Annotated in this window: 27 protein-coding genes and 1 pseudogene; 15 read left to right on the forward strand and 13 right to left on the reverse strand. The window is 61.4% G+C overall.

The window, feature by feature from the left end:
* On the reverse strand, window positions 1–928 hold a 928-nt coding region (locus G3N61_RS20855), incomplete at its 3' end, for a TCR/Tet family MFS transporter (RefSeq protein WP_205823469.1).
* Between the two features lie 63 nt (window positions 929–991).
* On the opposite strand from G3N61_RS20855, the gene tetR reads away from it, so the two are divergent.
* Complete coding sequence (gene tetR / locus G3N61_RS20860) at window positions 992–1624, forward strand: tetracycline resistance transcriptional repressor TetR (protein WP_205823470.1); 633 nt, start codon at window positions 992–994, stop codon at window positions 1622–1624.
* A gap of 5 nt (window positions 1625–1629) precedes the next feature.
* On the opposite strand, the gene miaA is transcribed toward tetR, so the two are convergent.
* Together miaA and mutL are read right to left on the reverse strand one after the other, a co-directional pair.
* Window positions 1630–2604 (reverse strand): tRNA (adenosine(37)-N6)-dimethylallyltransferase MiaA, encoded by a 975-nt coding sequence (gene miaA, locus G3N61_RS20865; protein WP_205823471.1) that lies wholly within the window; start codon window positions 2602–2604, stop codon window positions 1630–1632.
* On the reverse strand, window positions 2601–4592 hold the full coding sequence (gene mutL / locus G3N61_RS20870) for a DNA mismatch repair endonuclease MutL (RefSeq protein ID WP_205823472.1): 1992 nt from the start codon (window positions 4590–4592) through the stop codon (window positions 2601–2603). The genes miaA and mutL overlap by 4 nt, the downstream gene beginning before the upstream one ends.
* A gap of 173 nt (window positions 4593–4765) precedes the next feature.
* Here mutL and G3N61_RS20875 point away from each other — a divergent pair, with 173 nt between their 5' ends.
* The gene (locus tag G3N61_RS20875; protein ID WP_043189505.1) at window positions 4766–5449 is read left to right on the forward strand and encodes a DedA family protein; all 684 of its coding nucleotides are present in this window, start codon (window positions 4766–4768) and stop codon (window positions 5447–5449) included.
* Between the two features lie 72 nt (window positions 5450–5521).
* Here G3N61_RS20875 and G3N61_RS20880 read toward each other — a convergent pair whose 3' ends face one another.
* From G3N61_RS20880 to G3N61_RS20895, 4 genes are all read right to left on the reverse strand, one after another.
* Entirely contained in the window at window positions 5522–6334 is an 813-nt protein-coding gene (locus G3N61_RS20880) for a mechanosensitive ion channel family protein (RefSeq protein ID WP_205823473.1), read from the reverse strand.
* 332 nt (window positions 6335–6666) lie between these two features.
* Entirely contained in the window at window positions 6667–8094 is a 1428-nt protein-coding gene (locus G3N61_RS20885; protein WP_205823474.1) for a mannose-1-phosphate guanylyltransferase/mannose-6-phosphate isomerase, read from the reverse strand.
* A 164-nt stretch (window positions 8095–8258) separates the two neighbouring features.
* Complete coding sequence (locus tag G3N61_RS20890; RefSeq protein WP_205823475.1) at window positions 8259–10118, reverse strand: capsular biosynthesis protein; 1860 nt, start codon at window positions 10116–10118, stop codon at window positions 8259–8261.
* Complete coding sequence (locus tag G3N61_RS20895) at window positions 10115–11266, reverse strand: glycosyltransferase family 1 protein (protein WP_205823490.1); 1152 nt, start codon at window positions 11264–11266, stop codon at window positions 10115–10117. The genes G3N61_RS20890 and G3N61_RS20895 overlap by 4 nt, the downstream gene beginning before the upstream one ends.
* Window positions 11267–11411: 145 nt before the next feature.
* Between G3N61_RS20895 and G3N61_RS20900 the strand changes: the two genes are divergently transcribed.
* The 5 genes from G3N61_RS20900 to G3N61_RS20920 all read left to right on the forward strand — a co-directional run bounded on the left by G3N61_RS20900 (window position 11412) and on the right by G3N61_RS20920 (window position 21946).
* On the forward strand, window positions 11412–12590 hold the full coding sequence (locus G3N61_RS20900; protein ID WP_205823476.1) for a polysaccharide biosynthesis/export family protein: 1179 nt from the start codon (window positions 11412–11414) through the stop codon (window positions 12588–12590).
* 283 nt (window positions 12591–12873) lie between these two features.
* On the forward strand, window positions 12874–14001 hold the full coding sequence (locus G3N61_RS20905; RefSeq protein ID WP_205823477.1) for a glycosyltransferase family 1 protein: 1128 nt from the start codon (window positions 12874–12876) through the stop codon (window positions 13999–14001).
* A 42-nt stretch (window positions 14002–14043) separates the two neighbouring features.
* On the forward strand, window positions 14044–18354 hold the full coding sequence (locus G3N61_RS20910; RefSeq protein ID WP_205823478.1) for a glycosyltransferase: 4311 nt from the start codon (window positions 14044–14046) through the stop codon (window positions 18352–18354).
* Window positions 18355–18507: 153 nt separating this feature from the next.
* A complete protein-coding gene (locus tag G3N61_RS20915; protein WP_205823479.1) occupies window positions 18508–19923 on the forward strand; it encodes a hypothetical protein in 1416 nt (471 codons plus the stop codon).
* Window positions 19924–20128: 205 nt separating this feature from the next.
* Window positions 20129–21946 carry a hypothetical protein gene (locus G3N61_RS20920; protein WP_205823480.1) on the forward strand — a complete coding sequence of 606 codons (1818 nt, stop codon included), beginning with the start codon at window positions 20129–20131 and terminating at the stop codon, window positions 21944–21946.
* Between the two features lie 53 nt (window positions 21947–21999).
* Here G3N61_RS20920 and G3N61_RS20925 read toward each other — a convergent pair whose 3' ends face one another.
* Genes G3N61_RS20925 through G3N61_RS20940 form a run of 4 tightly spaced genes read right to left on the reverse strand, consistent with a single transcriptional unit; the run spans window position 22000 to window position 26300 of the window.
* A complete protein-coding gene (locus G3N61_RS20925) occupies window positions 22000–23628 on the reverse strand; it encodes a polysaccharide pyruvyl transferase family protein (RefSeq protein ID WP_205823481.1) in 1629 nt (542 codons plus the stop codon).
* A 52-nt stretch (window positions 23629–23680) separates the two neighbouring features.
* Entirely contained in the window at window positions 23681–24349 is a 669-nt protein-coding gene (locus G3N61_RS20930; protein WP_205823482.1) for an ABC transporter ATP-binding protein, read from the reverse strand.
* Entirely contained in the window at window positions 24349–25146 is a 798-nt protein-coding gene (locus G3N61_RS20935) for an ABC transporter permease (protein ID WP_205823483.1), read from the reverse strand. Before G3N61_RS20935 ends, G3N61_RS20930 begins: the two co-directional genes overlap by 1 nt.
* 2 nt (window positions 25147–25148) lie before the next feature.
* A complete protein-coding gene (locus G3N61_RS20940) occupies window positions 25149–26300 on the reverse strand; it encodes a hypothetical protein (protein ID WP_241017837.1) in 1152 nt (383 codons plus the stop codon).
* Window positions 26301–26783: 483 nt separating this feature from the next.
* Here G3N61_RS20940 and G3N61_RS20945 point away from each other — a divergent pair, with 483 nt between their 5' ends.
* The 7 genes from G3N61_RS20945 (at window position 26784) to G3N61_RS20975 (ending at window position 40903) form a co-directional block, all read left to right on the forward strand.
* Entirely contained in the window at window positions 26784–27986 is a 1203-nt protein-coding gene (locus G3N61_RS20945; RefSeq protein WP_205823492.1) for a capsular biosynthesis protein, read from the forward strand.
* Window positions 27979–28767, forward strand: a complete 789-nt coding sequence (locus G3N61_RS20950) for an SDR family NAD(P)-dependent oxidoreductase (protein ID WP_205823484.1) — start codon at window positions 27979–27981, stop codon at window positions 28765–28767. Before G3N61_RS20945 ends, G3N61_RS20950 begins: the two co-directional genes overlap by 8 nt.
* Complete coding sequence (locus G3N61_RS20955; protein ID WP_241017838.1) at window positions 28764–30296, forward strand: LTA synthase family protein; 1533 nt, start codon at window positions 28764–28766, stop codon at window positions 30294–30296. Before G3N61_RS20950 ends, G3N61_RS20955 begins: the two co-directional genes overlap by 4 nt.
* 3 nt (window positions 30297–30299) lie before the next feature.
* Window positions 30300–37925, forward strand: a complete 7626-nt coding sequence (locus tag G3N61_RS20960; RefSeq protein WP_205823485.1) for a type I polyketide synthase — start codon at window positions 30300–30302, stop codon at window positions 37923–37925.
* Window positions 37922–38839: a UDP-3-O-acyl N-acetylglycosamine deacetylase gene (locus tag G3N61_RS20965; RefSeq protein WP_205823486.1), complete on the forward strand. Its 918-nt coding sequence runs from the start codon at window positions 37922–37924 to the stop codon at window positions 38837–38839. Before G3N61_RS20960 ends, G3N61_RS20965 begins: the two co-directional genes overlap by 4 nt.
* Window positions 38840–38903: 64 nt before the next feature.
* The gene (locus G3N61_RS20970; RefSeq protein WP_205823487.1) at window positions 38904–40232 is read left to right on the forward strand and encodes an aminotransferase class I/II-fold pyridoxal phosphate-dependent enzyme; all 1329 of its coding nucleotides are present in this window, start codon (window positions 38904–38906) and stop codon (window positions 40230–40232) included.
* Window positions 40229–40903: a GNAT family N-acetyltransferase gene (locus G3N61_RS20975; protein ID WP_205823488.1), complete on the forward strand. Its 675-nt coding sequence runs from the start codon at window positions 40229–40231 to the stop codon at window positions 40901–40903. Before G3N61_RS20970 ends, G3N61_RS20975 begins: the two co-directional genes overlap by 4 nt.
* A gap of 23 nt (window positions 40904–40926) precedes the next feature.
* On the opposite strand, the gene G3N61_RS20980 is transcribed toward G3N61_RS20975, so the two are convergent.
* Complete coding sequence (locus G3N61_RS20980; RefSeq protein ID WP_205823489.1) at window positions 40927–41760, reverse strand: class II glutamine amidotransferase; 834 nt, start codon at window positions 41758–41760, stop codon at window positions 40927–40929.
* Window positions 41761–41966: 206 nt separating this feature from the next.
* Complete coding sequence (locus G3N61_RS20985) at window positions 41967–42296, reverse strand: carboxymuconolactone decarboxylase family protein (RefSeq protein ID WP_043189451.1); 330 nt, start codon at window positions 42294–42296, stop codon at window positions 41967–41969.
* 129 nt (window positions 42297–42425) lie between these two features.
* Here G3N61_RS20985 and G3N61_RS20990 point away from each other — a divergent pair.
* Window positions 42426–42761: pseudogene (locus G3N61_RS20990) on the forward strand (cupin domain-containing protein); the annotation flags it as partial.
* Between the last annotated feature and the right edge of the window lie 121 nt (window positions 42762–42882).

A 42882-nucleotide genomic window follows, 5' to 3' on the forward strand; every position in this document is an offset into this window, starting at 1 on the left:
CGAACAGCGGCAGCAGCGCGAACGGCACCCACGCGGCGGTCGCGAACGCGATCGCCGCGAGGCCGAGCGCGTCGCCCGCGAGGCCCAGTGCGAGCGCGCGGCGTTCGCCGAGCCGCGCGATCAGCGGCCCGATCGCGAATGCCTGCGCGAGTGCGTGACACGCACCGTAGCCCGCGAGCGACAGCCCCGCGATCGGCGTCGACCAGCCGAAATGTTCCTGGCCGTACAGGATCCATAGCGTCGCGGGTGCCTGCGACACCAGCGCCACGATCACGTAAATGCCGATCAGCGGCACGAGCGCCGGTGCGCCGCTCAGCCTGCGCAGGCTGGCGAACGGGTTGAGCGCACCGACCGCATGGCCTTCGCGGGCCGAACGCGGCCGCGATTCCGGCAGCGCGCGCCAGACGAGCGCGAGATTGAGCGCATTGAGCACGGCGGCCGCGACGAACGGCGCGCGCACCTGCAGCGCGCCGAGCAGGCCGCCGATCAACGGGCCCGCGATGAAGCCGATGCCCATCATTGCACCGAGCTGGCCGAAGCGTCGTGCGCGGTCGGGTTCGGTGGTGACGTCGGTCATGTACGCAGTCGCGACCGCGACGTTCGCGCCGGTGATGCCCGCGATCAGCCGCCCGACGTACAGCCACGCGAGCGTCGGCGCGAGCGCCATCAGCAGGTAGTCGAGCGCCGCGCCCGCGAGCGATACGAGCAGGACGGGCCGGCGGCCGAAGCGGTCGCTCAGCGCGCCGAGCAGCGGGGCGCACAGGAACTGCGCGAACGCGTACAGCGCGAGCAGGATCCCGTAGTGGGTGTCGGTGCTGCCTGCGTCGGCGAGCGAGCGCAGCAGCCCGGGCAGGATCGGCATCACGATCCCGACGCCGATCGCGTCGAGCAGGACCGTGGCCAGGATGGCAATCAGGGACGGATTCAAGAGCGTGACTCTATCGGTGATAGAGTGGCGATTATTCCACAGCTTTCCCTATCGGTGATAGAGATGAAGGACACAGGGGCGCGGCTGACGCGCGACACGGTACTGCGCGCGGCGCTCGAACTGCTCGACGAAGTCGGGATAGACGGGCTGTCGACACGGAAGCTCGCCGAACGGCTCGGTGTGCAGTCGCCGACGCTTTACTGGCATTTCCGGAACAAGGCCGAGCTGCTCGATGCGATGGCCGAGGCGATCATGCTCGAGCGTCACGATGGGTCGCTGCCGCGGCCGGGCGACGCGTGGGATATGTGGCTGGTCGACAACGCGCGCAGTTTCCGTCGCGCGCTGCTGGCGTATCGCGACGGCGCGCGCCTGCATGCCGGCACGCGGCCGCGCGCGCTGCATTTCAGCTCGATCGAACGCAAGGTCGCGCTGCTCGGCGACGCGGGGTTCGCGCCGGACGAAGCGGTCGACGTGATGTATGCGCTGGGCCGCTTCGTGGTGGGCTGGGTGCTGGAGGAGCAGGCGGACCCGGGCGGCAACGCCGATGCGCCGCTGCCGGATGCGGCCGAGTATCCGCTGCTCGCGAAGGGCTGGGCCGCGCTGCGCGAGCGCAGCGGCGACGAGGCGTTCGAGCGCGGGGTCGCGTGGATCGTCGATGGCGCCCGCGCGCGCCTGGCAGCGCGCGAGCGTGGCTGACGCGGTCAGGTCGGCGTGCTGCCGTCGAGCACGCGTTCGAGCGCGTCGAGTGCGCGGGCCGTCGCGTCCGGCGCGATACAGTCGACGACGATCCGCTCCGGCATCGCGCGCAGCCAGGTGATCTGGCGCTTGCAGAGCTGGCGCGTCGCGAAGATGCCCTTGTCGCGCATCGTCCGGTAGTCGGTGTCGCCGTCGAGGAACTCCCACGCCTGCCGGTAGCCGACGCAGCGCATCGACGGCAGGTCGGGATGGAGATCTTCGCGACGGCGCAGCCGCTCGACTTCGTCGATGAAGCCCGCGTCGAGCATCGCGTCGAAGCGCTGCGCGATCCGTGCGTGCAGTACCGCGCGATCGGACGGTTCGAGCGCGACCGGCACGAAGCGGTACGCGGCGGCCGCATCGTCGGTGCGCCGCGGCGCGGCGAGCAGCACCGACATCGGCTGCCCGCTCAGCATGAACACTTCGAGCGCCCGCTGGATCCGTTGCGAATCGTTCGGCGCGAGCCGCGCGGCCGTATCGGGATCGACTTGTGCGAGCCGCGCGTGCAGTGCGGGCCAGCCGTCGCGCTCGGCTTCGGCATCGAGGGTCGCGCGCACGTCCGGATCGGCGCCCGGCAGGTCGTTGAGCCCCTGCGTCAGCGCCTTGTAGTACAGCATCGTGCCGCCCGCGAGCAGCGGCGTGCGGCCGCGTGCGGCGATCTCGCCGATCAGGCGCAGCGTGTCCGCGCGGAAACTCGCGGCCGAATACGCGTCGGCCGGATCGATGATGTCGATCAGGTGGTGCGGTACGCTCGCGCGCTCGTCGCGCGACGGCTTCGCGGTGCCGATATCCATGTCGCGGTAGACGAGCGCCGAATCGACGCTGACGATCTCGATCGGGCGGCGCGCGGCGAGCGCCAGCGCCGCGGCTGTCTTGCCCGAAGCGGTGGGGCCGAGCAGGCAGGCGATCGTCGTCGGGCCGGAGTGCGGTGCCGCGCTCATTGGCCGCGCATGAAGAGGCGGTCGAGATCGTTCAGCGTGAGCTGATACCACGTCGGCCGGCCGTGATTGCACTGGTCCGCGCGTTCGGTCGCCTCCATCTGTCGCAACAGCGCGTTCATCTCGTCGAGCGTCAGGCGCCGGTTCGCGCGCACCGCGTGGTGACAGGCGAGCGTGCCGAGCAGTTCGTGCTGACGCTCGGTGAGCACGCGCGAGCCGCCGAACGCATGCAGGTCGGCGAGCACCGCGCGCGCGAGCGACTGCAGGTCGGCATCCTTCAGCAGTGCCGGGACCGCGCGGATCGCGAGCGTCGTCGGCGACAGCACCGCCAGGTCGAAGCCGAGCGATTCGAGCGTGTCGCGTTCTTCCTCGACCGTGCCGATCTCGATCGGCGTGGCCGTCATCGATACCGGCAGCAACAGCGCCTGCACGGCGACCGAGCGGTCGGCAAGCGCGTTCTTGAACTGTTCGTACAGGATCCGCTCGTGTGCCGCGTGCATGTCGACGATCACGAGGCCGTGCGCGTTCTGCGCGAGCACGTAAATGCCGTGGATCTGGCCGAGCGCGAAGCCGAGCGGCTGCTCGTCGTGCGCGGTGGCGGCGATCGGCGAGGCGGTGAAGCCCGGCAAGGGCGCGACGGGTGCGCCGGCCGAATCGCGTGCGATGGTCGTTGTGCCGTCCGGCGTGCCGGCGCCGGTGTCCTTGCGGCCGAACAGCGCGTCATAGAGCGCGAGCGGCTGCGCGACCGGCAGCGTGCCCTGAGTCATTCGTGCCTGGCGCATCCAGGTGTTGCCTGACGATGAGGACGACGACGGCGAGAAGCCGCTGCCGCCGCTGCCACCGGTCGCGTGGCCCTGGCTCTGCCCGAGCGGCGTGTCGAGGAACGACGACGGCCCGCGCGGTGCCGGTTCGAGATGCGCGGCATGGCCGCCCGCCGTGGTTTCCGGCGACGCACCCGCGTGGCGCGCGAGCGCGCGCTGGACCGCATGGAACACGTACTGGTGGATCGAGCGCGAATCGCGGAAGCGCACCTCGATCTTCGACGGGTGCACGTTGACATCGACGGCTTCGGGCGGCAGGTCGAGGAACAGCACGTACGACGGGTAGCGGTCGCCGTGCAGCACGTCCTCGTAGGCCGCACGCACCGCGTGCGTCAGCAGCTTGTCGCGCACGAAGCGGCCGTTGACGAAGAAATATTGCTGGTCGGCGCGCCCGCGGCTCGCGGTCGGCAGGCCTGCGCAGCCGTAGACCGCCAGCGGGCCAGCCTGCTCGTCGAGCGGCAGGTGCGCGGTTGCGAAGCTGTCGCCGAGGATCTTCGCGACGCGCTGCGCGGGCTCGGTCGCATTCCAGTGCTCGACCGCCTTGCCGTTGTGCAGCACCGAGATCGCGACGTCCGGCCGCGCGAGTGCCGCACGGCGGATCATTTCCAGGCAGTGGCCGAACTCGGTCTGCTCGCTTTTCAGGAACTTGCGCCGCGCGGGCGTGTTGAAGTACAGCTCGCGGACCTCGATCGTCGTGCCGGTCGCGCCGGCGGCGGGCGACAGCACGCCCGTCTGCGCGTCGATCTTCATCGCATGCGCGGCATCGGCCGTCCGGCTCGTGATCGACATCTCGGCGACCGATGCGATCGACGCGAGCGCTTCGCCGCGGAACCCGAGCGTGGCGACCGCCTCGAGCTCCTCGAGCGAGCGGATCTTGCTGGTGGCATGGCGCATCAGCGCGAGCGCGAGCTCGTCCGGCGGAATGCCGCAGCCGTCGTCGGTGATCGAGATGCGCTTGACGCCGCCTTCTTCCAGCACGATGCGCAGCGTCTGGGCGCCGGCGTCCATCGCGTTCTCGAGCAGCTCCTTGACGACCGACGCCGGGCGTTCGACGACCTCGCCGGCGGCGATCTGGCTGATCAGCTGGTCGGGCAGGGGCTGGATCGCGCGCAGCGGGCGCGGAGCGGGGGCGGGCGCGGCGCCCGCGGCCGTTTCGGTGATATCGGACATGGCCGAATTATAGCGAGGCGGCGAATGCGTGCCGGGGCGACCGGCGGTTACGTTTTTTCACGGAGCCTTAAGGTAGTTTCGGTATCATGGGTTCGTTACACGCACCGCCTTGACCGGCGGGCGCGTCAGCCTTTTTCGGCCGTTCCGGCCCTTTCGCCATCGAGGAATCGCATTTGGATACGCTGCTTCATTTCGTCAACCTGGTCCTGCATATCGACGCCTTCCTCGGCGATTTCATCCGGCAGTACGGCGCATGGGTCTATCTCATGCTGTTCCTGATCGTGTTCTGCGAGACGGGGCTCGTCGTGTTCCCGTTCCTGCCCGGCGATTCGCTGCTGTTCATCGGCGGCGCGTTCGCGGCGACGGGTGAAATGAACGTCGGCGCGCTGATCGTGCTGCTGCTCGTCGCAGCGGTCACCGGCAACACCGTGAACTACCTGATCGGCCGCTGGGTTGGCCCGAAGGTGTTCAATACCCATATCCCGGTGCTCGAGCGCTTCCTCGATCGCGCCGCGCTGCAGAAAACCCACTCGTTCTACGACAAGCACGGCGGCAAGACGATCGTGCTCGCGCGCTTCATCCCGGTCGTGCGGACGTTTGCGCCGTTCGTTGCGGGCGCGTCGTCGATGAGCGTCGCGCGCTTCCAGTTGTTCAACGTGATCGGTGCGCTGGTGTGGGTGCTGCTGCTTGTGCTGCTCGGCTATTTCTTCGGCAATATCCCGTTCATCCGCCAATATCTGAACGTGATCGTGCTGGCCGGGATCGGTGCGGCGGTCGTGCCGGTCGCGCTCGGCGCGGTCTGGAAGCTCGTGCGCGGGCGGCAGTCGGATAACGCGCAGAAGACGGGCGGGCGTTGAGCGGAGGCTTCGTTTTCAGGGCAATAAAAAAAGCGTGGCGGGTGCCACGCTTTTTTTCGTCCGGTGCCGCCGTTACGCGTTGCGATGCGAGATCGGGGTTTCGGGCGTCGGGTATTGCGCGTCGCGGAACGTCTCGAGGATCACGCGGTTGGTGTCGCAGTACACCTGCCAGTAGTTTTCCGGTTGCGTGGACGGGCGCACGAACAGCAGCGGGCCTTCCGGCGTGAACTGCAGCACGCCGACGTCCGGCGCCGGGGTGGTCAGCACGTTCGGGATCTGCTGGATCGACGTCTTCAGGCGGTTGATCGCCTCGACCGCATCGACGCCGTTCGCGATCTTCGCGGTCAGGTCGACACGACGGTACGACGTCGCGCTGTAGTTCGCGATGTTGTCCGAGAAGATCTTGTTGTTGCCGACGATCGTCACGATGTTGTCGGGCGTGATGATCGTTGTGCCGAACAGGCCGAGTTCCTTCACGGTGCCCGTGACGCCGCCGGCATTGATCACGTCGCCGATCTTGAACGGACGCAGCACCTGCATGAACACGCCTGCGGCGAAATGCGCGAGCAGGCCGCCCCAGGCGGTACCGATCGCGAGGCCGAGGCCGGCGAGCAGGGCGGCGAACGAGGTCGTCTGCACGCCGAAGATCTGCAGGATCGCGAGGATCAGCAGGATCGTCAGCAGCACGCCGACGACGGAGGTCAGGTAGTCGGTCAGGGTCGGGTCGACCTTGCCGCTGCGGCGCACCACCTTGCCGAGCAGGCGGGTACCGATGCGGATTGCCCAGCGGCCGACGAACCACAATACGATCGCGGCGAGGAGGTTGAGGCCGAAGTCGAGGCCGCGGGTCATCAGGAATTGCTGGGCTGTGGCGAGATCGATCATGCGTTCTCCGGGTTGGGGAATCGAGGCGCGGAGTGCGCCGGCTCCGCAGTTATACCCGGGCAGCAACGGCACGGCAATCGAGTGAATGCTGCGAGATGCTCAAGAAATGTCAAGGCGGCGCCATGTCGCGGGTATCCGGCGGTGCGGATTGAAACTAAAGTCAACCCTGTCGGTGGCTGTTGCGGCGCGGTGCAGATGCACGCACTCGTCGCGCGTGAACAGCGGCTGTGGGGCAAGCCGGATCGAACGACTGCGTCAGATGCCGGAAATGGCTCCGTGCCGCACAGGGCGGCACGGAGATCGGCTCGACGACGCGAGCCCGACGACTCCGCTTACTTCGGCACGCGGCCGTAAGTATCCTCGAAGCGGACGATGTCATCCTCACCCAGGTACGAACCCGACTGCACTTCGATCAGTTCGAGCGGGATCTTGCCGGGGTTGCTCAGGCGGTGTGTCGTACCCAGTGGAATGTAGGTTGACTGGTTCTCCGTCAGCATGATTTCCTTGTCGCCGTTCGTGACAAGGGCGGTGCCCTTCACGACAATCCAGTGCTCGGCGCGGTGGTGATGCATCTGGAGGCTTAACTGTGCGCCCGGATTCACGACGATACGCTTGACCTGGAAGCGGTCACCCTGGTCGAGACCTTCGTAATCGCCCCACGGGCGTACGACGCGGCGGTGGGTAATCGATTCGTGACGGCCGGAAGCGTTGAGCCATTCGACGATTTTCTTGACGTTTTGCGCTTTCTCGCGATGCGTGACTAGCACCGCGTCGGCGGTTTCGACGATCACCAGGTTGTCGACTCCAATCGCGGCGACCATGCGGTGTTCGGCACGAATATAGGAGCTCGTCGTGTCGTATGCGTAGATATCCCCGATCAGCGCGTTGTCTTGCTCATCAGTTTCAGCAATATTGGCGAGCGCGTCCCAGGAGCCGATATCGCTCCAGCCGAGATTCGCGGTTTCGACGACCGCTGCGCAGTTCGTTTTCTCCATCACCGCATAATCGATCGAGATGTTGGGGCATGCGGCAAATGATTCGTGATCGAGACGGACGAAATCCACGTCGCGCTGAGCGGATTCCAGCGACAGTTCCGCTTGCCGAGCGACTTCCGGGGCGTGGCGCTTCAACTCCTCGATATACGTCGAGGCGTTCAGCATGAACATTCCACTGTTCCAGTAATAGCTGCCATCCGCAATGAAACTTTCCGCTTTGGCGACGTCGGGTTTTTCGACAAAGGCATCGACCTTGTAGACCGATTTGCCAGCGGCGACGGTCGCGCCACGGCGGATATATCCATAGCCGGTATGCGGCTCGGTAGGTGCAATTCCGAACGTGACGAGGTGTCGATCCGCCGCGATTTGCGCGGCTTCGAGCGCTGCCGCGATGAAGGCCTTGTCGTCCTGGATCATATGATCGGACGGCAGGACGAGCAACAGGGCATTTGGCGAATCATTCAGCGCGAGTAACGCGGCAATGGCAATGGCCGGCGCGGTGTTGCGGCCCACGGGCTCGAGTACCACGGACGACGGCGTGACGCCGACCCGGCGAAGCTGCTCGGCTACGAGAAAGCGTTGTTCGCTGTTCGTAACCACGATCGGGTTTGCGGCGTTCGGAATGTGGCTGAGACGGAGTGCCGTCTGCTGGACGAGCGTTTCCTCGCCAATCAACTTCAGATACTGCTTGGGATAGCCGCCGCGCGACATCGGCCAAAGGCGGGTGCCGCTGCCGCCACAGAGAATTACCGGATAGATGTTCATGAAGGAAGTTCCTGGTCCCTGATTGCTTATCGAGCGATGTATGCTTTTGGTGCAGTGCGCATTTTTTCATAGATTGCGCGACACGGATATTAATAATATTTAAATTTTTCGATATGGTACTTTTCTCCTGATTACAGCGGGCAAGAGACTTGGGGGCTTCCGGTTCATTTTCGCTTCAGACGCCACGCAAGATGATGGATGCCATTTCGGCTCCAGCGCAGAGCCTTCATCAAGAAGCGCAAACGGTTGCGATGTATTATTTCAAGTGGTCTCGCCGCTGGAATCGCCAATTGCCGAACGATTGCTTCCGGCGTTGTGAATAGGTTTAGCGACCAGTCCCAGTAAAGCGGGTAGCGAAGCAGCGCACCCGCGACCAGCATGTCGAGCGACAACTGGCGTTTCCTCCACGGCTGTTTGAGTGTGTCGTCGGTGAGCCCCCAGCCGGCATAAAACGGCAGGCCATAAGTGTGAACTGCCTTGCCGCGAATAAGCGCTTCGAAACCGGATAGAGAGGAAAGTGTATGAATTTCGTCGGCCGCCTCGATCAGTGAAATGAGATCGGCGCTCGTATCGACGATGTCGGCAAGACTTTCCGCTTCGATCAGACCTTGTCGATTGCCGGACAGTACGTCCGGGTGCGGTTTGTATACGACGAACGTGTCAGGCCGTCGCGTGCGGACCTCGCGCAGCAATTGCTCGACCGTCGAGATGCCGCGAGTACCGAGCCGGATTGACGCATCGTCGGCGACTTGTCCTGGCACGAGGACGATGCGCTTTTCCGGCGGCGCGCACCAGCCCGGCTTGCGGCGGCCGAGATTGTATTTGGTCAAACCCAGTCGCGTGATCTCGTGACGAAGCGCTTTTGCTCGTGCGAGTTCGGACGCATCGAATGCTGCTTCGTTCAGAATCTCGGTGAGATCGCTCGGGCTGCCAGCGTCGAAATACAGGCCGCGACGATCGATGACCTGGCTTAGTGGAGCGACATGATCCGAGCCCAGACCAGTCGAGTGCAGGAAGCCGTCCTCGATGCGGATCGTGGGTACGCCGGGTGAGAGGCCTTCGGGGCTACGCGCACCCCAGAATGCGGCAAGTTCGCCCGGTTGAACCTGCAGGGTGTCGTCGACCCAGCGAAGCGTGCCGTCGCCTGCTGTCAAGTAGGGTGTGACGAGCGGGCGCTTCCACCACTGGAATCGTACGGCGGCCACTTTCTTGAGGTCGGCGAAGCGTGAGGCCGTCGCGCGATGCGTCTCTATGCCGTTCAGCAGGGCGTCGAGCGATCCATATTCATGGGTGGCCGGATCGAGATGTCGGGAGAGCCTGACGAATACTGTATCGAAGAGCGCTTCGAGCGTGACGTCTGCACGGTTTCCTGTTTGATCGACATGATCATGCGTGTGCCCCCATCCGGCATACCAAGGGGTGCCGAACACGTGAACTGGAATGCCATGCAGTAGTGCTTGTATTCCTTCAGGTGCAGAAACCGTATATATCGCATCGACATGCTGCAACGCTGAGCAAAGGGAGCCGTGCATATCGATATATCTCGGCGAGGTTAGCCAGTCGGGGTGGTGTTCCGCCAGCCATTTTCTGCCGGTATGTGCGCTGCTACGTGCGAACCAGAACTGGGCGCCGGGATGTGCTGCATATGCTGTCGTGACCATCCGGGCAAACTGACGCTTGCGCTCCTTCGCGTTGCGATCGAGATATGTGACGGCGGGTTCGTCGATCAGCAGGATGCGAGGCATAGGAGATGCGTCGAGCAATCCAGGGTGGGGATGAGAGACTGTATCGATGCGGTCGAACGGGCGAGCGTCGCGAAAACGCTCCATTAGTGTTGTGATGTTCTCGTGCGCTGACTGACGGGCGGTCAGTTGGATATCGATGCAGGCTCGCCAAGCGGGCATGGTGGCATGGGGCAGCGGCGCAGCAAACCAAGAAAGTGCTGGCCCGGTCGCACGCGGGATGAGTCCGTTTGGCCAGACTTGGAGGCCGTGTGTCCGGTCGTCAGGCATTCTGATGCTCATTGGAATAACGTTTTCAGAAAGCCGTCGACATGTTCGAAATGCTCGCACCAGGTCGGTGCCTTGAAGTGCTGTATGCGCGCAAGTTGTGCATCGCGCTCAGGACTTTCCTCCCGTGCATAAGCGCGGATTCTTGTGAGCCACCCCGGACCGTCGAGTGGGTCGAGGTAGTCGGGGACGTCACCCGCGATTTCATGAAATACGCCTAGATTGCTGGCGAGTACCGGTACGCCAAGTGCTAGCGATTCGACGAGCGGCATGCCGTAGCCCTCGACGAATGATGGAAACACGAGCGCGCGAGCATGCTGAAGCCAGGTACGCAGTTGGTCGTCGGTGCAGTCGGGGATTTCGAGCACACTCCCCTTGATGCGTTCACAGCGCTCGAGCATGTCGACTACGTTCTCGCATTCCCATCCGCGTCGACCGATTACGACGAGCTTTGGCGAGCTTTGGCCAAGCTGTTCGACCAATTTGCGCCACAGATGGAGCATGAACCAGTGGTTCTTGCGCGGCTCGATCGTACCAAGCATGACAAAGTAAGGGGGGGGAATCGGGCGAGGATCCTCGGTGCGTGTTGCAACACCAGGTGCTAACCGGGCCACCACGCTCGGTGGCAGGGGTAAATTCGCTCGGCGTGCCTCGGTTTCAAGCGCATCTAGTGTGTCTTGGGAGTTGGCGATCAGGCCGTCGGCATGGCGCAGCGCCGTGTGGATACGCAGGCGATGTGCGGTATCAACGCCGGGGCGACAATATTCCGCATGAGTTAGCGGGATTAAATCGTGAATCATGAAAATCGATTTGACGCCTCGACGTTGCATGGTATGGTGATAGCGCAACTGTTCCATGCCGTTATGGCTCGTATGCAGCAGAATCGCTTGAGTGAAACTCTGGCGCGACGGCGCAAGCAGACTTCGGGCAAGTAGGGCGAGCACGTCTGACTTGGAGCAGGACGACTCGAGCAGCAAGTCGAAAGCCTGACGGGAATGCTTTTCAGTCAAAATCTTTGACTGCCCCGCCTCGCTCAATATTGCGCGGGCCTGCGTGTGGTAGTGGCGCAGGTACGCCAGCCCAACCCTATCTACCCCGGTTGGAAGCAGGCCGTCAGAAAGACGCCTCAGCAGTCGGGAAACATCCAACAGTATATTTAACACGAGTGCAATATTTGCATGTTTGGCACGATCGAAACGTCTGCCGGGTGACTTCGCGGAAGATCGAAGATTTCTGTCAACGGTACACAAATTCATTCTACATCGTGCGATACTCGGCGCCGACCCTTGAGTGATCGGATTGTGTAAAATGCAGAGTTTAAGTCGTAGCGGGTGGGTGGCAGTAATTGTCGGCGGGGTGATTGGGCTTGCCGGCTGTTCAGCAATTCCGAACGCCGGGCCGAGCCGGTCGCAGATCAGCGACGCAGGAACGCAGGGCAATCCTCAAGGGATTCAGATTGTCGATGTGACAGATGCTGTAGCAAGGCAATTATTTGCGAGACGCGCCAGTACCGATTTCGCGAAGGCACTTGGCGATGATGCTTCGTTCCGTCAACAGCTTGGTGTGGGCGATACGGTGGAGGTATCGATCTGGGAGGCTCCGCCAGCTACGCTGTTCGGTGGCGGCGCTGCCGATACGACGAGCAGTAGCGTTGGCACACCGAGCGGCGCGCGCGTGACTACATTGCCCGTACAGGTCGTTGATGGCGACGGCAATATCAATATTCCCTTCGTGGGCGCCGTGAAGGCGGCGGGGCGCACACCTACTCAACTACAGGCCTATATCGTCAGCCGGTTGAAGAAACTCGCACACGATCCGCAGGTGCTGGTGCGTCTAGCTCGCAATGAGACATCCTACGTGACCGTGGTGGGCGACGTATCGAGCAGTACCCGTATGCAACTCAGTGCGCGTGGCGAGCGGGTACTTGATGCACTGGCGGCGGCAGGCGGCGTGAAGCAGCCAGTGGACAAGATCATGATCCAGGTGACGCGCGGCGACACCGTCGCATCGGAACCTCTTCAGACTGTTATTCGCGATCCGCGTCAGAACGTGCCGCTCAGGGCCGGCGACGTAGTGACTGCACTGTTCCAGCCGTATAGCTTCACAGCGTTAGGTGCGACCGGGAAGAATCAGGAGGTCAACTTCGAAGCGCAAGGCATTACGCTTGCGCAGGCGCTGGCGCGCTCGGGTGGTCTCGATGATAATCGCTCAGACGCGCGGGGCGTATTTATTTTCCGGATGGAAAATTCGAATTCGCTCAATTGGCCGAACCAACCGGCGCGCACGACTGTCGATGGCAAGGTTCCCGTTATCTATCGGCTGGATCTGAGGGATCCTAACTCGTTCTTTGTCGCCCAGAGCTTCATGATGGACAACAAAGACTTGCTGTATGTGTCGGATGCGCCGGTCACACAGATGCAGAAGGTGTTGAATTTGGTGTTCTCCGTCGCTTATCCGGTGGTTACAGGGGTACAAACCTTTAAATAAGGTCCGCCGGTATTGAGTATCAACCGATCTTCTGTAGTGGTGCGTAAATTTGCTCGGGGGCTCCGGGGTTTGCGTCGCGAGAGGAATGAATTTCGCACGATAGTCGATAATTATGTCATCTAGGACGATATTAATTGATGGTTTCAACTTGGCGTTGCCAGACGGAACGGGAATTGCAACGTACGCAAGAAACCTGAGTTTCGCGGCTCATGAGTTGGGGTGGCGCGTCGGCATTCTGTACGGAATGAATGGCCTTCCTGCGAATCCCTTGCTAAAGGAGTTGATGTTTTATTCCAACGTGCCACACAAGTCCCGAAAAATCAAGCTAAAGGATCGTGTGCGGACGTTCATAAGCGGTAGGGTCAAGCCGAAATTCGCCGAGCGGCTCGATTTCTCGGGGAAGGTAATCACGAAAGGGCAGCAGGATCGTGCGCCTTATTGTGATTTTCGATTGAATGCCGACGCATTGTTCGACGAGGCGGCCAAGAATTACGACGTTGACGGGAAATTTCAGACAGTACACTCGGCGGTGCCAGTCGATATCGCTCACTTTACCTACCCGGTACCGGTGACGGTGAGCGGCGCTGTCAACATCTGCACGATTCATGACCTCGTGCCGCTGATTTTGCCGAATGCCTCTCTTGGTAACAAAGAAAGGTTCATTGGACTCCTGAGTGACATTGTTGCTCGTTACGATCACATTGTTACGGTCTCGGAGACGTCGAGAAAGGACATCATCGATATTCTCGGTGTGCCGCCGGGTAAGGTGACCAATACATGGCAATCCGTTGTTGGTGAATGGAATGACGGAAGCGCGGATTTGGAAGCCGTGCGACAAGAGGTCGGGAATATCTGTGGCGTCGAGCCTCGGAAGTACCATTTATTTTTCGGCGCAATCGAACCGAAGAAAAACGTATTGAGGCTCCTCGACGCCTATGCGCTGAGTGGGTCGCCCTACCCGCTTGTAGTCGTGGGCAAGGAGGGGTGGTCTTGTGAAAAAGAGATGGCGGTATTCGAGTCGTTCAACCAGGTCCCGAGAGCCAATGGAACAAGGATTGTGCGGCTTGGTCATGTTTCCCGAGCGTTGCTGACGTCGCTGATCAAGGGGGCGCGGTCGGTTTTGTTTCCATCGCTTTATGAAGGGTTCGGCCTGCCGGTGCTGGAGGCGATGAGCATGGGGACACCGGTGTTGACATCGACCGAAGGATCGTTGCCAGAAGTGGCCGGTGATGCTGCATTGTTGGTCGATCCCTATGACGTTCGTGCGATCGCCGAGGGAATTCGGGCTCTCGACGTGCGAGATGATCTGCGGGAGCAACTAACGGAAAGAGGAATGGTGCGGGCTCGCTATTTCTCTGGTGACGAGTATTGCAGGCGATTGGCTTCTCTTTATGATGGTTTGGTTAATTGATTTCGAGTTTGGTGTTCGGAAATTCGAATTGAGGTGGTGTGCATGAAAATGCCGAAAATAGACGGTCTGATGAATTCCGGGGTTATCATAAAAAATATGGTCTCATCTCGACTGATTCGCTCCGCTCGTGAAATGGCGAGGAGGCGTGAGTGGGGCGAGGCTGCCAAATACTATGAGAGAGCGCTGAAGATATCACCTGATGTGTACAAGGTGTGGGTTCAGTATGGGCATATGCTCAAGGAGTCCGGAAATCACGGCGAAGCGATGGCTGCCTATGAGCAGGCACTGACGCTCGCGCCTGATGTGGCGGACACCTTTCTGCAAATTGGGCATTTAAAAAAACTTCAAGGCCTGCCAAACGAGGCGTTTGATTTTTATCAAAAAGCAAAAGAATTTGATCCGAACAATGCCGACGTGCGAAGGGAACTTGTGAGTACAGACTTTACGATGCTGTCCGACGTCCGTGACGACAGCCTGATCAGGCAGGCGAAGGAAGAAACTCGCCTTTGGAGAAAACAATGGGCGCTGAATTTGTGGGGGAGCGCGGAAGAAAGCCACGGGGACGATCCAGACTATTGGCTCGCCCATGGCAACGCCTTGATTCAGTTTGACGAAATTGCGCGCGCGCAAGAAGTGCTATGGCGCGGGATTGAGAGATTTCCGGACAGAGTCGTTCTGCTCGACAAGGCGGCTGAAGCAGGTGAGCGTCTTGGCAGCACCAAGGCAATGGAGGCGATCGACCGGATGATCGCGCTGATGAAATCCGAGTCGTCAGACTGGAAGCCGAGTCTATCGGAGGCGCGAGAGATCTATCGGCGGAAGCTCTGGATTTACTATAACGATGACGATCTCGAAGGCGGCGGTCGGTTTCATGAGTCGTTTCCGACGAAGTTCCGCGGCGAAAATTTCAACGACGACGCATTCTTTTTCGAACAGTTGTCGAAGCTCGCAATTAAGCAGCGTGATTGGTCGAAGGCGACCGGTTACATCAAAAAATACAACGAAAAATTCCCTGAGTATTTTTACGGACGGGTAGCGCTTTGCCGTACATTGATTGCATCGGGGAACTTGCTCAATGCAGGCATGGAGGTGCGTCGCCTTGAGAGTGACCTCAGCGCGCCTGCTGACGAACGTGCAAATATCGTCAATTTGGCAAAGTCAATCGATGGGCTTGAGAAACCGCACGAGCCGACCAGTACTCGCATCGTTCTGGACGTGACCGGCCTTGCCAATTCTCTTGCAAATGGTGGCGACGTTGGCGGAATCGAGCGAACGCTTGCAGAGGTTGCGCTCGCGCTGTACGAGCAATGGGACGGCAACATCACGCTCGTGAACTGGAAGCTGCTGCCCGTCGAAGTCAGTGAAGTTGATTTGCGGCGCGCGCTTTTCCAGAAGAGCGGTGACGGTATCAACGCGTTCCTGCAGAAAGATCCGGTTCCAGGAGAGCGTCAATACGTGCCGCACTGGAATGACGTTGTGCTCATTCTCGGATCTGCATGGCAATATGACCCAGCTAATCTGATCGCAAAGGCCTACAAGGACCGCGGCGCGAAAATCGCATTGTTCGTGCACGATCTTTTGCAGATTTTCTATCCACAGATTGTCAGCGAGCGTGGTTCGAATATTTTCAGGAAATGGATTGATACTGCGCTGAATCTGGCTGATATCGTCTTTGTCAACTCGAACCATTCCGGCGAAGAAGTTAACAAGTTTCGGGCAGAGATTGGTCGGCCGCTGCTCGAGACAAAGAAGATCGAACTTGGCGATGATTTCAGACCGCTGCAGTCGCGCAAGAACAAGGCCAACGACTGGTCTGCAGTTAACTCGATCTTTGAGGCTGGGGAACAGAGCGGATACGTCCTTTACGTATCGTCGATTTTCAAGCGAAAGAATCACGAGTTTCTCGTCCGTGCGTGGGATCGGTTGCGCGCAAGCTACCCGGGTGATTGCCCGGTGCTGGTGATCGTGGGTGCACGTGGCGACGCGATGGACAGCCTGAATCGTGCAATGACCGAGACCAATTGCGGCGGCGGACGCGTGGTCACGCTGCACGATGTTGACGACGACCAACTGCGCAAGCTCTACGAGAATTGCCTGATGACGGTGTTCCCAAGCATCTGCGAAGGCTGGGGGCTTCCGATTGCCGAATCACTGTCGTACGGGAAGGTCTGCGTTTGCACGGACGTTACTTCCCTGCCCGAAGTCGGTGGAGATCTCGCGGATTACTTCAAGCTCAATGACGAGGCGGCCTTCGTTTCCCTGGTGCGCAGCTATCTGCTTGATTCGGAGCGACGGGCGATTCGGGAACAGGAGATTCGCCAACGTTATTCGCCACGCCGCTGGAGTAACACGGCTGCCTCGATCGTCGAACACCTGCAAGAAAAACTCGCTCAACCGGGCCAATCGTTGCTGCGCCCGCTCGAAGCCGAACAACGGGAAGACGGTGTCCTGCTCGTCTGTGCAAGTTGGGAGCGCCAGTGCGGTATCGGTCGCTACTCGGCGCACGTAGCTGGCGCACTGAGAGACGGTGGCCGGCACGTGCATGTGCTGCGAGGTATCGAGGAGTGCGAGAAGCTGCTAGGTACGAAGAAGTACAAATATTTGCTGGTACAGCACGAATACGGGCTTTATGACGGGATCAACAAAACGCTGATGGGGCCCGACAGCACGGACACGTTGTTGACGACGATGTCGGGTCTTGCTCAGCGCTATTCGTGGCTTCGTCAGGCCATCGTCATGCATACGATCGATATGCAACGCGCCGATTTCCGCCCGCAGACGAGCGCGATCCTGGCGTCGAAGATCCCGCTGATTTCGCTGAGCAGCGAAGCAACGCGCCACACCCGAGCGATCTTCATGGAGCATGGCGTACAGGACGTCGACGAGACGCGCGCTGCCGCAACGGTCCAGGAACACGCCCTTCAGGGCGACGTGAAAGTTTCCTATTTTGGATTTCTGTCGCCGATGAAACGAGTCGACAAGTTCCTTGAAGCATGTGTGGCCGCCGATGCCGCGGTGGTAGCGAACTTCGCAAGCGACTCGCCTGAGCGCATTACCGAGACGCAGGAACTCGTCAGTAGGCTGGGTGTTAAAGGGAAGGTTACCTATGAATTTCTGAGCGATGAAGGAGTTCTGGAAACCCTGAAGCAGGGCGATGTCGTTTATCTCCCACAGGGCCCGATCGCCTATTGGGCTACGACGGGATCGGCGCGCGTGTCGCTCAACGCGGATCGACCGGTGATCACCTCGCCGGAGGATCAGTTTGCTGATATGGCGGAAGGTGCGATCTTCGCAGACGAGAGTAGTTTCCCGACGATTCTGAAACGTCTGAAGAACCCGCGCTACTATGCGGCTACGTTGGCACGAATGCGCGAATTCCGGAGCAAGAACTCCTTCAACACTGTTTATGGCACGTTGTTCGAGCAATTGGATTCCGGTGCAGAGCGGTATGCTCCTCCTGTTACGGCTGTCGATGCAGAGGATCTGCTTTCGCTGACTCCAGAACTTGCCGGCCGGACTCTGTATCGGGCTTTGCTATCCAGAGTGCCAAGCGACACGGAGACATCTGAATTCGTCGCGCAGTGCGGGAAGGCTGCGAACGGGCTTGTGCTGGCCGGGAAGCAGCTTGCGCTCCAGGCTATCCAGTCGGGTAATACCGCAGATATCAGACTTGACTTCGCATATGAGAACAAGTTGATCGACAGTCGGACCGATGTGATCGCCTTGGTTGATCAGGATTGGCTGGTGCCAGTCATGGATCTCATTAATCTCGGTGGCGCGGATTTCGTCAATGCCGCGTGGCTGTCGATTGCGAAGAAATTACCGGAACGTGGCTCGTATGAGATCCCGTCGACACTCGAGGGCAAACTGGATCTGTTGCGCAACATCAGTGCTCAGGTCAACGAGGGGCGGCCGTTTGTGACGTCGCGGGGGGTGCGCTCGACCAACCTGTACCTGAGTTCGCCGGTGCCTGGGCCGATTCAGCATTCGCGCCGCAATTATCGACTATCTTCCTTTGCCGCTTACGATGATGAATTGCGCGCGGTAGCCGTGTTCCGGGCCATCTTGAAGCAGAATCCGGACATCGAGGCATGCCAGCAGTTCGCTCGACTGTCGATGACGGAATTCCTGACGGCAGTGAAAGACCTGGCAGCATCCGTCAAACATCTTCATGTAGTCGATGATGTCGCGAATGTCGAGCTTTGGAGCCTCGGTTTCGGTAAGGCGAAGGCATTCCTTGCCAAGGAGGCGGAAACCAATCCGGCCGAACTAACCGGCGACAACCTGGCGATGCTGCGTCGCGGTAGGATGATCAAGGACTACCCAGCAGGCGTCATTCGCCAAGCTGGGTGACGCGGGCCCATCTGGGCTGGATGGACACGCAGCGTCGAGATCCGGGAGATCGCGTGACAGCATGGCTGGAGCGCATCTCCCGGATTTGTATTGCGAACTTCAAGCTTGCTGAAATGCGTGCACCCGGTACGATAAGAATGGTTTTGGTGTGATATGGAAATCCGGAAATTATTGGGGCGAACGTTGGTGGAAGAGCGTCATGCGGTTGCCCTCGATCGTATCGACTACGAGCTGGTATTCGATCTGCGTGCAGATGATGCGCGTTTCTCCACTGAAATCGGCACGCCATCGGACCAGGGGGCAGTCTATTCGTTTCAACCGAACGGTTTTCTAATATACGGCCCTTATATTGATCTCGATCCTGGTAAATATGTTGTGGATTTCGCCGGAGAAGCGTATTTGGCTCGGCAGGGGAAATTCATGATCGAGGTCACCGCCAATGCAGGCGAGGTTTATCTTGCAAGCAAGACGGTGAAAGGGGACGATGCTTTGTACGACTTTGGTGCAGTAGAGTTCGATCTGAAGTCGAGTGCATCGTATGTCGAGATCAGAATTTTTGTTGAAAATTCAATATATTCAGAATGTCGTGGCCTAAAAATCAATCGTGTCCAGGTTGAATCCGCCTCGGACTCGCATAAGGTATTCGACAATGGGAATACGGTCGGAATCTTACGGTGCGCCGGGTTCGGGCGGCTTGCGATCGTTTTTTATCCCATGAATTCGTATGGTGCGGCGAACGAGATTGAAGACTGGAGATTTTGGTCGAGCCGTGGCTACGACTTGCTGTATTTCACGCAGCGATGTGATAACTGGTACCAAGACGTAGCAAGTTTTCGTGGTGGAAATTTATTGAAGAGCATCTCCGTATATAAGGAGCGACTCGCATTCGGCGTAAGCATGGGTGGCTATGCGGCGCTCTATTTTGCATCCAGACTTGGTGTGCAAAACGTGATTGCATTCAGCCCGCAATATTCGGTTAGAAAGAGTTTGGCAAATTTTGAGAATCGTTGGAGTAGTTTGGTTGCCAGCGCCGGATTTTCGCACGATTGGGGTGAAAATACTTATACAGGCGCGGTGCATATATTGTTTGATCCGAAAAACGACCTCGATCAGTTGCATGTAGAGAAATTGAGGCTTCGATTTGGGGCGACCAGGGAAATTAAGATTCCCTATGCCGGTCACCTTGCTCAGTCAGCAATATCAAATGGACCTTGCGTTGGCGATGTGCTGGTTGCATTGCTGGACAATGTGGAGCCGAATTTCAGAGAAGTCAGATTGAACTTGCGTGCGAGGCGGACTCGATACATGTCGACACTGATTTCGAGCTCTATGAAGAGGAGTGTCGCTCGCTCAGAACGGCTACTATCCAGTTTCGTAAAAAGTGAAAAACCTGGAGTTGCATGGGCGATGTGGGCGACCGACAGGTTGGCGGAAAAAGCCGAGATGGATGGGGATCTTGAAGTTTTGACACGTATTCGAAATTTATTGCGAAGGACGATACTGTCGAGTGGTATTGTTTACGTTAATAAATCTCCGGCTGAGCTATGGGTGGCGCCAGATTGTGATTAATTTTATTTATGTCGAGATTGATTTTCGATTGGATTCGGGTGGTGGTAGGAGAAATTTTTGGTTGAGCGATGAAATTTTCCCGTTTGCTCGAGTGCTGGACTGTACCTAAAGGTGCCAAGCGTGCTGTGGGCAAGTCATTCATGCGCTTTATCTTGGCTGTCGCGTAGTACTCACTCGTCGATAAATCAGAGGAAAAAATAAACTTATGAGCGGTGGCGGTCAGCAAGTTGGTGAAGATGTGCTGTCGATCGGCGCGGATGATTCAAGGATCCGAACTCAGGCAGGCAAGCGCGAACAAGGGGTGATTCGCTCCACCGGTATATCCGGCATGCTCATGTACGGCCCATATGTCGCGCTCGACGCAGGTTGTTATAGCATCACGATAATTGGATCGCTGCTGGGGGGGGGCGACGATGGTTTGGAGATTGAGGTTACGTCTGAGTGTGGCGATACATATCTCGCTTCGAAGAGAGTCTGCGATCAGGAAGGCGACGACTACATCGCGGAGTTAAGTTTCGCCGCAGAGAAGCCGTGTCGGGACGTCGAGATTCGAGTATTCGTCGATGTAGCAACGGATGCGTGCATCTCGGGCATAGCCATCAAGCGGACAGGTGACACGCAGACGAGCGATCGCATCCGACGGCGGATCTTCGATAACGGATCGACCATTGCTGATCTAACTTCGATCGGGTCGGATACCCTCGTGATCACATTTCAGCCTTATGGAGTTCCCGGTGCGGAGCGTCGGGGTTTTGGTGAGGACATCATTCCGGCTCTCGGATGCGACGTCCTGTGCTTCAAGCCGCTGATTAACAACTGGTATCAGGATATCGCTGTAGCCGATCTCAATGACGTCGCGAAATCGGTTATCCATGCATACAAACGCCGGATTGGCTACGGATCGAGTATGGGGGCGTATGCGTTGTTTTATTTCGCAAACGCTTTGCGACTTCAAGAAATTGTTGCACTGAGCCCTCAATATTCTGTAGACCCACTGATTGCGCCCAGTGAGAATCGATGGGACGAATTGAGAACTATCGTATTTCGTCACAAATGGACGGAAGGCGGTAATATGAAAGCGCACGTCTTCTACGATCCATTTGACAAACTCGATCGCTGGCATTTCCAGTGTCTCAGGGAAATATTTCCTACCGGCCAAGATTTTGCGCTGCCTTTCTCGGGGCATCCCACTACCACAGCGCTGGTGGAAAGCCGTCAACTGAAGCAATTCATCACTGAGTTCATTGCAGGAAAAGTGATTTCGCCGGTCGAACTAAAGCGCAAGGTAAAGGAGATGTCGTACACCTATGCGAAGTTGATGATTCTGCGAGCAGCAAATCGCGATGGCCTGTTGTCCGTCAGATTGTTCGCGTTCTTCGCGAAGCGACTGGCCACGCACCCTCAATGGGTCATCGACACATTGGTGAGCCTCGCGGAGCAGTTCGCATACAGTGGGAAAACTCTGCAGGCATATATGCTGGTCGTTGCGTATGTGTCGATGAATGTGACCGGACTGGATAGTGCTCGGTTGGGTGAGGTAGATTACGTTCGGGGATTGCTGCCAGATCAGATCAGAGAGAAATTTGATCTTTGGTTATCAGGCTGGAAGCAGTCTTTTTTGATGTCGAACGAAAGAATACAGACCCAGGTTGGTATAAAAAACGGCGATATAATCGCGAGCTCGGCGAAAGCTGGGGCGCTAGTATACGGGCCTTATGTCAATGTACCGGCGGGGATGTTTTTTGTAACAATTTCTGGAAAATCAGAGAAATGTGAGGGCGTGTTAATTCGGATTACTCGTGATTTTGGTAAATTCGAATTGGTTGCGCATTCTATGGCGCAGAACCGAGGACAATTTTCACTGGTTTTTGAGTGCTATTCGGCGATAGATCTGACTGCGGTTGAGGTTATTGTGTTGGTGCGGGGAGAGTCTGAGATGTCGATCGATTCGATTGATGTTGTTGTGTCTGAAATAAAATCAAGTGAGCTGGATGATTTTGTGCTGAATTTGGTGGTGGGTTAAAATATTTTGTTTCGATTCTTTCTGTGATTTATTCTGAAAGAATCGAAAATATTTTATCGAGTCACCGAGTGTTTCCATACTTCAAGTTTTAGTTTTCCACCTTCTCTGGAAGCGGTGGAGAGCAGATCTGCTTGCTGAGCGAGCATGTCGAGCTTGGGCTTACTTTTTTCGTGCACATCGCCGACTGGCCCCGGAGTTCCATAGAAATCCATAAAAAATGGGTGTTCTTGGGTTGCGTTGATCAAACGAGCGACGGAATCCCCATGTAGCGCAGTGTCGCGCTGATAGACGTTTAGAAGCGCCTTTGGGCGAATGGGGAAGGGGGCGGTTAGAAGCATCGACGTCAGGACCGGCGGTCGAAAGTTGGGTTTAATTCGTCGTTCATAATGGCTCGCCCCCGATTCGACGTCGCCAATGAAGTGGCAAGGAATACCCACGCTCGCCGAAAAATCCTCCCATTTAAATGGAATATCAATTTTCCCGCCCTTGAGATAGGCAAACGGGATGCCAAATGCTGCGGCGGTAATGGCGGCATGCAACGACCCGCAGAGCACGAATTTCGCAGATGCTATCCGGTCGATGAACTCCTCGATCGACTTCAGCGAAGGGCTGAGTTTCGGTCGGAGCACTATGTTGCAACCCGTGCGCGCGATCAATGTTTCGTCATCGAGTGGATCCTCGATGTGAGGAATGGTCAGGGTTTTGCCGATATAAGCTGCATCGCGCTTTGGCTGATAGAGGGCGGGGAGCAGCAAGCCGGAATCACCGAGTGGAATCTGATTCGGCAATCCAAGGGCGTCTCGTGTGAGCGGTCCCCTGACACATGCAATTCTACATAGATCGAGATTCCGGCGATTCAGGCTGCTACGGCTGCGAGCACCACACGACCAATATATTGTCGTATCTGATTGGCTGCCTGATTGCGCTGCCCGGTTGCGGCTTGAGGGAAGCCACTCATCGGAAATGACGCTTCCGACGACGTGAATCGTTTGCGCGTTGACGTCGACTCCGTAGAACAGTTTTTCAAAAAAATATTCGGTGAGGTAGTCGCCGAAATTTCGAAATTCATCTGATTGAGTCCAATATCGGACATTGTCGGGGAGATGGGGGCGCGACTGTATCGGACTTTGGAGGATTGACCATGCCTTGGCAAGACTCGGTTTGGCGGCTAAGGCTGACCGCGGAAGCGTTAGCGAGTGATGCGGAACCTGGCTCGTCTGAAGCGCAAAAGCGAGTCTGCTTTCCAATGCTAGGTGATTGCTGTCATGAATTTCCTTGTTTAGCCACTGGCTGATTTCCATATCGGTAGCGGAGGCTGCGAGATGGAGAAAGGCCTGGGTCGATTGCGTATGCCGGATCAGCATCAGACTGTCGGAAAGGGCAGGCCATTGCTGCTCGATATCACGCGCGGTGTGAACGAGAATCAGTGGGGCGGAGGTATTCGCGCGTTCGATGAGGTCCTGAACAGGAATGCCGAAACCGGCGAGGTCGACGTGCTGGTGGGCGACAAGTGTCCAGTCCGCATGCTGGACGAGGCTTTCGACGTGGTGTATCAGATCGATCGGATTGTTGCCACGATACGTATAAATGGCGTGTTCGTACTGCCATGCGTTGCAGTACGACTGGTGACCGTCCGATTGCAGAAGGGCGGAGTCGTTGATCGTAAGCACGCCGATTTTCATGCTGCTCTCCAAGACATCCTGAAATTTGTTTTGTTATTGCTATGGCAGGGTATTATTGCCGTTGCCGGCTGATGATGTCGCTGTAAAACTCGTAGGCAGAATCGACATCGGAAAATTCGGAAAGCACACCGTTTTCAAGGACGCATGCTCTTGTGCAATGATCGCGAATCATATGCGGCTCGTGAGACACCATGATCATGGAGCGGTCTGCTCTTTTCGTGAAGAGTTCCGCATGGCATCTCTTCTGGAAGCGGGAGTCACCTACTGCGATGACTTCGTCGATGAGAAAGCAATCGAATTCGACTGCCATCGAAATGGCAAAGGCCAGTCGTGCCAGCATCCCGTTCGAATATGTTTTGACAGGCTCGCGCAGATACATGCCGAGTTCCGAAAATTCTTCGACAAAAGGAAGCGCGTCCTTGAGGGATGCCGAATAGATGCGGCAAATGAAACGGAGATTGTCAAGGCCAGTCAAGCTGCCTTGGAAGCCGCCGGAGAACGCCAACGGCCAGGATATGCTCATCGAGCGCGAGATTTTGCCGGCGCTTGGCTGTTCGGAGCCGCTGATCAACCGGATCAGCGTCGATTTCCCGGAGCCGTTTCGTCCAAGAATGCCGATTTTTTCACCCTTGCTGATCTCGAGATTGATACTGTCGAGTATCAGCTTATTGCCACTTCGAGTCTTGTAGAATTTGTCAACGTTTCTGAGCGTAAGGGACATCAATGCTCCACCTTGGTCGACACGTCCTTGAGAAGCGCAAGCCCGATCCACGTCAGCATAAGGCAAACCGCCGCTGTATAGGGAATGTCGTAGTACGATTTGATCGCATTGCCGAAATATCCAGATCGGAATAGCTCAGTGCAATTCGCTGCCGGAAACCACAGAACGACCTCTCGCAAATTCGGTGGTAGCCAACTCGCGAGAACAAATGCGCCGGATACGGGGAGTTGGAAATAGGAAATTGGGTGCCACAGCCGTTCGATCGTGTCGCTGTATTCGCAAAGCGCCCCGAGGAGCAATCCCATTGCTGACGAATACCACGTGAGCATTCCCCAGCCGGCGACCATGGTCAGAATATCTGCAGGTGGAGCAATAAGACCGATCAGCGTGGCAACGGCGAGCAGCACAATCATCGACAAGGTTGTGCCTACGATTTCTAGTATGATGCGCGCGGCGAACAGATCAATGATTCTCACGTTTCGGTGAAACAGCAGGGCGAGGTTGGGCTCGACCGCCAGTGCGCAGCGTCCGATTGTATTCCGCCAGTTGAGGACGGTTGAGTAGCTGATGATGGCGAACGCCATAATATTCAAATGATTGCTTGAATCCGCGCTGTGCATGACCGTCCACAGCGCCATGATGCCTACGGTAAACAGCATCGGTTCAGCAAACAGCCACGCGAAACCAATGTTATGGCGTCCATAGCGCGTGATGATCTCGCGCATGATGAGCGCGTAGACAACATGAACCTGGATTGTCGCCGAGCGCGACAGCGATGTATTGCTATTGACTGCCATGTTCAGTCTCTATGTTCACGGATGCTCGCGATCAACAGGCTCAGCGTAGCCCATACGATGAAGCCCAACACAAACGTCGTGGCAATTCCACGCAGTCGCTTGGGCTCCGTTGCCACGTCGGGTGTGTTCGGCTGCACTAAACGTTCCAGGTAAAGCTGTTTGCGCTCGGCTTCGGCTTTGGCGTTTTCGAGTGCGGCCATTGCCGAAGTCAGCTGCCTGTCTGCGAACTGGGAGTCAAGTTGCAGCCGCGCATAGGTCGTCGCTTTTTGCGATAGTGAGTCCTTCGAACCGGCTACTTTCCCTGTCACGTTATTGATCTGCTCCTGTAAGGAGCTGATCGTCGTCTTGAGGGACGGAATCTGCGGATTCTGCGGCGACACGAGTTCTAACTGCGCGAGCTGCGTCTGTGCGGCAAACAGCCGGGTCTGCAGCGCAGAAACTTGCTGCAACTGCATGGTCGACTGGTGGTCCGGATCAAAGACGGTGTGGGAGTTTCGATATGTCGCCAGTGCAGTTGCAGCGTCTTTTGCCTTGCTCATGGCGATTTCGACTTGGTTCTGCGAAAAGGCGACGGTGTCTTTGGCGGCTCGGTCGTTCATTCGATTCACGAGGCGCTCGCTCATTTGAAGCAAATCCTCGTTAATACGCTCGGCATCTTCTGCACGGTAAGCACGCGTTTGCAGCGTGCCGATTCCCGACGTGGCATCCAGCGTAACGGTTGCAATGTGCTTGCCGTAATACCGCCATAGCGCTTCGAAGCTATTATCAATGCCGCTGTGGAATCGGCTGATCAGGTCGCCGTCCGAATAGGCCTTGCGAATATAGTCATTGGCATTCAGCTCACGCAATGCATCTCGCGACTCTATGAAATCGATGACCGGATACGAGTCGTCTTGCGCACGCGAAAAGCCGCTACCGGAGAGCAATGCGCCGATAACGCTAGTTTGCGGCCGCTGCTGAGCGCTTCGAACGACAAAACGTGATTCGGAAATGTAAATGTCAGATGCAAAGAGGCCGTAGTAGAGTGTGCTGATGACCGTGGGTGCCAGCACCGTCAGCGCAAACAGCCGATTGATCCGCTTGACGCGTCCAAGGAGGCTGTTCGATGCATCGCTTGCAGGTACCTTCACGGGGTGAATCGAGGTATTTTCCAATCTATTTCCCTGGAACTTGGGCCATGCGCGCATGGGAGGGCTGCATGGTCGAGGATCAATGCTGTGTCGCGGCCTGCTGGCACGCAGGGCCGTGTATGTCGAGCGTAAGCTACCACTATGCCACTATGCCACTATGTGTCTCCACGATGTCACGCAGATGGGCGGATGAGCCTGCGCTGGGACGCAAGGAGGATGCGCCCGGTAGGGGAGCCGATTATAGCCGGGCTATCGGACACACTCTAGGTTCGTCGGATATTTGACACATTTCTGACAGGTGCCATAAATACGATGACGTACCTGATGGGGGATTGGGGGCGTTGTCGAATCAAGGGCTTCCGTTCTTGTATTTCCTGTATCGAAAGCACCTCTGGTGAGATATCCTGTGCAGCTTCTTCGCAAGGCCCAAGCCTGGCGGAGGTTTCGAGTGATTCCGTACGAATGACGGTATTTCTCAGATCCCCTTTCACCGTCAATCAAAATACTATGAGTCGCTCCTTCCTTGCCCTGCAAGGCACGGCGTCCCCGTTTTTCTGCCAACTGGCCAGTGCGTTAGTCTCGCGCAGTCATCAAGTCCGTCGCGTCAATTTCTGCGGTGGCGATCTTGCCTATGGTGGGGGGGAGGCTTGGAATTACCGCGACAAGTTTGACTTCCTTCTTGGTTGGTATCGGCAAGTCGTCGAGGCCGGCACGTTTACCGACGTGCTGATGTTTGGTGATTGCCGGGCCGTGCATCGGCCAATGCACGACTTAGCCGAGTCGTTTGGTCTGCGGGTGCACGTTTTCGAGGAGGGTTATGTTCGCCCGCGCTGGATTACGATGGAGCGCCATGGCGTCAATGGCCGTTCCTTGCTGCCGCGTGACCCGGCGTGGTACCTCGATGACAGGAGATTCGGGGAGGCTGTCACCCCGGGCGAGCCGACCGGTTACAACCTTTACGAACGTGCGTACCACGATATTCGTTATCGACTGGCGAACGCGATGTACCGGCACCGCTTTCCGCATTATGAAAGCCATCGGCCGAACAATGGCTTTCGGGAGTACGCGGGACTGGCTTTGCGACAGGTTCAACAGCGTTTACACACGACCGAGGCTGAGCGAATCACACGCGATTTGCTCAAGCAAGGCAGTCCGTACTATCTGTTTCCGCTACAACTGAACAGCGACGCGCAAATCGTCGAGCATTCTCCGTTCGATGGGGTTTGCGAGGCAATTTCGGTCGTGCTGCAGTCGTTCGCTCGCAACGCATCGTCGGACGCGTTGCTGGTGATCAAGAATCACCCGCTCGATACGGGCTTGGTAGCCTATCGTCGCTTCGCCGACGTACTCGCTAGGCAGCTCGGCGTGGCCGATCGGCTGCGTTTTATAGACGCGGGCCACCTCCCGACGTTGCTCGATAATTCTCGCGCCGTTATCGTAGTGAACAGCACGGTGGGACTTTCAGCTTTGCATCACGGTCGCCCGCTGATTGCCCTAGGTACCGCAATTTATTCCATGCCTGGTTTGACTTGGCAAGGGTCTCTTGACGATTTCTGGAGCGCGGCGGAAATACCCGACATGCGGCTCTACAGAGCTTTTCTGAATTACGTGATGCACCATACCCAGATCAACGGTGACTTCTACACGCGTACCGGCATCGAGATGGCCGTGGCGGGCGCGATTGCTCGGCTCGAGGCATGCAGTGACTGAAGTGTTCAGGCACATTGTGATCACGGGGGCAAGCTCGGGTATCGGCCGCGCACTCGCGCTCGCTTACGCGGAGCCGGGCGTTGTGCTGGGTCTCGTCGGTCGCGATGGCGAGCGTCTTGCTGCCAGCGCGGCAGCCTGTCGTCTGCAAGGTGCCGACGTCGTGACCGGTCAGGTCGACATATGCGATGCTGCGGCCTTGCGGACATGGCTGGAGGCGTTTGATCGCGCGCATCCGGTCGACCTGCTTGTTGCCAATGCAGGGGTGGCGAGTACGATCGCGCATGCCAATGATTGGGAGGATTGTGAGCGCACGTTGCGCGTCGTCGAAACGAATTTTCATGGCGTGATACATGCGGCGCTTCCGGTCATCGAGTATATGCGTGTGCGGGGGCGTGGCCGAATTGCGATGATCGCGTCTATCGCGGCATTGCGCGGCATGGCGATTTCGCCAGCTTATTGTGCAAGCAAAGCGGCGATCAAGGCTTGGGCGGATTCGGTGCGGCCATTGCTGAAACGCGATGGCATTGCTGTTTCCGTGGTACTCCCTGGCTTTGTCAAGACCGCGATGAGTGATGTATTCCCCGGCGCCAAGCCATTTCGGTGGAGCGCTGAGCGTGCTGCTGCCCATATCCGTCGGGGGCTCGACGCGGGGCGTTCCGAGATCGCGTTCCCGGCGCTGCTTGCATTCGGGATGCGCCTCTTGGTATTGCTTCCCGTGGCGCTGGCCGATGCGATTCTGGATCGCCTGTCGTATTTGCCTCAAGAGGACAGACGCAATTGAACGGCGCTTTCGTTTCGACGCTTGCCGTTGCCGCTGCCATTTCATTTCTGCTCGACGCCATCGCGGTGCCCCGCGCGCCTTTGCGCCGTCCACCGATGTCGCTATTGCTTCACATTCTTTCTGTAGTGTTCTTGGTCAATCTTGTACTCGCCGCCACCTCCCGGCCAGTGTTCTCGGCCTGTGCATCGCTCGCGCTGGTCGGTCTCGTCGCAGTGGTCAGCAATGCGAAGTACGAATCACTGCGCGAGCCGTTCGTTTTTACTGATCTGAGCCTGTTCAGCCAGTTATTTTCGCATCCCCGTCTTTATCTGCCGTTCCTGAGCGTTGGTAAGGTCGTTGCGATCGGTGCCGGCATCGTGTTTGTGATCGCAGGCTTTGTCGTTGAGCGGCCGGTGTTCGCCGGCTTTCGCGCGCTGGCCTGGCTGGTGGTGGGCCTGTCATTCGTGCTTGCTGTGATCGTGGCCGCACGCTTGCCGCTCACGCTTGATCCTGTTGCGGATCAGCGTCGATACGGCTTTTTTGCCGTATTCGTTGCCTATCTGCTCAACGGTCTGCGTCCTGCCACGTTCCGACGGTTCCGTGAGGTCATGGCGACTGGGCTGTTCGCGACCGGCGAGCCAGTGCGGCGCCCGGACATGATCGTGATCCAGAGTGAATCGTTTTTCGATGCGCGCCGGCTCGGCGACACGGTCGCCTCGGCACTCTTCATGCGTTTCGACGAAGCGCGTCACGAGGCGATTCGGTATGGAGAGGTGACCGTGCCCGCTTGGGGGGCAAACACCATGCGGACGGAATTCGCGGTGCTGACCGGCACTGAGTCCTTTTCGCTCGGGTATGCGCGCTTTTATCCTTACTTTTTTGTAAGAAAAAAGATTGCCTCACTCGCCTCTTGGTTTGCTCGTTGGGGCTACGACACGGTTGTGATTCATCCTTATCACGCCGATTTTTTCGGGCGGAACCGGGTATTTCCGTTGCTCGGCTTTGCGCGTTTTCTCGATATCCGTCACTTTTCGTCGGCATCCCGGGCAGGACCCTATGTGGCGGACGCGGCTGTGTCTGACGCGATTGTCGCGGAACTCGAGGCGGCGAGAGGCGAGCGCCCGTGCTTCATCTTCGCGATGACGATGGAAAATCATGGGCCGCTGCATCTCGAGCAAGTTTTGCCTGGAGAATCATCTTCGCGGCATACTCTCGGCGAAGACGCCTCCTGGCGTGACCTGACAGCATACTTGCGGCACATCGAGAATGCGGACGCGATGATCGGGCGCTTGCTCGATCATTTGCGCGCCAGCGATCGTGAAACGGTCGTTTGTTTCTACGGTGACCACGTTCCCGCTTTGCCACATGTGTTCCAAAAGCTAGGCGTTTCTCCACAACGCAGCGACTACTTCATTTGGCGAAATTACGGCACAGTTGCTCCGGAATGCCGGAATTTGGCCGCAGAAGAGCTGGGGGCGGCACTGCTAAGTGTGGTACAAGACGACGGAAATCGTGCGGAAGAGCCGCGCGCATCCGAGAAAGCGACATAAGAGATGAACAGTAAGATTGCAATAATTGGGATAGCGTGTCGGTTTCCCGGGGGTGCAAACAACCCCGGCGACTTCTGGCAACTGCTGCGCGACGAACGCGACGCAGTGACCGAAATCCCGGCCGACCGGTTCGGCACCGATTTCTACCAGCACCCGTCCAAGCGCGAACCGGGCAAGAGCTACACGTTCTCGGCCGGCGTCCTCGACAACGTCGCCGGCTTCGACGCCGCGTTCTTCGGCATTTCTCCGCGCGAAGCGGCCCAGATGGATCCCCAGCAGCGCCTGCTGCTCGAACTCGCATGGGAAGCGTTCGAGGACGCGGGCGTGCGCCCGGCCGACATGCGCGGCAGCAACTGCGGCGTCTTCGTCGGTGCCGCGAGCATGGATTACGGCAACCGCAACATGGACGATCTGAACGTGATCGATCCGTATTCGGCGACCGGCAATACGCTGAGCATCGCGTCGAACCGCGTGTCCTACCTGTTCGACCTGCGCGGCCCGAGCATGTCCGTCGACACGGCCTGCTCGTCGTCGCTCGTCGCGCTCCACCAGGCGGTCAAGGCGCTGCAGTCCGGCGAAGCCGACGTGGCGCTCGCGGGCGGCGTCAACCTGCTGCTGCACCCGTTCGGCTTCGTCAGCTTCTCCAAGGCGTCGATGCTGTCGCCGCGTGGCCGTTGCCGCGCGTTCGATGCGACCGGCGACGGCTATGTCCGCTCGGAAGGCGGCGCGTTCGTGCTGCTCAAGCCGCTCGATCGCGCGCTCGCCGACGGCGACACGATCCATGCGGTGATCGCCGGCTCCGGCGTGAACTCGGTCGGCCACTCGCCGGGCGGCATCAGCGTGCCGGGCGCGGGCGCACAGGCGTCGCTGCTGCGCAGCGTGTACGCGCGCGCGGGCATCGATCCGCAGTCGCTGGCGTATCTCGAGGCGCATGGCACCGGCACGGCGGTCGGCGATCCGATCGAGGCGCGTGCGCTGATCGACGTCGTGTCGGGCGAGCGCCCGGCGGATCGGCCGCTGCTCATCGGTTCGGTCAAGACCAATATCGGCCATCTCGAGACGGCATCCGGCATGGCCGGGCTGCTGAAGGCCGTGCTGTGCCTGAAGCATCGCGCGGTACCGCGCTCGCTGCACTTTGTCACGCCCAATCCCGGGATCGATTTCGACGGCGGGCGTCTGCGCGTCGTGGATCGCTACATGCCGCTCGACGCGGGCGCCGCGCCGCTGACGGTCGGTGTCAACTCGTTCGGCTTCGGCGGAACGAACGCACACGTCGTGCTGACCGAGGCGCCGGCTTCAAGCGAGGCGTCGGCGGCCGCACCCGAGCCGACGCATGCGCAACTGTCTCCGCTCGTCCTGACCGCGCGCAGCGCGAATGCGCTCGGCGCGCTCGCGGGCCGCTATCTGGCGATGCTCGACAACGGCGGCGATTGGCAGGCGCTTGCCGCCACGGCCGCACGTCGCCGCCAGTGGCTGGAACATCGCGCAATCGTTGCACCGGCCGACGCGGCCGAAGGCCGTGCGGCGCTTGCGTCACTGGCCCAGCCGTCGCAGGAAGGCCTGCCGGCCAGCGTGGCAACCGGCCAGGCGCCTGCCGACGCGGTGCGCACCGCGCTCGTCTTCTCTGGCAACGGCTGCCAGTGGGTCGGGATGGGCAACGAACTCTATGCGGAGAACGCCGTCTTCCGTGCGGCGCTCGACGAAGTCGATGCACTGTGGTGCGCCGACGGCAGCCCGTCGCTCGTCGACGTGATGCGCGGCGGCCCGAGCGCGGAGTGGCTGGCCGGCGCGGGTGCCGAATGGCTCGCCGCGACGGAGAACGCGCAGCCGCTGCTGTTCGCGATCCAGGTCGGCATGATTCGCGTGATCGACGCGCGCGGAATGCGTTACGACGCGGCGATCGGCCATAGCGTCGGCGAGATTGCCGCGGCGTGGGTGACGGGCGCGCTGTCGCTCGCCGACGCGGTTCGCGTGATCAAGATCCGCAGCCGCGCGCAGGCGATGACGCGCGGCAGCGGCCGGATGGCGGCCGTCGGCATCGGCGACGTGGCGGCGCGCGAACTGATCGCGCGCCACGGGCTGGCGCGGCGCGTCGAGATCGCCGGCATCAACAGCCCCGATGCGGTGACGCTCGCGGGTGAGCTGCAGGGATTGCAGGCACTGGAGGCCGCGCTGCGCGGCAGCGGCAAGTTCTTCCAGATGCTGGATCTCGACTACGCATTCCACAGCAGCCACATGGACCGCATCGAGCCGGTCGTGCTGGCCGAACTGGCGAGCCTGCGGCCGCAGCCGGGCAACGGCACGTTCGTGTCGACCGTGACTGGCGGCGCGCTTGCCGGCACCGAACTCGATGCCCGCTACTGGTGGCGCAACATTCGCGAGCCGGTGCGCTTCGGCGACGGTATCGCGCATCTGATCGAGCAGGGCGTCCGGCTGTTCGTCGAGGTCTCGCCGCATTCGATCCTGCGCACGTACGTGAAGCAGGCATTCGCGGCCGCCGGCGCGACCGGCGTGGTGCTGCCGACGCTCAAGCGCGACCACGGCAGCGCGGCGACGCTGCGACACGCAATTCTGGCGGCGATCGCGCATGGCGCGAGCGTCGATCCCGACCGTTTCGCGCCGGGCGAATCGCGCGCTGCCTTGCCGTCCTATCCGTGGCAGCGCGACCGCTTCTGGCTGACGCCGACCGTCGAAGGCTACGGCCTCGTCAATCGCCGCCGCGAGCATCCGCTGCTCGGCTATCGCCTGCACGAGCACGCATTCGCGTGGGAAAACCAGCTCGATCCGGCGAAGCTGCCGATGCTGGCCGATCACGTCGTCGACGGCGGCGTGGCGTTCCCGGGTGCTGGATACGTGGAAATGGCGCTCGCCGCGGCACGCACCTTCTTCGATACGCCGGATGCGGCGCTCGAAAACGTCGAGATCCGTACGCCGGTGGTATTCCAGCCGCAGCAGGCAAAACTGTTCCGGCTCGTGATCGAGTCGCGTACCGCGACCTTCACGATCGAGACGCGCGATCGGATGTCCGACGGCGCATGGACGCTGAACGTGACGGGGCGGATGCTGGAAAGCGGCAACGCGCTCGGCGATGCGAGCATCGTGCCGCCGGACGCGCTTGATCGTCTGCTCGCGCTGCCCGCAGCCGATGGCGACACGCTGTACGCAAACACGGCAGCGATCGGCCTCGGTTACGGGCCGGCGTTCCGCTGGGTCCGCAGCGTGCGGGTCGCCGCAGGCGAAGGTGCTGCGCTGGCCGACGTCGCCGCGCCGGCCGCATGCGGCGACGCGCGGGCATTGTCCGCCTATCTGCTACATCCGGCGCTGATGGACAGCGGGTTTCATCCGCTGTTCGCGTTGCTTGCAGCCCACGCGCGCGAAGGCGAGCATCCGGCTTACGTGCCGGTGCAGATCGGCCGCGTCGACTATCTGCGCGGCGACACGGTCGAGCGGGTGCTCGTACGGATCGACCGGCACAGCCCGCATTCGATCGTCGCGCATTTCGAATTCCTCGACGCGCGGGGCGCGATCGTCGCGCGGCTCGGCGCTTGCCGGTTCCGGCGCGTCGATCTCGTCGGCCGTCGGCAGAACCTGCCCGCGCGCTTCGTCTACCGCCTTGACGAAGTGCCGCTGCCGGGCGACGTCGATGCAGCCGGTTTGTCGGCCCCCGACGCGCTGCTCGCACAGGCCGTCGCGCGGCTCGACGCAACCGGGAACGATGGCCGCCGGACGCAGCATCTGACCGAAATCCTGCCGCTGCTCGACGTGCTGGCGAGCCTCTACGCGCTCCGCGCGTTCGATGCGCTCGGCGCATTCGCCGGCACGTGGCAGCCGGCGGCCGAGCGTGCGGCGCTGGCCGCGCGTCTTGCCGACATGCTGGTCGAGGATGGCCTCGCTCATCGCGACGGCGCGCTGCTCGTGCGCGACGACGCGGCGTGCGCGGCGTTGCCGCCGCTCGACGACCTGTGGCGCGGGCTGCTGGCCGAATCGCCGGGGCACGTGGCCGAGCTGACGCTGCTCGCGCATTGCGGCGCGGCGTTGCAGGACGTGCTGAACGGCGCGAAGGACGGCGCACGCCTGCTGTCGCCGACCGGGCACAGCCTGGTCGAGCAACTCCTTGCCGCATCGCCGACGTGGCAGCACGTGCACGCGTTGCTGACCGCAAGCGTCGAGCAGGCCGTCGACGAATGGCAGCCGGCACGCCGGTTGCGCGTGCTCGAACTGGGCGCGACGGACGGCGACGTGCTGCAGACGCTCGGCATGCATCTCGCGGCCGCGCGTTGCGATCACACGATCGCCGCGACGGCCGGTCAACTGGCCGGGTTCGACGCGGATGCGGAAGCGGCGGTGCGCACGGTTGCGTTGCAGTCGGGCGAGCGCCTGTCGCTGGCGGCCGACGAAGCCGGCCCTTACGACCTGATCGTCGCGAACCGCGCGTTGAGCGGCCGTCACGATGTCGCCGACGCGTTGAATGCGATGCGGTCATGGCTGGCGCCGGGCGGGTTGCTGCTGCTGGCCGAGTCGCGGCGCGGCCGCTTCTCCGACATCGTATTTGGCACGCAGGCTTCGTCGACGGAAGCCGACGCGCCCGTGCCGCTGGCACCGGCGGATCTCGATGCGGCGCTCGAACGCGCAGGTTACGTCGACGTCGCGCGGCACGTCGAGCAGTCGCTCGATCTGGACGGCACGCCGACGTTCGTCATCGCACGCAACCCGGCGAGCGCCGTTGCCGACCAACGCGGCGACGATCCGAGCGATCTCGATACGCTGGCACGCAGCGAGCAATGGCTCGTGATGCACGCACCGGATACCGCCGGCAGTTTCGGCGGGCGGCTGGCCGATGCGCTGGCGCGCGCGGGCTATCCGGCCGATATCGTCGACGTCACCCACGCGGCCGATGCGATCGCGTCGTTGCCGGCCGGGCAGCCGGCGCATGTCGTGTTCTGCGCGCCGGAAACGCCGCTCGCCGAATCGGCGACGGGGGATGGCCTGATGGCCGCGCAGCATGACGGCGTGATCGCTCTTGCGGCGCTCGTTCGCACGCTCGGCGCGCAGCCGAATGCGGCCACGCGGCTGACCGTCGTCACGCGCGGCGGCGCGCCATTCGCCGGGACCGCGAATGCGCATCCGGAACAGGCCACGCTGTGGGGCCTCGGTCGCGTGCTGGCGAACGAGCATCCCGAACTCGCGTGCCGCCTGATCGACACCGATCCCGCGGCGGGCGGGATTCCCGACTCACTGGTTCGCGAGCTGACCGGCTCGGCGGTCGAGGAAGAGGTCATCCTGGGTGCACACGGGCGCCAGGTGCCGCGCATGCTGACGGCCGCGCAGGCCGCGGCCCGCAACGATGGTGCGATCACACGTGCGGCCGTGCTCGCGTTCGATGCGCCGGGCTCGTTGCGCAATCTCGAATGGTTCGCGTTGCCGGAAAGCCCGCTGGGTGCCGACGAGGTGGAGATCGAGCCCGTTGCCACCGGCCTCAATTTCCGCGACGTGATGTATGCGATGGGGCTCCTGTCCGACGAAGCGGTCGAGACCGGCTTCGCGGGCGCGACGATCGGGATGGAACTGTCCGGCCGCGTCGTCCGGGTGGGCAGCGCCGTGACGGAATTCGCACCGGGCGATGCGATGCTCGGCTTCGCACCGGCCTCGTTCGCGACGCGCGTCAGGACGCGCGCGCAAGCGATCGCGCTGAAACCGGAGCGGTTGTCGTTCGAGGAAGCGGCGACCGTGCCGACCACGTTCTTCACCGCGTATTACGCACTCGTCGAACTCGCGCGTCTGCGTCGCGGCGAGCGTGTGCTGGTGCACGGCGGCGCGGGTGGCGTCGGGATCGCCGCGATCCAGCTCGCGCGCCACTTCGGCGCGGAAGTGTTCGCGACGGCCGGCAGCGACGAGAAGCGCGAGTTCGTGCGCCTGCTCGGCGCCGACCACGTGCTCGATTCGCGCAGCCTGGCGTTCGCGGACGAGATTCGCGTGCTGACGGGCGGTCAGGGCATCGACATCGTGCTGAATTCGCTCGCCGGCGAAGCCATGGTGCGCAGCATCGATACGCTGCGGCCGTTCGGTCGTTTCCTCGAGCTCGGCAAGCGCGACTTCTACGAAAACAGCCATATCGGGCTGCGGCCGTTCCGCAACAACATCAGCTATTTCGGCATCGACGCCGACCAGTTGATGGGGGCGCTGCCGAAACTGACCGCGCGCCTGTTCGGCGAAGTGATGGCGCTGTTCGAGGCCGGCGTGCTGCATCCGCTGCCGTATCGCGCGTTTCCCGCCGAACGGGCGGAGGACGCGTTCCGCTACATGCAGCAGGCGCGCCAGATCGGCAAGGTGCTCGTGACCTATCCGTCCGGCACGCCGGCCCCGACGCGCGGCGTCACGCGCGCGGGTTCGCTTGCGCTCGATCCGCATGGCACGTACCTGGTGGTCGGCGGCACGGGCGGGCTCGGGTTCGCGAGCGCGCGCTGGATGGTCGAGCGCGGCGCACGCCGGCTGACGCTGGCGAGCCGCTCCGGCGAACTCGCTGCTGCCGCCCGCGAGGAAGTCGAGCAGTGGCGCAAGACGCTCGGCGTCACGGTCGATGTCGTGTCGTGCGATGTGACCGACGCGGCGGCAGTCGACGCGATGATTGCCGCGATCGTCCGGCGCGACATCCCGCTCAAGGGCGTGCTGCATTCCGCGATGTCGATCGACGACGGCCTCGTGCGCAATCTCGACGACGCGCGCATGGCCGCGGTGCTCGCACCGAAGGTGGCCGGCGCGTGGAACCTGCATCGCGCGACGCGCGCGTTGCCGCTCGACCTGTTCGTGGTCTATTCGTCGGCGACGACCTATCTCGGCAATCCGGGGCAATCGAACTACGTCGCGGCCAACAGCTTCCTCGAGGCGCTCGTCGAACATCGCCGCGCGGCAGGCTTGCCGGGCACGTTCATGGCCTGGGGGCCGCTCGAGGACGTCGGCTTCCTCGCGCGCCACGCGGATACGCGCGAAGCGTTGCAGTCGCGGATCGGTGGTGCATCGATCACGTCCGACGAGGCGATGGTCGCGCTCGAGCGCGCGCTGGTGGCGGGTGCGGCCGGCGAAGCCGTGGTCCGGCTCGACTGGCACGCCGTTGCGCGCGGGATGCCCGCCGCGAAGGCACGCCGGTATTCGCTGCTGCAATCGCATGCGAAGGGCGGCGATGCGCGCGACGGCGGGACGCAGCTGCGGGAAGAGGTGCTGGCATTGCCGCGTGACGAAGCGATCGCGCTGGTGGCCCGGACCCTGCAGGGACAGATTGCACGGATCCTGCACATGACGCCGGATCGCATCGCGCTCGACAAGTCGGTGCTCGACATGGGCATGGATTCGCTGATGGGGATGGAGCTCGGTCTCGCGGTCGAGGAAGCGTTCGAGGTCAAGCTGTCGGTGATGGCGATTGCCGAGGGCGCGTCCGTGACGACGCTGGCCGGACGCATCGTCGATTCGATCGGTGCGTCGACCGACGCCGATACCGATGCCGGTTCCGCAGCCGATGCCGTCGCTGCGCTGGCGGCGAAGCATGCAATCGACGGCGAAGCGCGTGCGATGCTCGATACGCGGCCGGCGCCCGTCGCGGGCCACGCCTCGCCGACGCTGGAGGTCGCGCGATGAGTGCGCCGTCCGGCTGGGCGACGAGTCAGGGTACGCTGGCGCGTCCGCTGGCGATCGACGGTCACGGGCTCCACACGGGGCGTCGGGTGGGCGTGCGGATCCTGCCCGTGCGTCCGGAAGACGGCGTGACCGGCGTTGCGTTCCGTCGCGTCGCGCAGGGGCGCACGCTCGCGACGCTGCCGGTCGATCCCGCGCTGCGCCGCGCCCAGCCGCTGTGCACGATGCTGCGTAATGCCGACGGCGTCGGCGTTCGCACGGTCGAGCATCTGCTCGCGTCGCTGCTCGCGTGCGAGATCGATCACGCGATCGTCGAGATCGACGCAGAGGAAGTGCCGATTCTCGATGGCAGCGCCGCGCCGTGGGTGGACGCCATCCGCGCGTGCGGCCGCGTCGCGCTCGATGCGCCAAAACGCTTCATCCGCGTGCTGCGGCCCCTCGTCGTCACGGACGGCGAGGGCGACCAGCGGCGCGAAATGCGGATCGAACCGGCGCCGCGTTACGAACTGAGCGTGCGCAACGACCTGCGCGGCTTCGGCGACATGCACTGGGATGGTGCGCTGACGCCGGCTGCATTTGCGACTGAAATTGCGCCATCGCGCTCGTATGGCCGCGTGAAGTGGGCGGTACCCGCGATCGTCGCCGGTTATCTGCGCGGGGTACCGATCCTGCGCGGCGCGCGGCCGTCGTGTACGGCATCCATCGTCGGCAATCGCGTGCTGGGCGGGATGCGGCTGCCGGAGGAGTTCGTCCGGCACCGCGTGCTCGACCTGGTCGGCGACCTGGCACTGGCCGGTGCGCCGCTGCTGGCGCGCGTGAGCGCGCTGCGGCCGAGCCACGAGATGAATTTCCGGCTGGTGGACGCGCTGCTGGCCGAACCCGATGCGTGGCAGTGGGCCGAGTTTCCCGACGCGTGACACCACGCTTTTTCATGACGCGCGGCGTAACATAGCGTCTTTTCGAGAAACAGCGAAGGAAGCAATGGCACTGGGAGAGCATCTTCGCCAGCAACTGGCGGCGAAAGCGCTGAAACGGCAACTGGAGCGCGCGACCGATGCGGCCGCGGCACCGGGCGTGCCCGGCACGCTGGCAGCGCAGACCGCATCGGCGCGCAGCCGCTTCGAGTCGATGCCGCAGTATCAGCAGGTCCGGATCATGCGCGAGATGGGCGAGAAGCTGCGCGTCGACTCGCCGTTTTTCCGCGTGCACGACGGCGTGGCCGGTGCGACGACGCAGATCGGCGGCCGCGAATACCTGAACTTCGCGAATTACAACTACCTCGGCCTCGCCGGCGATCCGGCCGTGTCGTCGCGCGCGAAAGCCGCGATCGACCGCTACGGCACGTCGGCCTCCGCGAGCCGGATGGTCGCGGGCGAGCGCCCGGTGCAGCGCGACCTCGAGCGCGCGCTGGCCGCGTTCTACGAGACCGACGACTGTGTCGCGTTCGTGAGCGGCCACGCGACGAACGTGACGGTGATCGGCGCGCTGTTCGGCCCCGGCGATCTGGTCGTCCACGATTCGCTCGCGCACAACAGCATCGTGCAGGGCGCGCAACTGAGCGGCGCGAAGCGGCTGAGCTTCGCGCACAACGACTGGCAGGCGCTCGACGACCTGCTGTCGCGCGTGCGCCGCGAATACCGGCACGTGCTGATCGCGATCGAAGGGCTGTACAGCATGGACGGCGACTTCCCCGACCTGCAGCGCTTCGTCGACGTGAAGACGCGCCACGGGGCGTTCCTGCTGGTCGACGAGGCGCATTCACTCGGCGTGCTCGGCGCGACCGGCAAGGGCATCCGCGAGCATTGCGGCGTCGCGCCCGACCAGGTCGACATGTGGATGGGCACGATGAGCAAGACGCTGGCCGGCTGCGGTGGCTTCATCGCCGGCTGCCAGCCGCTGGTCGACATGCTGCGCCACCTGGCGCCGGGCTTCCTGTACAGCGTCGGGCTCGCACCGACCCTCGCCGAAGCGTCGCTGGCCGCGCTCGAGCGCCTGCAGGCCGAGCCGGAGCGCGTCGCGAAACTGCAGGCGCGCGGGCGGCAGTTCCTGACCGAAGCGCGCGCCGCCGGGCTGAATACCGGCACGAGTGCCGGATTCGCGGTCGTGCCGGTGATCACGGGGAGCTCGCTGAAGGCCGCGCAGTGGGCCAATGCGATGTTCGACGAAGGGATCAACGTGCAGCCGATCTTCTATCCGGCCGTCGAGGAAAAGGCTGCGCGCCTGCGCTTCTTCATCTGCTCGACGCACGAGCCGGAGCAGATCAGCCGGACGGTTGGCGTGTTGTCGCGTCTCGCGGGGCGCGGCGCATGACGCTGGCCGGCGCGTTCGCGCAGGCGGCGCCGCGCGCCGGCGAGCGCGTGCGGTTTCGTGCGGCCGAGGCGGCCGACGCGGCGGCGTGCGCGCCGCTCGTGTTTGCGTCCGGCGTGGCCGAATTCGGGTTCTTTCTCGGCGAAAGCGATGCGCGCTGCGTCGCCTTCCTGCAGCAGGCGTTCCGGTCGCGTCACGGGCGCTTCTCGTGGCGCCGGCATCGTGTCGCGATCGCCGACGACGGCGCCGTGCTCGCCGTGATGGCGATTCACGACGGGCGGCAGACGATGTTCGACGACGTGCATGTCGTGTGGGCACTGGCGCGCTTCTTTGGCGTGCGCCGCACGATTGGCCAGTTGTTGCGCGGGCTGATCCTCGAAACGGAAATTCCGGCGCCGAAGCGCTCGCAGATCCTCGTCGCGCATTGCGCAACCGACGAGCGGCAGCGCGGCACCGGCATCTTCAGCGCGCTGTTTCGCAACGCGCTGGACACCGGCGCATTGCCCGCCGACGGCAGCCGCGACGTCGTGCTCGACGTGCTGACCCGCAACGTGCGGGCCCGCGCGCTGTACGAACGGCTCGGGTTCACCGTACTGCCGCGGCCGCGCGCTCGTTCGCGCCGGCTGCCCGCCGAACTCGATTCGATCCGGATGCGGTTGTCGCGTCGCGCCTGACGGCGCGTGCAGTGCCCGCCGTTCTACTTGTGCCGCGGGCTGAACGGCCGCTGCTGCACATCGGCGCCCTGCGCGACGATCGCCATCCCCTCCGGCACTTCCTCCCATGCCCCCCGCAGGTCGACGAGCGGCTCGGACACGACCATGAACGCGTCGTCGCCGGCTTCGGCGATGCGCGGGTTGTGCGGATACAGCTCGTGCAGGTGCTTGAACGACGTGCTGTGGAACAGCGAACGCGATTGCCGTTCGCTCGAATAACGCACCGCGATGATCCGTTCGCCGTCGGTCGCGCAGATCGTCATGTTGAGCGGGTCGGCGACGCGATGCCGCGCGGCGGTCTCCTCGACCACGCCGACCATCCGCTCGAGCGCCGGCAGCGGCGTCTGCTCGAGGCCGTAGGTCAGCGCGAGGCGGAACATCAGTTCGGAGTCGGTCGAGCCTTCGAGCGTCGGGAACAGCGCGGGGTCGACCTTCAACGTCAGGTCGCGGCGCAGCTTGTGGAAGTCGCGGATCAGCCCGTTGTGCGCGAACAGCCAGCGGCCGTGACGGAACGGGTGGCAGTTGGTTTCCTGCACGGGCGTGTCGGTAGCCGCGCGGATGTGCGCGATGAACATCCGTGAACGGATCGCGCGCGCGGCTTCGCGCAGGTTGCGGTCGTTCCACGCGGGATGCACGGAGCGATAGCGGAACGGGAGTTCGTCAGGGTGCCCGTACCAGCCGATGCCGAAGCCGTCGCCGTTGGTGGTCGTCGCCCCCAGCTCCGAATGCAGGCTCTGGTCGATCAGCGAATGTTTCGCGCGGAACAGGACGGTCTCGAGATGAATCGGATTACCCGTATAGGCGAGCCAGCGGCACATGGAGCGCTCCTTTACGATGGATCGTTCGCGCATGGTAGCCGACTTCGCGGCGCGTCCGTGCCGGTGCGTGCCGGGCCGGTCATTCTGGCGGGTACGCTGGCCAATCTTCAGACATCGCCTGCCCGGCGGCGCGCTGCGCAACCGGGCGGCCACGCAGCCATTCGGCCGGGCGCCGCCATGCGACGGCAGCGCCGCGGCCGTCAGGTTCAGTCGCCGAGCGCGTCCATCACGCGTGCCGAATAGACGAGCGCCGCACCTGCGTTCAGCGCAATCGCGACGCCGAGCGCTTCCGCCACTTCTTCCTTGGTCGCACCATGCTTGGCCGCTTCCGCGGTGTGCACGGCGATACAGCCGTCGCAGCGCGTCGTGACGGCGACCGCGAGCGCGATCAGTTCGCGCGTCTTCGCGTCGAGATGGCCCGTCTTGGCCCCGGCGCCGGACAGCGCCTTGTAGCCGGCCAGCGTATCGGGCGACAGCTTGGCGATCTCGCCGATGCGCGTCGAGAGTTCCTTCCGGTATTCGTTCCAGTTCAGCATGATGCGTCCTTTCGAGAAGAGGTGAGGAGAGCGGCGCACGCCGCGATCTCGGGCGATGCAGGGCTATTCTGATCGTTCGCGCTGAGGGTTTCGATACGCTAGAGTGTCAATTTTTAGCGGGATCGTCTCATGGATGCATTGAGTCAACTGCTGTCGCTGGGCCGCAGCCATGTCGAACTTGACGTGCGCTGCCTGCTCGACGGGCCGTTCGCGATGCCGCACGACCCGTTGCCGCCCGGCGAGGCGGCGTTTCATCTGGTGCTGGCCGGAACCTGCCGGCTGCGTACCGCGGACGGGCGCACGCTGCAGCTCGCCGACGGCGATTTCGTGCTGTTGCCCGCGGGGGGCGCGCACGACCTGCTCGACGCAGGGGTGGGCCGGTCGCGGCCGGTTGCGGCGTTGCGCGAGCAGGGCGCCGGCGGCGGCGCGGTGCTGCCGGTCAAGTCGAATCTCGATCCGGCCGAACGGCTGCTCGTTGATGAAGGTCTGGACATCGACCACGGGTGTGCGATTCATCGCTAGTCTCCTGTGTCGATCCAGGTTAGCGCTTTAGCGCTTACCTGGATCCCATGCTATGCGGTCGATC

It is taken from the genome of Burkholderia sp. Ac-20349, from assembly GCF_017104865.1.
Lineage (GTDB): Bacteria > Pseudomonadota > Gammaproteobacteria > Burkholderiales > Burkholderiaceae > Burkholderia > Burkholderia aenigmatica.

Bases quoted from the DNA above. Each gene is read 5' to 3' on its own strand.
- miaA (WP_205823471.1), bottom strand. From the start codon at position 2,604: ATGAGCGCGGCACCGCACTCCGGCCCGACGACGATCGCCTGCCTGCTC.
- G3N61_RS20985 (WP_043189451.1), bottom strand. From the start codon at position 42,296: ATGCTGAACTGGAACGAATACCGGAAGGAACTCTCGACGCGCATCGGC.
- G3N61_RS20970 (WP_205823487.1), top strand. From the start codon at position 38,904: ATGGCACTGGGAGAGCATCTTCGCCAGCAACTGGCGGCGAAAGCGCTG.
- G3N61_RS20885 (WP_205823474.1), bottom strand. From the start codon at position 8,094: ATGAACATCTATCCGGTAATTCTCTGTGGCGGCAGCGGCACCCGCCTT.
- G3N61_RS20935 (WP_205823483.1), bottom strand. From the start codon at position 25,146: ATGGCAGTCAATAGCAATACATCGCTGTCGCGCTCGGCGACAATCCAG.
- G3N61_RS20890 (WP_205823475.1), bottom strand. From the start codon at position 10,118: ATGAGCATCAGAATGCCTGACGACCGGACACACGGCCTCCAAGTCTGG.
- G3N61_RS20960 (WP_205823485.1), top strand. From the start codon at position 30,300: ATGAACAGTAAGATTGCAATAATTGGGATAGCGTGTCGGTTTCCCGGG.
- G3N61_RS20975 (WP_205823488.1), top strand. From the start codon at position 40,229: ATGACGCTGGCCGGCGCGTTCGCGCAGGCGGCGCCGCGCGCCGGCGAG.
- G3N61_RS20880 (WP_205823473.1), bottom strand. From the start codon at position 6,334: ATGATCGATCTCGCCACAGCCCAGCAATTCCTGATGACCCGCGGCCTC.
- mutL (WP_205823472.1), bottom strand. From the start codon at position 4,592: ATGTCCGATATCACCGAAACGGCCGCGGGCGCCGCGCCCGCCCCCGCT.
- G3N61_RS20980 (WP_205823489.1), bottom strand. From the start codon at position 41,760: ATGTGCCGCTGGCTCGCCTATACGGGTAATCCGATTCATCTCGAGACC.
- G3N61_RS20910 (WP_205823478.1), top strand. From the start codon at position 14,044: ATGAAAATGCCGAAAATAGACGGTCTGATGAATTCCGGGGTTATCATA.
- G3N61_RS20920 (WP_205823480.1), top strand. From the start codon at position 20,129: ATGAGCGGTGGCGGTCAGCAAGTTGGTGAAGATGTGCTGTCGATCGGC.
- G3N61_RS20945 (WP_205823492.1), top strand. From the start codon at position 26,784: ATGAGTCGCTCCTTCCTTGCCCTGCAAGGCACGGCGTCCCCGTTTTTC.
- G3N61_RS20915 (WP_205823479.1), top strand. From the start codon at position 18,508: ATGGAAATCCGGAAATTATTGGGGCGAACGTTGGTGGAAGAGCGTCAT.
- G3N61_RS20900 (WP_205823476.1), top strand. From the start codon at position 11,412: ATGCAGAGTTTAAGTCGTAGCGGGTGGGTGGCAGTAATTGTCGGCGGG.
- G3N61_RS20965 (WP_205823486.1), top strand. From the start codon at position 37,922: ATGAGTGCGCCGTCCGGCTGGGCGACGAGTCAGGGTACGCTGGCGCGT.
- G3N61_RS20905 (WP_205823477.1), top strand. From the start codon at position 12,874: ATGTTTTATTCCAACGTGCCACACAAGTCCCGAAAAATCAAGCTAAAG.
- tetR (WP_205823470.1), top strand. From the start codon at position 992: ATGAAGGACACAGGGGCGCGGCTGACGCGCGACACGGTACTGCGCGCG.
- G3N61_RS20930 (WP_205823482.1), bottom strand. From the start codon at position 24,349: ATGTCCCTTACGCTCAGAAACGTTGACAAATTCTACAAGACTCGAAGT.
- G3N61_RS20925 (WP_205823481.1), bottom strand. From the start codon at position 23,628: ATGAAAATCGGCGTGCTTACGATCAACGACTCCGCCCTTCTGCAATCG.